Origin of the sequence: Nocardia jiangxiensis NBRC 101359 (genome assembly GCF_000308615.1) — a bacterium.
Taxonomy (GTDB): domain Bacteria; phylum Actinomycetota; class Actinomycetes; order Mycobacteriales; family Mycobacteriaceae; genus Nocardia; species Nocardia jiangxiensis.
This window is the reverse complement of record NZ_BAGB01000013.1, coordinates 115,343-173,013: the sequence shown is the minus strand read 5'-3', so window position 1 is coordinate 173,013 and position 57,671 is coordinate 115,343. Positions and strand designations below refer to the sequence as shown.

29 protein-coding genes (2 of these 29 running past the window's edge) are annotated in these 57,671 nt (G+C 68.6%); 18 read left to right on the top strand and 11 right to left on the bottom strand.

Features of this window, described 5'->3' with window-relative positions:
• The 4 genes in view from ON40_RS05245 to ON40_RS05230 are tightly spaced (at most 28 nt apart) and all read right to left on the bottom strand, a layout consistent with a single transcriptional unit that may run on beyond the window.
• A protein-coding gene (locus tag ON40_RS05245; protein WP_051192747.1) for an MATE family efflux transporter crosses the window boundary here: on the bottom strand, nucleotides 1–213 show its start. The gene continues 1,176 nt to the left of window position 1, outside the view; the window shows 213 of its 1,389 coding nt (coding positions 1–213); it begins with the start codon at nucleotides 211–213; its stop codon lies off the left edge, out of view.
• Entirely contained in the window at nucleotides 213–1,283 is a 1,071-nt protein-coding gene (locus ON40_RS05240; protein WP_051192708.1) for a PLP-dependent cysteine synthase family protein, read from the bottom strand. The genes ON40_RS05245 and ON40_RS05240 overlap by 1 nt, the downstream gene beginning before the upstream one ends.
• Before the next feature lie 28 nt (nucleotides 1,284–1,311).
• The gene (locus tag ON40_RS05235; RefSeq protein WP_085997652.1) at nucleotides 1,312–2,649 is read right to left on the bottom strand and encodes a type III PLP-dependent enzyme domain-containing protein; all 1,338 of its coding nucleotides are present in this window, start codon (nucleotides 2,647–2,649) and stop codon (nucleotides 1,312–1,314) included.
• The gene (locus ON40_RS05230) at nucleotides 2,646–3,608 is read right to left on the bottom strand and encodes an ornithine cyclodeaminase (protein ID WP_218008740.1); all 963 of its coding nucleotides are present in this window, start codon (nucleotides 3,606–3,608) and stop codon (nucleotides 2,646–2,648) included. The genes ON40_RS05235 and ON40_RS05230 overlap by 4 nt, the downstream gene beginning before the upstream one ends.
• 274 nt (nucleotides 3,609–3,882) lie before the next feature.
• Here ON40_RS05230 and ON40_RS05225 point away from each other — a divergent pair, with 274 nt between their 5' ends.
• Both ON40_RS05225 and ON40_RS05220 read left to right on the top strand, forming a co-directional pair.
• Entirely contained in the window at nucleotides 3,883–5,028 is a 1,146-nt protein-coding gene (locus ON40_RS05225; protein ID WP_040819031.1) for an ABC transporter substrate-binding protein, read from the top strand.
• The gene (locus ON40_RS05220) at nucleotides 5,025–6,104 is read left to right on the top strand and encodes a FecCD family ABC transporter permease (RefSeq protein ID WP_245567674.1); all 1,080 of its coding nucleotides are present in this window, start codon (nucleotides 5,025–5,027) and stop codon (nucleotides 6,102–6,104) included. Before ON40_RS05225 ends, ON40_RS05220 begins: the two co-directional genes overlap by 4 nt.
• A 34-nt stretch (nucleotides 6,105–6,138) precedes the next feature.
• On the opposite strand, the gene ON40_RS05215 is transcribed toward ON40_RS05220, so the two are convergent.
• Nucleotides 6,139–6,861: an RNA-guided endonuclease TnpB family protein gene (locus ON40_RS05215; protein ID WP_245567673.1), complete on the bottom strand. Its 723-nt coding sequence runs from the start codon at nucleotides 6,859–6,861 to the stop codon at nucleotides 6,139–6,141.
• Nucleotides 6,862–6,962: 101 nt separating this feature from the next.
• On the opposite strand from ON40_RS05215, the gene ON40_RS05210 reads away from it, so the two are divergent.
• The 4 genes from ON40_RS05210 (at nucleotide 6,963) to ON40_RS05195 (ending at nucleotide 9,990) form a co-directional block, all read left to right on the top strand.
• Nucleotides 6,963–7,730, top strand: coding sequence for an ABC transporter ATP-binding protein (locus ON40_RS05210; RefSeq protein WP_040819029.1), 768 nt, complete (start codon nucleotides 6,963–6,965; stop codon nucleotides 7,728–7,730).
• A 100-nt stretch (nucleotides 7,731–7,830) separates the two neighbouring features.
• Nucleotides 7,831–8,217, top strand: a complete 387-nt coding sequence (locus ON40_RS05205) for an ArsR/SmtB family transcription factor (protein ID WP_051192707.1) — start codon at nucleotides 7,831–7,833, stop codon at nucleotides 8,215–8,217.
• 10 nt (nucleotides 8,218–8,227) lie between these two features.
• Nucleotides 8,228–8,473: a DUF2630 family protein gene (locus tag ON40_RS05200; protein ID WP_040819026.1), complete on the top strand. Its 246-nt coding sequence runs from the start codon at nucleotides 8,228–8,230 to the stop codon at nucleotides 8,471–8,473.
• Between the two features lie 17 nt (nucleotides 8,474–8,490).
• Complete coding sequence (locus ON40_RS05195) at nucleotides 8,491–9,990, top strand: carboxylesterase/lipase family protein (protein ID WP_040819023.1); 1,500 nt, start codon at nucleotides 8,491–8,493, stop codon at nucleotides 9,988–9,990.
• Nucleotides 9,991–9,994: 4 nt separating this feature from the next.
• Here the strand turns inward: ON40_RS05195 and ON40_RS05190 are convergent, their stop codons facing one another.
• On the bottom strand, nucleotides 9,995–10,582 hold the full coding sequence (locus ON40_RS05190) for a TetR/AcrR family transcriptional regulator (RefSeq protein ID WP_040819466.1): 588 nt from the start codon (nucleotides 10,580–10,582) through the stop codon (nucleotides 9,995–9,997).
• An 82-nt stretch (nucleotides 10,583–10,664) separates the two neighbouring features.
• Here ON40_RS05190 and ON40_RS05185 point away from each other — a divergent pair, with 82 nt between their 5' ends.
• A complete protein-coding gene (locus tag ON40_RS05185) occupies nucleotides 10,665–11,519 on the top strand; it encodes a class I SAM-dependent methyltransferase (protein ID WP_040819464.1) in 855 nt (284 codons plus the stop codon).
• A gap of 262 nt (nucleotides 11,520–11,781) precedes the next feature.
• Complete coding sequence (locus ON40_RS05180) at nucleotides 11,782–12,630, top strand: glycoside hydrolase domain-containing protein (protein WP_051192706.1); 849 nt, start codon at nucleotides 11,782–11,784, stop codon at nucleotides 12,628–12,630.
• Between the two features lie 6 nt (nucleotides 12,631–12,636).
• Here the strand turns inward: ON40_RS05180 and ON40_RS05175 are convergent, their stop codons facing one another.
• Complete coding sequence (locus ON40_RS05175) at nucleotides 12,637–13,503, bottom strand: Fpg/Nei family DNA glycosylase (RefSeq protein WP_040819020.1); 867 nt, start codon at nucleotides 13,501–13,503, stop codon at nucleotides 12,637–12,639.
• A 71-nt stretch (nucleotides 13,504–13,574) separates the two neighbouring features.
• The gene (gene cobF / locus ON40_RS05170) at nucleotides 13,575–14,324 is read right to left on the bottom strand and encodes a precorrin-6A synthase (deacetylating) (RefSeq protein ID WP_040819018.1); all 750 of its coding nucleotides are present in this window, start codon (nucleotides 14,322–14,324) and stop codon (nucleotides 13,575–13,577) included.
• A gap of 184 nt (nucleotides 14,325–14,508) precedes the next feature.
• Here cobF and ON40_RS05165 point away from each other — a divergent pair, with 184 nt between their 5' ends.
• From ON40_RS05165 to ON40_RS05125, 9 genes are all read left to right on the top strand, one after another.
• Nucleotides 14,509–14,946: an erythromycin esterase family protein gene (locus ON40_RS05165; protein WP_051192705.1), complete on the top strand. Its 438-nt coding sequence runs from the start codon at nucleotides 14,509–14,511 to the stop codon at nucleotides 14,944–14,946.
• 210 nt (nucleotides 14,947–15,156) lie between these two features.
• Complete coding sequence (locus tag ON40_RS05160) at nucleotides 15,157–16,002, top strand: thymidylate synthase (RefSeq protein WP_051192704.1); 846 nt, start codon at nucleotides 15,157–15,159, stop codon at nucleotides 16,000–16,002.
• Nucleotides 15,999–16,490 (top strand): dihydrofolate reductase, encoded by a 492-nt coding sequence (locus tag ON40_RS05155; RefSeq protein WP_040819014.1) that lies wholly within the window; start codon nucleotides 15,999–16,001, stop codon nucleotides 16,488–16,490. Before ON40_RS05160 ends, ON40_RS05155 begins: the two co-directional genes overlap by 4 nt.
• A gap of 121 nt (nucleotides 16,491–16,611) precedes the next feature.
• Nucleotides 16,612–16,938: a cupin domain-containing protein gene (locus ON40_RS05150; RefSeq protein ID WP_040819011.1), complete on the top strand. Its 327-nt coding sequence runs from the start codon at nucleotides 16,612–16,614 to the stop codon at nucleotides 16,936–16,938.
• 55 nt (nucleotides 16,939–16,993) lie between these two features.
• Nucleotides 16,994–18,013, top strand: coding sequence for a Dyp-type peroxidase (locus ON40_RS05145; protein WP_040819010.1), 1,020 nt, complete (start codon nucleotides 16,994–16,996; stop codon nucleotides 18,011–18,013).
• Between the two features lie 61 nt (nucleotides 18,014–18,074).
• On the top strand, nucleotides 18,075–18,875 hold the full coding sequence (locus ON40_RS05140; protein WP_040819008.1) for a family 1 encapsulin nanocompartment shell protein: 801 nt from the start codon (nucleotides 18,075–18,077) through the stop codon (nucleotides 18,873–18,875).
• 100 nt (nucleotides 18,876–18,975) lie between these two features.
• Nucleotides 18,976–19,503 (top strand): hypothetical protein, encoded by a 528-nt coding sequence (locus ON40_RS05135; RefSeq protein ID WP_040819005.1) that lies wholly within the window; start codon nucleotides 18,976–18,978, stop codon nucleotides 19,501–19,503.
• 25 nt (nucleotides 19,504–19,528) lie between these two features.
• Nucleotides 19,529–19,927, top strand: a complete 399-nt coding sequence (locus tag ON40_RS05130; protein WP_040819002.1) for an NUDIX hydrolase — start codon at nucleotides 19,529–19,531, stop codon at nucleotides 19,925–19,927.
• 102 nt (nucleotides 19,928–20,029) lie between these two features.
• Entirely contained in the window at nucleotides 20,030–20,392 is a 363-nt protein-coding gene (locus ON40_RS05125; RefSeq protein ID WP_040819000.1) for a MerR family transcriptional regulator, read from the top strand.
• 25 nt (nucleotides 20,393–20,417) lie between these two features.
• Here the strand turns inward: ON40_RS05125 and ON40_RS05120 are convergent, their stop codons facing one another.
• A complete protein-coding gene (locus ON40_RS05120; RefSeq protein ID WP_051192703.1) occupies nucleotides 20,418–22,193 on the bottom strand; it encodes an MFS transporter in 1,776 nt (591 codons plus the stop codon).
• Nucleotides 22,194–22,500: 307 nt separating this feature from the next.
• Here ON40_RS05120 and ON40_RS05115 point away from each other — a divergent pair, with 307 nt between their 5' ends.
• Nucleotides 22,501–22,818, top strand: coding sequence for a YbjQ family protein (locus tag ON40_RS05115; protein WP_218008745.1), 318 nt, complete (start codon nucleotides 22,501–22,503; stop codon nucleotides 22,816–22,818).
• Between the two features lies 1 nt (nucleotide 22,819).
• Here ON40_RS05115 and ON40_RS05110 read toward each other — a convergent pair whose 3' ends face one another.
• Together ON40_RS05110 and ON40_RS05105 are read right to left on the bottom strand one after the other, a co-directional pair.
• Nucleotides 22,820–23,218, bottom strand: a complete 399-nt coding sequence (locus ON40_RS05110) for a hypothetical protein (RefSeq protein ID WP_040818996.1) — start codon at nucleotides 23,216–23,218, stop codon at nucleotides 22,820–22,822.
• 328 nt (nucleotides 23,219–23,546) lie between these two features.
• Nucleotides 23,547–57,671, bottom strand: partial view of a non-ribosomal peptide synthase/polyketide synthase gene (locus ON40_RS05105; RefSeq protein WP_040818993.1) — the 3' portion only. Its footprint extends 16,095 nt past the window's final position; the window shows 34,125 of its 50,220 coding nt (coding positions 16,096–50,220); its start codon lies off the right edge, out of view — the gene reads right to left on this strand; it ends in the stop codon at nucleotides 23,547–23,549.

The following is a 57,671-nucleotide window of genomic DNA, read 5'->3' as shown; positions in this document are numbered from 1 at the left end:
CATGCCGACGCTAGTCGTGCGCAACTGGTTGTAGAGCAGGATGGCCATCCCGCCCGCGGCGATGGCGGTGACGCCGAGCAGACCCATCATCGCCAGATCGACCGTGGTCAAGGCGACTTGGGCCAGCTGGATCCCGGCGATCGGGGAGGCCAGCGCGATGACGGGCCGGTATTCGCGCAATCGGCCCGTGGGATTGCCGAGCAGTGCGGACATCACGCGCCCGCCTTCCGGCACAGATCGGCGGCCGCGATATCCACCGAATCGGCGTAGGCATCGAGCAGCCGGTGCAGCCGCCGATGGGCGGCCTCGTCGAGAAGTCCGCGCGCGCGGAGCCAGTCGTCGTCGTACATGGTGTCCAGATATTTCTCCCCGGCATCGCAGACGAGCACCACGATCGTGCTTCCGGCCGGCACCAGGGCCAGGCGGCGCAGCGCGAGACTGATTGCGGCGCCGGCGGTTCCGCCGATCAGCAGACCGGTGCGGCGAGCCACGACCCGCGCGGTGGTGAAGGCCGCGACATCGCCGACCGGCACGCCTTCGTCGATGCAGCTGTAGTCGACATTGCTGCCCACGGTGAAGCCGGGCGGACTCCCCGCGCCGGTCTGCCAGTAGCTGCCGCCGGGACCGCCGAAGATGATCGAACCGACCGGCTCGACCCCGATCGTGGTGACCGGCACGCCGCGGCTGCGCAGTTCCCGGGTGGTACCGCACAGCGATCCCCCGGTGCCGACCGCGCCGATCAGATAGTCGATCCGATCGAGCGTGTCGGTCAATTCCCCGGCGAGTTCGGCGTATCCGTCGTTGTTGGCGGGATTGTTGTGCTGATCGGGGCGGAAAGCCCCGGTGCGAGCGGCGATCTCGTCCGCGACCCGGCGTCGCTCCACGGTGCTCGGCCCGCCGGTGGCATCGCTGTCGACCAGGACCAGTTCGGCGCCCATCGCGGCCATGGCCCGCAGTTTGTCGCGTGCGGCATGCGCATCCACCACCGCGGTGAAGCGGTATCCCCGCTCCAGCGCGATCATGGCCAGTCCGAGACCGGTGTTGCCGGAGGTCGGTTCGACGATATGGCCGCCCGGCCGCAACCGGCCGGTGCGTTCGGCCGCGAGAACCATCTGCCGGGCCATCCGGATCTTGCCGGAGCCGGTCGGGTTGAACTGTTCGAGTTTGAGCAGCAACCGAGTGCCCGAACCGGTGCGGGTGAGCTCCAGCAGGGGCGTATCGCCGACGAGCGCGGAAGCGTGATCCGCGATCGCAGCGGTCGATCGGCTGAGCGTGGTCAGCATGGTGGCGTTCCTCCGAATCGCGGCGGTATCAGTGGGAGTCGATCGACCAGGTGTACCGACCGTCCCGGGTGTGGATGCGGACCTTGGGCGGCAGCGGCAGCTGATGGAAGCCACTCTCGTTCTTGTCCATCTGATATCCGGCGGTGTTGGGGTAGACGATCAGGTCGCCGTATCGCGGCGCTCGCTCGAAAGCTATTTTGCGCCAGGTCAATACGTCGTACTCCAGGCAACTGGAACCGCCGATGAAGGCGGCGATCGGGCCGTCGTCCGCGGCGGAGTCACCGGCGGGCCACAGCAGCGGATCGGGCAGGAATTCACTGCCCTTCCACTGTTCGGAGATGCTCATGCTGAGTCCGCCGACGGTGACCGCGAAATGCTCACCGCGCGCCTTGCACCCCTGCACCGGGAACACCGTGAACCCCGCCTGATCGAGCAGCGCCCGCCCGGGTTCGCACAGCAGCCGGGTGCCGGTCTCGACGAAACGCGACCCGACACGTTCCAGGACGGCGGTGAGCATATCCGCCCCGACCGGCGCCTGATGGTAGGGGTAGAAGCGGTTGAATTGCTTTGCGGCGTGGAACCATTCGTCGGAGTAGTCGTGCTGGAAACGTCGCCAGTCCTCGGGATCGACGTACTCGCAGGCGAATCCGCCGCCGATGTCGATCGCCGTGGCGGCCAGCCCGCGCGCCCGCGCGTCCAGGCAGCGGTCGATCAACTCGTTCGCCAGGTCCGCCCGCGGTTGCGGCAGGTAGCCGTCGAGATGGAAGGAGAACCCGTCCATCGTGATGTGCTCGCGCACCTGCACACAGCGTTCCAAGGCGCGGTCGAGTTGCTCGGGATCCAACCCGAATCGGCTGTTCGGGCCGGTCGGCGGCAGTACCCGCAGCAGAATCCGGGCGGCGACGCCGACGTCGACGAGCCGCTCCAGCTCATCGAGATCGTCGATCGCGATCAGGCATTCGTGCCGGGCGGCGAGCCAGAGCAGTTCGGTGGATTTGGCGGGTCCGGTCACGACAATCTCGCGACCACGCACACCGTGACCGAGTGCGTGCACCAGTTCCGGGGCGCTGGCGACGTCGACCCCGCCGTCGTGCCGGGCGCATTCGTCCAACCAGGCTCCGGCCTTGTTGGCCTTCTTGCCGAAGTAGATTCGGCCCTGGACGCCCGCGGCGCGCAGTGCGGCACGGAACGCGTCCAGATTGGCGGCGAACCGGCCGGGGTCGATGACGTGGAACGGGCCGCCGACCGCGTGCGCGATATCGCCGAGCAGCGTGGGATCGGCCTGTACCGCCGACGCCCACTCCGACTGCCGGGCCGCGAGGGCGGGGCCGATATTCGGCGCGGTGATCTGATTCGACGCTGTCATGTCCATAACTCGACGTTCTGTCCTCGTCCGGCGGCGATGGCACGGGTGGCGAAGGCGTGCGCGACCGGAATATCGGTGATGATCATGCCACTGGAGAATGCGAACACCCGGTCGGTCGGCGTGCGGCGGCCCGGCGACTTCCCGGCGAGGATGTCGGGCAGTACCGCGTCGACGCGCACCTCTCCCCCGGACGCCAATCGTGTTCCGGTGACGCCCAATTGGCCGATGCTCGTGGTGATGTTGTAGTCCGAATCGCGCATCGCGCCGGCCGCGACGCCCTTGCTGGCGACCGAGATCATCAACCCGCCGGGCGGCAGCCACTGCACATCGATCGGTGGATGCGCGGCGCGGCCCGAGGCGACGACCACGATGTCGGAGGCGGCGACCGCCTCGCGCACATCCTCGACCATCTCCAGCTCACGGTCCGGGAAGTGTTCGCGCAGTGTGCGTTTCGAGGAGGCTATGCCCTCGGGGTGGGTGCCGAACAGCCGGATGGTCGCCAGGTCCGGCAGCACCGTGAGCAGATACGGCAGTGTGTTCACCCCCTGCACCCCGGTGCCGATCATCAACGCCGAGCGGGCGCCGGGCGCGGCACACGAGCGTGCGATCAACGCGGTGGTGGCCGGTGTGCGCGAGGCGCCGATGCGCTGGCAATCCATCAGCGCGAACGGGAGTCCGGTCACGTCGTCGTACAGAGTGATCGTGGTGTAGTACTTCTCGTTCGTCTGGCTGCCCTGGCGATACGAGGTCTTGAAACCGAGGTGTTCGAGGTTGGCGTCGTAGCCGAGCATCGAATACGACACCGAATCGCGCCGCTCGTCGGGCAGCGGCATCATCAGTTTGGTCGGGCATCGGGACTCGCCCCGCGCGAAGGCGAGGTAGCCGTCTTCGACGGCACTGATCACATCCGACGGGGACACCTGCAGGTCCGCCAGATCGCTCCGGGTGAGGATATGCATGGGGATGCGGTCCAATCGTGGTGCTGGGAATCCGCTGAGAAGACGCGGCATTTGAGAGGCTAGCCTTACCTAATCAGCTACTGCAAGGATTTAAGGAAAGTCTTGGTCAGGGCAACTTTCGGGCTCGCCCGTCGCCGTTGACATCATCCGAACCGGATGCCTAGCCTTTCCGAAGATGAGGGAAGGCTAACCGAATATGTCCTGCTATATGTCATCCGGCTCGGGTCGGCAACCGGGCAGCTCGCACACCCCGCTCCGACCGCGCGGACGAGCGTTGTCGATCGCGGTTCTGCTCACGACGGTCCTGGTGCTGTTGATCAGCGGTTGCAGTCCGAGCACGACCACCGCGTCGGACGGACGCACGACGACGATCACCGATGCGCTCGGGCGCAAGGTCCAGGTGCGGCTGCCGGCGCACCGGGTGCTCCTGGGCGGGCAACGGCTGATCTACACCACGGCGTTCCTGAACAAGGACGACCCCACTCGCGACGTGGCGGGCTGGCCGGACGATCTGCTGCAGAACGACCCCGACACGTACGACAAGTACCGGGCGCGCTTCGCGCAGATCGACAAGGTCACCACCACCGGTGAGATCTCGGCCGGATCACTGTCCGCCGAACAGGCGCTGCAGCTGCGTCCGGACGTATTCGTCGTCAGCGCAGCGAGTTTCAAGGCGGCGCAGGACGCCGGAATCGTCAGCAAGCTGGACAAGGCCGGTATCCCGACGGTCGTGATCGACTACTTCGTCGACCCCGTGGCGCACACCGTGCCCAGCATTCGCGCGCTCGGCCAGATCTTCGGCCGGGAGCAGCAGGCCCAGGTATTCATCGACTACTACCAGGCCAAGGTCACGATGGTGCGCGACCGGCTGGCCGCCGCGCACGCGACCCCGACACCGGCCTTCCTGTGGCGAGCGCCCGGTTATTACGACTGCTGTTCGACTTTCGCGCGCAGCAATCTCGCCGCGATCGTCGCCGCGGCGGGCGGGGCAAACCTCGGTGACGAACTGCTGTCCACCCCGCAGGGCACGCTCTCGCCGGAGAAGATCCTCGAGCGCAACCCCGCGGTCATCATCGCCACCGGCGCGAACTGGGCGCCGGGCAAGACGCCGGTCAAGGCGGGCGGTTTCGTGGCGCTCGGCTACGACGAGACCCCCGAGGCGGCGCGCAGCCAGCTGGCGTCGGTCGTGTCGAAACAGCCGGGCTTCGACACCCTCGCCGCGGTCCGCGACCATCGCACCTTCGCGCTGTGGCACCACTTCTACGATTCGCCGTACAACTACCTGGCCATCGAGTGGATGGCGAAATGGCTGCATCCCGAGCTGTTCGGCGATGTGGACCCCAGTGCCGAACTGACCGAACTGCATACGAAGTTCCTGCCGATCTCCGCCAGCGGCACCTTCTGGACGGGACTGTCGTGATCACGGCGAACCGGACGCCGGTCGAACGAGCGGTCTCCGCGCAGGAGGGCTACCGGGCGCTGAACCGTCGCCGGATGCTGATCGTCACCGCACTGGCACTGCTCACGGTGGTGGTGTTCTGCGGTGACGTCATGATCGGCGGCGCGCCGATGCCGGTGGGCGATCTACTCCGCGCGGCCTTGACGCCGGGGCACGCGCCCGCCGTCGACGACCAGATCGTCTGGGGCATAAGACTTCCCATGTCGGTCACCGGAATTCTGGTCGGCGGCGCGCTGGCCGCGGCCGGTGCGGGGATGCAGACGATCCTGAACAATCCGCTCGCCGAGCCCTATACACTCGGCGTCTCCGCCGCCGCGGGCTTCGGCGCGGCACTGGCCGCCGTCACCGGGATCACCAGCCTGCTGCCCCTGGGCAACGAACTCGGAATGGCAGGCAGCGCATGGATATTCGCGATCGGGGCCTGCCTGATCATCCTGGGCTTCAGCCGGCTGCGCGGCACCGGGGCGGAAACCATGATCCTGCTGGGAATCGCGATCGTCTTCCTGTTCAACGCACTGCTCGCGCTGATGCAGTACGTCGCCTCCGAGGTGCAACTGCAGCAGGTGGTGTTCTGGACGCTGGGCAGTCTCAGCCGCGCGACGTGGCCGCAGATCGGCACCCTCGCGGTCGTCACCGCGGTGCTGCTGCCCTTCTTCTATTGGCAGGCATGGACATTGACCGCGTTCCGGATGGGTGACGACCGCGCCAACGCCCTGGGCGTACCGGTCGACCGGATGCGCACCATCGCACTGGTGGGCGTCTCGCTGCTGGCCGCCACCGCCGTATCGATCGCGGGCACCATCGGCTTCATCGGACTCGTCGGCCCGCACATCGCGCGGATCCTGGTCGGCGAGGACCAGCGCTACTTCCTCACCGCCTCGATCCTGAGCGGCGCGACGCTGCTCACCGGGGCCTCGATGGTCAGCAAGATCGTCGTGCCGGGCGTGATCATCCCGGTCGGCGTCATCACCTCGCTGGTCGGCGTTCCGGTCTTCCTGCTCATCATCATGACCCGGCGACAGCGGACGTGGACTTAACGGTTCTCTCGCCCGAAGGCGGAAGATTTCCAGCTCAGACCGCAACCGAACCACCCACCCGGAGGAGGTGATCCGATTGTCTGACATCCTCAACACTGACGTGGCCCCGTTCTGCCACGGCCAGAACCACTCTGGCAGCGTTCCGATCACGACTGTCCGCGAATCCGCAACTATCGCACCGGAAGCTTCTCTCGTCCAGCTCCAGTCTTTGCTTGACTCTCGCAAAGCAGGCACTGCACGTCATGGTCGTGTACGCGGGCCGGACCATCACCACCGTCCGCCCAGCCGGCCTGGCACCCTCGATGAGTTCACGCTTGGCCGCACCGATCGCGGCATCAGCCGCTTTGCGCGCCATCGTGGATTTGGCCAGAAACGTCGGCTCGAAGTCCTCGACGGCGATCAGATCATGGCGGTCGACAACATGTTTGGCCCACATCCGCGAGTCGTGCAGCGTTCGCCGGGCGGCTTTCTTCACCAGCCGGGCAGCCTGCCGCTTCGCGTCGGTGTAGCCCCGCGACTGCGGACGGCCCTTCCGGTGGCGTCGGGCCATCTTTCGTTGCGCCTTCGCCAATTCAGCGGCGCACCGCCTGCGATGACCGAGATGAGGCAGATCGAAGACGGGATCGGTGGTTGGCGCAGTAGTGGTTACGCCCCAATCGATCCCGATACCGCCATAGCCGCCCCATTCGGCCAGCAGCGCTTTCTCGGCGGTGCGTCCGGGCCGAATCCGGTACGTGTACCGCACCACCTCATCCATTCGAACATACTATCGAAAGAAATGGCCATGCGACAGCACACGGGACACCTCCGCCCTGTTCTGTCCCCTGTAAAAGACGGGGTATCCGAGGCGCATCCCCGATGACCATCACTGTCGAGAATCTGGACTTCACCTACGGCCACACCCCGATTCTGCGGTCGATCTCGCTCCCGGCGTTCCAGCCCGGTGAGGTGTACGCGGTCGTGGGCCCCAACGGGGCCGGGAAGTCCACGCTGCTGCGCTGCATCGCGGGACTGCATCGGCATTCCGGCACGATCACGCTCGGCAACGGTAACGGCGCAGGTCAGCAAGGTTCGGTGCTGTACCTGCCGCAGGATCCGCCGCCTGCCACCACGCTGACCGTCTTCGAGAACGTGCTGCTGGCCTATCAGCAGCGGGCCGGATTCCGGGTCGAACGCGCCACCGTGGATCTGGTGTCCGACGTCCTGGAACAGGTCGGCCTCACCGAGTTCGCCGATCGCAGGATGGCACATCTGTCCGGCGGGCAACGACAATTGGTGAGCCTGGCCCAGGCCATCGTGCGACGCCCGTCGGTGCTGTTACTCGACGAACCGACGAGCAGTCTGGACCTGCACAATCAACTGAAAATGCTCGAACTCGTCCGGCAATATGCCGAGGAACAACCCGCGGTCGTGATTACCACAATTCACGACCTGACGCATGCGGCGCGTTTCGCCGACCATGTCGTGGTGCTGCACGATGGCACCGTGCACACCGTCGGCACACCACGCGAAGTGATCACCGAGGATATGCTGCGCGAGGTCTACCGGGTCAACGCGAGAATCCATTTCAGCGATGACGACACACTCGCACTGGCGGCCACCTCGGCATACGTCACGGAGGTCTGATCCGCCGCGTACGCGGCGGTTCCCCGTGCCGGGCCGCGCAAACCAGGACGTCGATCACCTTCTCATCGTCCTCTAATACAGATTTCTCTATTATTTCCATATGGACGCCTTTGGAGTTCTCGGCAACCCGGCTCGCCGACAAATTCTCGAATTGCTCGCATCGGGTGAAAAAAGTTCCGGAGCGATCACCCGAGCCATCAGTGAACAACGCGGAATTTCCGAAGCAGCGGTATCACAGCATCTCAAGGCACTACTCGACAATGGTCTGGCAACGGTGCGCCCCGCCGGTATGAACCGGTTCTACACCGTCGATATCGACGGACTCCACCGTCTGACCTCATGGCTGTCGCAATTCCCTCAGCCACCCCGTCCGGATCTGCACTCCCCCCAGGCTCCGCAGCGTCGGCACCAGTACCGGCGCCCGTCCCCCGACCGAACCGCCCACGGGATCCCCGCCGTGCACGCTCGACAGGCCGGAGGCCACTAAACTCGGCCTCATGTCCGAACATGATGTCCTCGCGCGAATCACCGAACTGGTGGATCGGGAGCATCAGCTCCGGTCCAAGGCGGCACAGGGGGCGCTCGGCCAGGAGGCCGAGCGGGCGCAGTTGGCCGAGCTGGAAGTACAGCTCGACCAGTGCTGGGACCTGCTGCGGCAGCGGCGGGCCCGGATCGATCAGGGTGGCGATCCCGATGATGCCCAGGTCAACCCGGCCAAGCAGGTCGAGGGATACCTGCAGTAACAGCTACCATCGTCCCCATGGCAGAGATTTCCACCGCGGACGGCGTGGTTCGCGGCCATCGCGGCCGTCACGTGGTGCGCTGGCGTTCCATTCCCTACGCGGCCGCTCCGGTCGGCGAGCTGCGGTTCCGGGCTCCGCAACCGGTGCAGCCGTGGCAGGGGGTGCGTGATGTCACCGAATTCGGATTCGCCGCGATGCAGCATCGCTCGGGCGCCCGGATCGGCCCACGCACCACACAGCCGACCGGCGAGGATTGCCTGACGCTGAACGTGGTCGCCCCGGCGGAGCCGTCCGCCACCCCGCGACCGGTCATGGTGTTCATCCACGGCGGCGCGTACCTGATCGGCACCTCGGCGCTGAGCCTGTATTCGGGCACGCGCCTGGCGGTTCGCGGCGACGTCGTCGTCGTATCGATCAACTATCGGCTCGGCGCGTTCGGCTATGTCGATTTCAGCGAATTCTCCACGCCCGAACGTCCTTTCGACTCGAACCTCGGTCTGCGCGATCAGGTGGCGGCGCTCGAGTGGGTGCAGCGCAACATCGCCGCATTCGGCGGAGATCCGAACAACGTCACGATATTCGGCGAATCCGCGGGCGCGCACGCGGTGCTCTCGCTGCTGGCCACGCCCGCCGCGGGCGGCCTGTTCCATCGCGGTATCGCCCAGAGCGCACCCGCCGACTGGGCGATCACCGCCGAACAGGCCCGGCTGTTCGCCCGCACCTGCGTCGAAAAGCTCGGCGCCACACCGGAAAACGCGGCGCAGGCACTCGGCGAGGCCAGCGCCAACGATATCCGCAAGGCGGTGGAATCCCGGCTGGGCAAGTGGACCCGGCAGTATCCGGGTACCTTCGCCACCTCCCCGGTCGTGGACGGCGAATATCTGCCCGAGGCTCCGATCGACGCGATCGTGAACGGCACGGCCCACCGGCTGCCGCTGATCATCGGCACCAACCGCGACGAGGCGACGCTGTTCACGCGCTTCGACGACACCCTGCCGACCACTCCGGAGCGCATGCGCAAGGTCCTGACCGGTTCCGAGGGCGCCGAAGCCCGTATCACCGCAGCCTATCCCGGTTACCCGGCCCCGAAGACCGCGGTGCGCGCGGGCGGTGATTTCGTGTTCTGGCGGCCCTCGCTCGAGGTGATGGCCGGGCACAGCCGCTACGCGCCGACCTACGCCTACCGCTTCGACTTCGCACCGCGCGCGGTCCGGCTGGCCGGTTTCGGCGCGACGCACGCGCTGGATCTGATCCCGGTCTTCGGCGGGGTGGACTCCGCGATCGGCCGGGCGCTCACCGCCGCGGGCGGGCGCAGGGGTTTCCGCGCGGTACAGCGCGAATTCCAGGACAACTGGCTGGCTTTCGCGCGGACCGGCACACCGCTGTCGTCCTGGCCCGAATACAGCGAGCAGCGCCGCACCACCCGCGTCATCGACTCCCCGCCGCGACTCGAGGTGGATCCAGACAAGTCCAAACGCCTTGCCTGGGAAGGGGTTCGGGTCCAGGTGGCGAGCTGAGCCGCTACCCCGGCAACGCCGCGGCCAGGACCGTGGTCACCATCTTCGCGACCTGTTCGGGTTCCGGTGGCGCGGACCGGTCGGCGAAGCGCATATGCGCCGCGCCGATCAATGTCGGTGCGAGAGTGTCGATATCGGCGTCTGCGGCGATGCGCCCCAGTTCGCGCTCACGCCGCAGGTAGGCCGCGATCATCTCACCCGCCTCGCGCAGCAACGGGATTCCCGTCCGATGGGTGCGACGCAGCCGGGCCCGCAGTTCGTCGCGGAAGATGACGAGGCTGACGATCGAGACGGCGACGGTGCCGAACAGATCCGTCAGCGCGCCGGTGAGATTCGCGACAACCGTTCCGGTCCCGGCGGACTCCGTCAACGCGTGTGCCTGCGCGCCGATCCGGGTGATCCGGTCCTGGACGAGTTCGGCCAGGAATTCGTCGAAATCCGTGAAGTGCCGGTGCAGTACACCCTTCGCGCAACCCGCCTCCGTCGTGACCGCCCGGCTGGTCAGCGCGTCGGGACCGTCTCGGAGCAGGATGCGTTCGGCCGCACCGAACAGCTGCTCGCGCACATCGCGCAGGGCCACTCCCGTGGGCACCGGCACTCCTTTCCGCTCAGGGCGAACGCGATCGATCGCCCGGATCATTGCCGAGTGGGCATGCGCCCACTACCGTGGGCACATGCCCACTCTACCGTCCGAACAGCCGCGATCCCGACCCGAGCCGGACCGGACACCCTCCGCGGCCACCCCGCACAAGGCCCGCGCCATGGCCGAATCCTTCGGCGTGGACGCCGCCCGCTACGACCGCGCCCGCCCGCCCTACCCCAGGGAGCTGATCGAGCGAATCCGCGATGCCGCGCCCGGCGGTGAGATCCTCGACGTCGGTTCCGGAACCGGCATCGCCGCACGGCAGTTCCGGGACCTGCGATGCACGGTGCTCGGCGTGGAACCCGATGCCCGGATGGCCGAGTTCGCACGGGGAACCGGAATCGACACCGAGGTGGCCACTTTCGAGCAGTGGGAATCGCGCGGTCGCCGATTCGACGCGGTGGTCTCGGGAACGGCGTGGCACTGGGTGGATCCGATCGCCGGAGCCGCGCAGGCCGGGCGAGTGCTACGCCCCGGCGGGCTGCTCGCACCGTTCAACCACGTGTTCCAGTTGCCGCCCGAGATAGCCGAGCGCGTCCACGCGGTCTACCGGCAGGTGATCCCCGACTCGCCGTTCGCCGATCAGCCGGCCCGCCCGGCCCTGGACGCCTATCAGGGATTCTTCGACATGGCCGCCGACGGCATTCGCGCCAGCGGCGTATTCGAGGAGCCGCAACGGTGGCAGTTCGAGTGGCAGTGCACCTACACCCGCGACGAATGGCTCGACCAGTTGCCGACGACGGGTCTGTTCACCCGGCTCGAACCGGATCGGCTGGCCGAGATCCTGGCGGGCGTCGGCGCGGTGATCGATGACATGGGCGGCAGCTTCACGATGCCGTACACCACCGCCGCGACCACCGCCGTGCGGAAGGCCGAAGATATGTAGATTCCGTTGTACTGCAACAGTTTTACCGATCCGCATCGAACTGGACGTCCGTTTTCTCGCCGCCGCCGTACCGCAGCGGATTTCGGCGGCGGATTTGCTTGCCCGTTGCGCCGCACTCTGCCAAGATTGAAGGGACGGTTCGCGTACTGTCTCTCGATTCCCTTGGAAGAGTGAGGAATTCGTATGCATGCCAGTTCTTTCATGATGAAATCTCACTTGCCCGAGGCCGAATCAGGCTCATCGTCGATCGGGGAGGAGTGACATGACCAACGGCTTGGATTACGCCGGAGGAATTCCCGGGGGCGCGGCCATCGCGGCTGCCGGATATCGATTCGTGTGCCGCTATCTCGCATCGGGCGGTCCGGGACTCCCCGGGAAACTGCTCACTCCCGCCGAAGCGGATGATCTGCGCGCCAACGGTATCGACATAGTCTCGAATTGGGAGACCACGGCCGATCGGATGCTGGACGGATACGATGCCGGACGTTCCGATGCGCAGGCGGCATTGAATCAGGCACTCGCCTGCGGCGGTTCCGCGAGCCGCCCGATCTATTTCTCGGCCGATTTCGACGCCACACCCGAACAGCAGACCCCGATCAACGCCTACCTCCAAGGCGCGGCAACCGTTCTCGGCACGAACAACGTGGGCATCTACGGCGGTTACTGGCCCGTCTCGCGGGCACTGGACGCGGGCGTGGCCACCTGGGGATGGCAGACGCAGGCGTGGAGTGGCGGAAATCAGGATCCGCGCATCAATATTCTGCAGAACGTCTCGCTCGGATACGCCTACGTCAATGGCGTCGAATGCGATATCGACCAATCCCTGACAGCTGATTTCGGCCAATGGAGCCCAGGAGGAGATATGCAGTTGAGCGACACCATCACCGACGCATACGGAAATCAGGTCTCTGTCGGCGACGCCCTGAAATGGCTGCTCTACCATACGGATCTGACGATCGATCAACTCGGCGGCGAAGGCACGCGGGACGCGATGCCCGCGATATTCACCGGATGGCCCCAGTTGAACGGCCGGACGATCGTGGACGCACTCGCGGAAATCGGTGCGCACCTCGGTATCGCGGGCTATCAACCACCTTCCACGGGGGCCTGAGCCGCCTTATTTCAGCAGCCGCGACATGCGCCGGTCGGCGAGAATTTTGCCGCCGGTCTGACAGGTCGGGCAGTACTGGAACGACTTGTCCGCGTACGCGACCTCGCGCACGGTATCGCCGCAGACCGGACAGGGCAGCCCGGTGCGGGCGTGCACGCGCAGCCCGGATCGCTTCTCGCCCTTGAGTTTCGCCGCCTCCTGGCCGACCGAGCGATCGATGGCATCGGTGAGGATCTCGCGCATCGCCGCGTACAGCCGCTCGACCTCCTCGGGGGTCAGGCGGTTGGCCGTGGCGAACGGGGAAAGCTTTGCCGCGTGGAGGATCTCGTCGGAATAGGCATTGCCGATTCCGGCGATCACCACCTGATCGGCAAGCACGGTTTTGAGTCGCTGGGGCGTGCCGTGCAGCAGGGCGGCGAATTCCTCGCCGGTGACCTCCAGTGCGTCCGGGCCCAGGCGGGCGATCCCGGGCACGCTCCGGGGGTCCTCGACGATCCACACGGCGAGGCGTTTCTTCGTCCCCGCCTCGGTCAGATCGAAGGCAGGGGTCGCTCCCTCGGGGGTGAACAGATGCACTCGCAGCGCCAGCGGCCCCTTGCCCGGCTTGGGCGGGGTCTGCCCCGGCTCATCGATCCAGCGCAGCCAACCGCCCCGCGACAGATGGGTGATCAACCACAGACCACCGCAGTTCAATCCCAGATGCTTCCCCCAATGCCCGGCCCCGGTGACATCACGACCGGACAGTGCGGTGATCGGCGGATCGAATGTCTTGAGCACACTCAGCGCCGCGACATCCACTCGCCCCACCACCGCACCCACCGCATGCTCGACCAGGAACCGCTCGAGCGCCACGATCTCGGGTAATTCGGGCACCCCTGCACACTACCGGCGAGCACCGACAATCCACGTCCGAAGCGCCGAACCACCGCCCGGGGCGGGCGTACTCAGCCGACCCCGCGACGGAGCAGGTAGATGTCCATGATCCACCCCTTCGCCTCGCGGAGTTCGTTGCGGCGCTGGAGGATTCGTGACTCCACCGCACGCAGCGGGCCCTCGATGAGCTCCTCGTCGGGCATGCCCAGATACGCGCCCCACCAGATGTGCACGTCGTCGCCGGGAACGCCGGTGAACGAGGTTTCGCCGTCCAGCATCACCACCGTGGGCACACCGGGCCGCAGCCCCTCCTCGCGCAGACGGCGACCGGTGGTGATGTGCACCGGCTCGCCGATCTCGTGCAGCACGATCCGATGCCGAGCGGCCAGGGCCTGTGCGCTGGTCACCCCCGGAATCACCTCGTAATCCAGCGGCGTGCGGGCATCGACCCGCTCGATCATCCGCAACGTGCTGTCGTACAGCGAGGGATCCCCCCACACCAGGATCGCCCCGACACCGTCGTGCTCGGCGAACGCCTCGCCCAGCAACGCCGCCCGCCGTTCGTGCCAATCCCGCACGACCTCGCGGTACTGCCCGTCGGCGACGGTGCGCTCCCGCGGCGGATCGGCGATCTCCACGACCCGATACTCCCGATCCATATGCTCGGCCAGAATCGCGGTCCGCACCTCGACCAGCTCCCGCTTGGCCTCACCCTTGCCGATGACATAGAACACCTCGGCCCGGCGCATCGCCTTGACGGCCTGCACCGTCACCTGGTCCGGATCACCGGCCCCGATCCCGATCACATAGAGCTTCCGCACATCGGCAAGCTTGCCAAACCGCCCCGACCAGCAGCTCCCCCGGTGGGCCCTGCGGGTGCACGCACGGTCGGCCGTCGCGCAGGCCCAACTCGCCACCACACCCGTCACACGACCGAATATTGTGCAGCACGGCTGCGGCTTCACCTGGTTTCAGCATTGCCTCACGACTACTTCGATCAGCACTGTGACGCAATGGATCGAGCAGAATGCTCAGCCGCTGGCTCTCAGCGATTCCGAGGGGGCGCTCACCGATCTGGAACCGTTGCGCGAGATGGTCGGTGAGGCGAGCGTTGTCGCGCTGGGCGCGTCGACTCGCGACACGCATGAGCTTTCCGTCCTTGCGCACCAGGTATTTGCGGTTTCTCGTGGAACGCATGGGGTTTCGCAGTCTCCTCCTCGAGGGGGCGATGCGACCAGCGCCGCGATGGACCGGTACGTGCGCAGCGGAGAGGGCGATCCGCGCGCGCTGCTGGCCGAGGCGCGATCGTTCTGGCGGACCGGGGAGACGCTCGATGTCGTGGAGTGGGTGCGCCGCTACAACCAGCGGCATCCCGAAGATCTGATGCGCATCGCCCATCCGGAACTCGATCGTCGCGTGACAGTACAGTCTCGGTCGGCCTGACCTTCGATCACGGCTCAACCTCGCACACATTCCCCTCGCCCCCAGTGGATTTCGCCGATACCGCACTCGGTAGCACTGACATCGACACTCATGTGCTGGATCTGCGCACCGTCGCCCCGGAGGAGGTCCGAACCTGGTTGGACAGTCCGGCGAAGATGCGACCGATCACCCCGAGGCTCCGGCCTGCGTAAGGTGCGTAAGCTTCCAGTTATGGAGGACTCGCGGCTCGTCACGGTGCCGGATACGACATCCGCCGTCGCACCCGATACCCAGTACGAGGATCTGCTGCGGTTGGTGCTCACCTCGGGGACGCGGAAGGCCGATCGCACCGGCACCGGCACCCGCAGTGTGTTCGGCCATCAGTTGCGGTACGACCTGTCGACGACCTTCCCGCTGGTCACCACCAAGAAAGTGCATCTGAAGTCGATCGTGTACGAGCTGCTGTGGTTCCTGCGCGGCGATTCGAACGTGGGCTGGCTGCACGAGCACGGGGTGAGCATCTGGGACGAATGGGCCGATACGAAGGGCGAACTGGGCCCGGTCTACGGGGTGCAATGGCGATCCTGGCCCACCCCCGACGGCTCGCAGATCGATCAGATCTCGCAGGTCCTGCACACCCTGCGGACCAATCCGGACTCGCGGCGGATGATCGTCTCGGCCTGGAACGTCGCCGATCTGGACCAAATGGCGCTGGCTCCCTGCCATGCGCTGTTCCAGTTCTACGTCGCCGACGGCAAACTCTCCTGCCAGCTGTATCAGCGCAGCGCGGATCTGTTCCTGGGCGTGCCGTTCAACATCGCCAGCTATGCGCTGCTCACCCTGATGGTCGCCCAGCAGACCGAACTGACCCCCGGCGAGTTCATCTGGACCGGCGGAGACTGCCACATCTACGACAACCACGTCGAGCAGGTGCGCGAACAGCTCGGCCGGGAGCCCTATCCGTTCCCGCAACTGCATCTGCGCCCGGCGCCGTCGCTGTTCGACTACGAGTACTCCGATGTGGAACTGGTCGGATACCGACATCATCCGGCGATCAAGGCCCCGGTCGCGGTATGACGCACATCGGCTTGATCTGGGCGCAGGCGAACAACGGCGTGATCGGCCGGGACAATGCGATCCCCTGGCACATTCCCGAGGATATGGCCCATTTCCGGAAGGTCACCGGCGGTCATCCGGTGGTGATGGGACGTCGCACCTGGGATTCGCTGCCGGAGCGTTTCCGCCCGCTGCCCGGACGCCGCAATATCGTCCTCACCCGGCAGCCGGACTGGTCCGCCGCCGGCGCCGAGCACACCGACTCGCTGGAGCAGGCGCTGCGCACCTCCGGACCGGATCCGCTGTGGGTGATGGGTGGCGGCGAAATCTACCATGCCGCAATGCAATACGCGACCGAGCTGATGGTCACCGAGGTGGACGCCGAGATCGACGGCGATGCCTACGCCCCCGCCATCGGCCCGGAATGGATCGCGGCGGACGGGCCGTGGGAACAGTCCAGGACCGGTCTGCGCTACCGCATCCGGCACTACACCAGGCGCGCGGCGTAGCCGATCACGGCCGAACATCGAATTGCAATGTGAAACAGCACGTTATCGCCCGGCACCTGCGGCATACTCACGACTATTCAGCCCGTGACAACTCGCACGGCACAGGCGTGAAAGGCTGTTCATGGACAAGAAATCGCTGACCGCAGTGGCCCGCCAGCAGCTCAAGCTGGCCGCGGCCAATACCAGTGGGCGCAGTTCCCAGACGCTCTGCGGCGGCCACACGCACTCGCTGCGGCAGACCGTCATCGCGCTGACGGCGGGACAGAGCCTGGCCGAGCACGAGAATCCCGGCGAGGCCACCCTGCAGGTGCTCTCCGGCACACTCACGCTGTTCAGCGGAGCCAACGAGTGGAAGGGCTCGCCGGGTGATCTGCTGATCGTGCCGTCGGCCCGGCACAGCGTGTCCGCCGTCGAAGACGTCGCCTTCCTGCTCACAGTCGCGAAATAGCGAGCGCGCGGACCCATTCGGCGCATATGTGGTGCGCCCCCGTACGCTGTCGATCATGAGTGAGTCGCAGCCGATCCTCGATCCGCTCAGCCCGGCCGCCCTGTTCCTGGTCGCCACCATCGGCGAAGGCGGTGAGAGCACGGTCCGCGATCTGCTCGCGGACCTGCCGGGGCTCCGTCGTTCGGTGGGCTTCCGGCTACCCGGCGGGAATCTGGCCTGCATCGTCAGCATCGGTTCCGCCGCCTGGGACAGGTTGTTCGCCGGTCCGCGCCCGGCCGAACTGCACGAGTTCCCCGCCTACCAGGGCCCGAGACATACGGCTCCGGCCACTCCCGGAGATCTGCTGTTCCACATCAAGGCCGAATCCGCGGACGCCTGTTTCGAATTGGCGATGGTGATCGGCGACCGGCTGCGCGGCGCGGTCACGATCGTGGACGAGACGGTGGGCTTCCGCTATTTCGAACAGCGCGATCTGCTCGGCTTCGTGGACGGCACCGAGAATCCGGAGGGGGCTCTCGCGGCCTCGACGGCGTTGATCGGCGCGGAGGATCCGGCGTTCGCGGGCGGCAGTTACGTCATCGTGCAGAAGTATCTGCACGATCTGGAAACCTGGAACGCGCTGCCGGTGTCCGAGCAGGAGCTGGTGATCGGCCGGACCAAGCTGGGCGATTACGAGATGTCCGATGCGGACAAGCCCGCGAATTCGCACGTCGCGGTCAACACGCTGTACGACCCGGACGGTACGCAACGTCAGATTCTGCGGGCGAACATGCCCTTCGGCAGTGTGCGCGAGGGCGAATTCGGCACGTACTACATTGCCTACGCCGCGACGCCGAGCGTCACCGAGCGCATGCTCGAGCGGATGTTCCTGGGCAGCGACGAGGCCGCCTACGACCGCATCCTGGATTTCTCCACCGCGGTCACCGGCACGCTGTTCTTCACCCCGCCCGCGGGATTCCTGGACGATCTGCCCGATCCCCCGTCCGCGACAGCCGAATCCGTGGACACGCCCGTGGTCGCGAGCTCCGGGGACAGCTCTCTCGGCATCGGCACATTGAGGAAGGGCCCGGCATGATCGGGTCGAGTACGCGAGCGGTCCGGCCCACCGATTCGGCCACGTCGAAAGGACTCCAGCGATGAACAACCTGCACCGCGAGCTCGCACCGATCACGTCCGAGGCGTGGTCGGCGATCGAGGAAGAGGCCAAGCGCACGTTCAAGCGGCATGTCGCCGGACGTCGCGTGGTCGACGTGTCCGGCCCGCACGGCACCGAGTTCTCCGCCGTCGGACTGGGCCGCACCACCGTCATCGATGCGCCCGACGAGGGCATCGTCGCGCGGCAGCGGCAGGTCGCGCCGGTGGTGGAGCTGCGCGTTCCGTTCGCACTCTCGCGCGAGGAGCTCGACAACGTCGAGCGCGGCGGGCGCGACACCGATCTGGACGCGGTCAAGGACGCCGCGCGCAAGATCGCCTTCGCCGAGGATCGTGCCATCTTCGAGGGGTATCCGGCCGCGGGCATCACCGGGATCCGGGCGGCCTCGTCCAACGAGCCGATCGCCCCGCCCGCCGACGCGCGTCAGGCGCCCGAAGCGATCGCGCAGGCCCTCACCGAGCTGCGGCTGGCCGGTGTGGACGGGCCGTATTCGGTGCTGCTGAACGCCGATCTGTACACCGCGGTCAGCGAGACCTCCGATCACGGCTATCCGATCCGCACCCATATCGAACGTCTGATCCCGGACGGCGACATCATCTGGGCGCCGGCCATCGACGGCGCGTTCGTGCTGACCACTCGCGGCGGGGACTTCGATCTGCAACTGGGACAGGATCTTTCGATCGGCTATCTGTCGCACGACGCGGATTCGGTGCAGCTGTACTTCCAGGAGAGCCTGACCTTCCTGGTGTACACCGCCGAGGCCGCGGTCGCGCTGCGGCCCTGACCGAACGGTCGCGCCGCGCCCCTGCGCCCTCCCCCACCTCGGTTCCTCGACCGCACGACGCCCGGTACGGTGCTGTCGGAGGCAGGAAGGACCGAGGGCGATGGTACGTGCGGGCGTGGTACCCGGACAGCGGGCGCTGATCTACGGCACGCTGGGTGTGCTGGCGACAGCGCTGATCTGCGGGGCGACCGTGGCCGCGTTCGGGCTGAACCGGGTGTTCACCGGACTGTTCGCGGGCATCGCCGTCGGCATCGCGGTGCTGGTCGCGCTGTTCGGGCGCGATGTGGTGGTGCTGACCGATCGGGCGATCTCCCGGCGCACCCCGCTGCACGAGAGCGATATCGCCTGGGATCGGGTGGTGGCCGGACGGTTCACCCTGGACGAACGGGCGCGCTGGGCGTTGGCGCTGGACCTGTCCGGCGGCGACGAGCAGCATGGCGAGCTGGTGCTGCTGTCCATCCCGCCGGTAGTGCGCCCGGTGTCCAACGCCTACGAGCACCGCAAGCGCGAACAGGTCGCGCAGATCCGGAAGATGTTGCGGCACAAGCGGGTCCCGGTGACGGTGCTGCCGGAGATCGCGAACGCCCTGCACGAACACTGGAAGCTGGCGCCGCCAACCGCCCGCTGACGAACCGAATACGAAGGTGGCCACCATGATTCGCACCGCAGCGCTGGCATACGTCCGCGATCGCCGTCTGCTGCAGGCACGTTCGGCGGGCAAGGACGTGTTCTACATGGCGGGCGGCAAGATCGATCCCGGCGAGACCCCGGTCCAGGCCCTGCACCGCGAGGTCCGCGAGGAACTCGGCGTCGAGGTCACCGAGTATGCCGAACTCGGCGTCTTCGAATGCGAGGCGTACGGCCACACCCCCGGCACCGCGCTGCACATGACCTGCTTCACCGCCGATCTCGGCGGCGATCCCCGCCCCACCAGCGAGATCGCCGAACTGCGCTATTTCACCGTCGGCGAATACGCCGCCATGTCACACGTGGCCCCCGGCTCGATGCTGGTCTTCCGCCACCTACACGAGCTCGATCTCATCGACTGGTGAGGCCGGATATCGTTGCGGCACAGCGCATCACTCGTCATGCGGGTACGGTGAAGTTCGACGCCACTGTCAAGGTCGAGACCGCGACCGGCACGAGGAGTGAACATGCTGATCGGGGAGCTGGCCGCGCGCACCGGCGTGAGCCGCCGATCCCTGCGGTACTACGAGGAGCAGGGCCTGCTGACGGTGCTGCGCGGCGGCAACGGCTACCGCGAATACGAGGAGTCGGCCGTCGACACCGTACGCCGGATCCGCGCCCTGCTGACGGCCGGACTGCCCACCGAGACCATCCGCCAGGCGCTGCCCTGCGTCCGCAACGCCACACCGCGCCTGGAGCGGTGTCCCGAACTCGTCGAGGTCCTGCGCACGGAAATGGGCCGGATGGACGCACTGGCCGCGGAACTGACCCACTCCCGCGATCTGATCGCCCGGATGCTCACCGATGCGGGAGTTCCGTTGCGTCCTTAGGGCGCGAACCGGTCGTATCCCGCGCTCACCCCGTACCGCTGGACGTATCGTCCCGGCTCTCGTCGGCCTCGGCACCGGCAGATTTCGCACCGCCGTCAGCGGCACCGTTCGCACTCGATTCCGCTTCGGCCTCCGACGCGCTGTCCGTGGTCCGATCGGCGTCGTCCGGGACTCGCGCGGCGGGCGAGGTGCGTCTCGTCGTTCCAGCACCGACCGGGATGCGGGCGGTGGCGAAGAAGCCGAGGAGCAGGATCACGCTGGCGACCACGAGGGCGGCCCGGGTGGCGTCGGTGAAGCCGCGGGCGAGGGCCTCGACGACAGCGGCGTCGGCGTGGTGGGCGCGCAGGGCGGAGATCGCGCCACCGGCCGAATCGTGGGTGACGATGGTGACCTCGCGGATCGTGCGCTGCGGCAGGCCGTCGACCTCGGACAGCCGGTCGGTCAGCGCGTGTCCGAGCGAGAGGGACAGCGCGCCGCCGAGGATCGCCACGCCCAGCGCCGCACCGAAACCGCCCAGTGTGGCCTGGGCGGCGCGGGCGCGTCGGTAACTCCGCTCGGGCGGGGTCCCGTCGAGGGTGATGGCGGTGAGATGTGCGCAGGTCATGCCGAGGCCGACGCCGTAACAGACCAGCAGAACCGCGACCCACCAGGGCGAGATGTCCGCGGTGATGAACAGCGCGGCCAGCGCGATGGCGACGGTCTGGATGGCCAGGCCCAACCGCGCGATCCGCACCCGCCCCAGTTCGGCCACCGGGCCGCGGGCGACGAGCGCGCCGAGCAACGTCCCCAGCGCGGCCACCGCGACGACCAGACCGCTGCGCAGCGTGGACAGGCCCAGCGCGTCGACCAGATACAGCGGCAGCACGAACAGCAGTCCGAACACGCCCAGCGCGCTCGCGAACGACGCCGCCACCCCCCACCGGAACGCGGGCCCGGAGAACAGCGAAAGATCCAGCAGCGCAGGTCGATTCACCTGCGCCCGATGATGTTCCCAGAGCACGAACAGCGCCAGCAGCATGAGTCCGAGCACCAGCAGCACCGGGCCGGGCGAGGCCGCCGCGCGCACCGACCAGTGCAGTCCGAGCACCCCGAAGGTCCGCAACGGCCGCCCCCAGCCGTAGGCGGCCCCCTCGATCAGCGCGAAGACGACCACCGCGAAACCGGCTGCGCCGAGCAGGAATCCGTCCACGTCCAGGCCGCGATCCTGGGTGTGGATCTCGGGAACCACGGCGAGGATGCCCGCCAGCAGCACCGCGCCGATCGGCACGTTCACCAGGAAGATCCACGGCCAGGTGAACTCGGTGGTCAGCCATCCGCCCAGCAGCGCCCCGAGTACCGCGACGACGCCGAGCGCCACACCACCGGCGGTATGCGCGAGGGTCCGGTCCCGCCCGCGGAACACCGCGTCGATGGCGCTGAACACTCCCGCCGGGACGCAGGCCGCTCCGGCGCCCTGCACGATCCGCCCCCAGATCAGCAGGTCCGGATGATGTGCGGCCGCGGCGAGCAGACTGCCCGCGACAACCAGCACCACACCGATAGCCATGAGTGTGCGCATCCCCACCCGATCGCCCATCCGTCCGGCGGTGATCAACAGTGCCGTGAACACCACCGAATAGGCGCTCAGCACCCACTGCGCGGCGGGGAACCCGAGTCCGGTGCCGGCGATGATCGCGGGCAACGACACGCTGACGATGGTGGCATCGAACACCAGCGTGCCCGCCGCCAACGCGAGCGCCCCCAGCGCGATCCAGCGCGCCTTGCCCCGCAGCGGTTCAGATTCGACCTCGGTGTCCGTCATGCGCCGCTCCCGCCGTCACCCGACAACCGTGGAGACTCAGTCTACGGCCCGTTTGCCAAAAATTGGCTGCCCCTGATCCGATGGGCGGAAGTGCACCGACGACCGGCGCGGACCATCGATCGGGACGGTATGCCCGACGACTGATCGGACATCAGACCAGGAGATGATCGGCAGTGCTACCCATCGCCGACGGGGCGTCATCCTTTCGGGTGAAATCGCAGCTTTGTCCGATGTTTCGGGCGAATCGGCGTGAGAGCCTGTGGCCATGAGCAACGAATACAGCGGTGGTCAACAGCCCAATGCCGGCGTGCTGGTCAGCACCATGAACGATCTGCCCGGCTTTCGCGTGGAACGGGTACTCGGCGAGGTCTTCGGTCTCACCGTGCGCGCCCGCAACGTGGGCAGTTCGCTCGGCTCGGCGGTCAAATCGCTCAAGGGCGGCGAACTCAAGGGCCAGACCAAGATGCTGGTGGACAGCCGGCTCGAGGCCATGGGCCGGTTGACCGAGGAGACCGCATCCCGGGGCGGGAACGCGGTTCTCGCGATGCGCTTCGAGACCTCGGCCGGTGAACTCGGCACGGAGATCTGCGCATACGGCACAGCCTGCGTCGTGAGCCCTGCCTGATCTAGGCGCCGTGTTGCGCGTAGAGCACCGGCCCGGTCCCGTCGTCCACGGCCAGCACCGCGTGGGCGACGGCCAGGCCGTGCGCGGTCCCGCCGGTGCGGCCCGGACCGCTCAGTCCGGTCCGTTGCAGGGCGGTGTCCAGCCGCGCGGTCCACTGCGGATACAACGCGGTCAGCACCGTGTGCGCGGCGACTGCCATGGCCGTTTCGGCCGCTGATCCCGGTTCCGGAATCGGCGGATCGGCCAGATAGCTGCGATACGGGGCCGAGGCGATACTGCGATACGCCTCGTACATGGCCAGATGGGTCATCGCGAGCGCACGCGCCAGATATCCGGCATCGGTGCGCCCCGGTTTGTCCGACCCGAGCACCTGAAGGTTCCAATACAGGATCTGATCCACCGTCTGTTTCCTACCTCGCTGATCGCAGCACAGGCGCGTATGCACCGCCGCGGTCCGACGGACGATCCGTCCGGTTATACGATCCCGCGATCCCGTGCGGATGTCGGCAGTACTCCACTACCCGTATCACTGTGTGACGCCGGACACCCACCCGAGTACCCGTCGATCATGAATCACGCCGAAACCGGATGCCGCACAACAGATACTGTGGCAATCGCTGGTTAATGCCCATCTCGCGGCGATTTGCGGCGACACCCCGGCCAACGTCCGCAACAGCCCGTTCCGGTGGAGAGTGCCGGAGATGCGGCACTCTCCACCGGCGGTCGGGCTAGTCGGTGATCACCACCCGGACCTCGTCGTCCGCTGCTTCGGTGGACTCCTGCGAGGTCACGAACCAGTGGGTGACCTCGCCGTCGGCGAGGTCGTCGGCGAGGTCGCCACCGTTCGGCAGGACCGACAGGGCGCCCGCGGTGGCCGAGGTCAGGAATTCGGCCAGGGCCGCGGGGCCCGCGGTGGCGGCGGTGAACGTCGTCGACTCGTAATCGATGCCGTTGTCCTCGCGCAGGGTTTCGGCGTGGTCGAGGGCCTGTTCCTGGGTCAGGGTGAACCAGGAACCGTCGGCGCGACGGGCGATGAGGGCCGGATGGTCCTCGTGCAGCGGGCGCAGGCGATCGGCATAGGAGACCGGATGTGCCGGGGCCGCGGCGAGTTCCGCCTGAACCTTCGGATCGGTCGGCACCAGCCAGCGCATCGACTTCGCCGCCGGTTCCAGCGTGATGCCGAATCCCGCACCGACCGAGACGATCTCGCCGAAGGACAACCCGTCCGCGAACAACGCCGCCGCACCGGCCTTCTGCACCGCCCACAGCGAGACCACGGCCTCGACCGAACGCGGCAGCGCCACCGCGACGATGTCGCCGGGGCCCACCCCGCGTTCGATCAGCACCCGCGCCAGCTGCGAGGACCGCGAATCGACCACCTGATAACCGATTTCGGACTCGCCGGCCAGCAGTGCCGGGGCCTGCGGATCCTCTTCGACGACCGCGCCCAGCGTCGTGGCCAGGGTGCGAGCGCCGACCCGCGCGGACGCGGATTCGGTTGCGGCGCCACCGGATTCGACCAGGATTCGGGCGCGTTCGGCGGCGTCGAGGATATCGATGTCGGCCACCAGCGCGTCCGGATCACCGATCAGCGCCTCGAGCACCCGCTCCAGCCGCGCGGCCAGGGTTCGCACCTCGGCCTCGCTGTACCGGCTGGTCAGATACTCCAGGTTCACCGCGATGGTGGTATCGGCGGTCACGGTGATGGTCAGCGGATAGTGCGTACCACCCTTGAAATCGATACCGGTCACCGCGACGCCGTCGATGGAGCTGGCGGCGGCGATCGCCTCCCGATCCACCGGATAGGACTCGAACACGACCAGCGAGTCGAACTGCGCACCGAGTCCGGCCACCCGCAGGATGTCGGGCAGACCGACGTAGTGGTGGTCCATCAGCGCTGCCTGCTCACCCTGCAATCCGGTCAGCAGATCGGCGACCGTGCGATGGTCGTCGACCCGCACCCGCACCGGCAGGGTGTTGATGAACAGGCCGACCATCGACTCGATACCGGTCAGCTCGGCCGGACGGCCGGATACGGTCGCGCCGAACACCACGTCACCGCGGCCGGTCAGGCGACCGACCAGCAGACCCCAGGACGCCTGCACCAGCGTGTTCGCGGTGATCCCGAGATCGGCGCAGAACTTGCTCAGACGCTGCGTCCGCTCGGCGTCGAGTTCGATGCCCACGTGCTCGATCTCGAAACCGTCGACCGCCTTCGGTTGCGGCGCAATCAGAGTCGGCTCGTCGATACCGGCCAGCGCCCGCGCCCACGCCTGCAGCGACTCCTCGCGGTCGCGTACCGACAGCCAGGCCAGGAAGTCCCGGTAGGACGCCACGTGCGGCAGCACGCTCACATCACCGTGCACCGCGTACAGCACCAGCAGATCTCGCATCAGCAGCGGCATCGACCAGCCGTCGAACAGGATGTGGTGCGCGGTGATCGCCAGCCGCCACTGCTGCTTCGGATCGCCGTCCGCGTCGAGCTTGTACAGCCCGAACCGGATCAGCGGCGGCGCCGCCATGTCGAACTGCACACCGCGGTCCTGCGCCAGCTGCCGGTGCAGTTCGGCCTCCCGCTGCTCGGCGGGCAGATCGGTGAGATCCACTTCCCGCCAGGGCACCTCGACGCGCTCCTGGACGATCTGCACCGCCTTGCCATCGGTATCGGTGGTGAAGGCGACGCGCAGATTCTCGTAGCGGTCCGCCAGCGCCTGGACCGCCGCGTGCAACCGATCCGCGTCCAGTGTTCCGGTGAAGTCCAGGCGCGCCTGCTGGCTGTAGACGTCCATACTCGACTCGGACATCATCGCGAGGAAGTACAGACCGGACTGCAGCGGCGAGAGCGGCCACACCTCGGTCATCGCCGGATAGGTCTGCTCCCACGCCCGCTGGTCGGCCGGATCGACCTCGACCAGCGGACCGGTCGGCAGTTCCGGTTCGGAGCCGCCGAGCACCGCACCGGCGGCGATCCCGGCGACGGTGCGCCGCTCGAACACCTCGCGCGCACTGAACACCACACCGCGCGCCTTGGACCGCGACACGACCTGAATCGACAGGATGCTGTTACCGCCGATGCCGAAGAAGTCGTCGTCGACGCCGATGTCCTCCCGGCCCAGCACGTCGGCGAACACCTCGGCGACCACCTGTTCGGTCGGCGTCGACGGCGCGCGGTACGGGGTGGACTCGAATTCGGGTTCCGGCAACGCCTTTCGATCCAGTTTGCCGTTCACGTTCAACGGCAGCGCATCGAGCGTCACGAATGCCGCGGGCACCATGTACGAGGGCAGGTTCGCGGACAGCTCCGAACGCACCTGCGCCACATCGAGATCCGTATCCGAGGTCACCAGATAGGCGACCAGCCGATCACCGAGGCGCGGATCCGACTTGGCCAGCACCGCGGTCTGGGTGATCTGCGGCAGGGCCAGCAACGCCGCCTCGATCTCACCCAGCTCGATCCGGAAACCGCGGATCTTCACCTGGAAGTCGGTGCGGCCCCGGTAATCCAGCTCACCGGCGGCATTCCACACCGCAAGGTCACCGGTGCGGTACATCCGCTCGCCGACGGCGAACGGGTTGGCCACGAACCGATCCGAGGTCAGCTCCGCCCGGCCGAAGTAGCCGCGCGCCAGCTGCGCACCGGCCAGATACAGCTCACCGGGCACCCCGGCGGGCACCGGCCGCAACCGCGAATCCAGTACGTACACCTGGGAATTCCACTCCGGAACACCGATCGGCACCGAAGTCACGTCGGCCTCGCCGACCTGATGACTGGTGATCGACACGGCGGCCTCGGTGGGCCCGTACAGGTTGAACAGCCCGGCCGCATTGCCGGTGCGCAAGCGCTGCGCCACCGAACCCGGCAGCGCCTCACCGATCGCCAGCACGCGCTGCAGCGAATCCGGCAGTGCCCCGTCGGATTCGGTCAGCAGCGCATCGAGCATCGAGGGCACCACGTGCAGCGTGGTCACCGACTCGCGCGCCATCAGCCCGTTCAGATACTCCGGATCCTGATGACCGTCGGCCGTGGCGATGACCAACCGGCCACCGCAGACCGCGGCGGTCCAGAACTCCCAGACCGACAGGTCGAAGGTGGCGGCGGTCTTCAGCAGTACCGAATCCTCCGCGCCCAGACCGAATTCCGCGGTCTCCCACAGCAACTGGTTCACGATCGCCGCATGCGGCACGGCCACGCCCTTCGGGCGTCCCGTGGAACCGGAGGTGAAGATGACGTACGCGGTGTTCTCCGGGCGCAGTACACCGAGCCGCTCGGCGTCCGCGATCGGCCCATCGTCGCCGTCCTGCTCCGCATCGATCCGCACGACCGGCGCGATCGTGGTCTCGAACGCGGTCTCGGCGTTGGTGAGCACACAGACCGGGCCCGCGGTGTCGAGGATGTAATCGGTGCGCTCGGCGGCCTGATCCGGATCCACCGGCACATACGCACCACCGGCGGTCGCCACCGCGTACATCGCCACGACCAGATCCACCGACCTGCGCAGCGCCAGCGCGACCCGCGCCTCCGGCCCCACGCCCAGCGAGATCAACCGGCGCGCAAGACGATTCACCCGCGCGCCGAGTTCGGCGTAGGTGATCGTGCTGCCGTCGGGGGCGATCAGCGCGGCCGCATCGGGCGTGCCCGAGACGGTGCGCTCGAGCAGCGACACCAGGGTCGCCGAACGATCGGTCGCATGCGCGGTCGCGTTGCGGTCCGACACCAGCTCGGTGACTTCGCCCGCGTCCAGGTAGTCCAGATCGCCGACGGGCTTGTCCGGCGCGGCGACGATCTCGCCGAGCAGCCGCACGAACCGGTCCGCGAACACCTGTGCCGTCTCGCGGTCGAACAGATCGGTCGCGTAGGTGAGGTCACCGGCGATGCCGAGCGGCGTGCCCGACTCGTCGTACCCGTCACCCACGATCAGATGCAGGTCGAACTGCGAGATCTCGACGTCCACATCGAGTCCGGACACGGTCAGGCCGGGCAGTTCCAGACTGATCCGCGCCAGGTTCTGGAACGACATGCCGACCTGGAACAGCGGATGCCGCGCGGTGGACCGCTCCGGGTTGAGCACCTCCACCAGACGCTCGAACGGCACGTCGGCGTGCGCGAAGGCCTGGATGTCCGACTCGCGCTGGCTCGCCAGCAGATCGGCGAACGCCGCACCGGGCTCGACCTGCGTGCGGAACACCAGGGTGTTCACGAACATGCCGATCATGTCGTCCAACGCGGCCTCACCACGGCCCGCGATCGGGGTGCCGATCGCGATGTCCTCGGTACCCGACAGACGAGCCAGCAGGACCGCGAGCGCGGTGTGCACGACCATGAACAGCGTCGCGCCCTGTTCGCGAGCGACGTTCACCAGCGCGGCGTGGGTGTCCGCGTCGATCCGCAGGCTCACCGTGCCACCGGCGAAGGTCTGCACCGCCGGGCGCGGCCGATCCGCGGGCAGGTCCAGCTGATCGGGCAGATCCGCCAGCGCCCTGCGCCAATACGCGATCTGCTTGGCCGCCAACGATTCCGGATCGTCCTCGGAGCCGAGCACCGCGCGCTGCCAGATGCTGTAGTCCGCGTACTGCGCGGCCAGCGGCTCCCAGTCCGGGGCAGTGCCCGCGGAGCGAGCGGCGTAGGCGGTCATCAGATCCCGCGTCAGCGGTCCCATCGAGGAACCGTCACCGGAGATGTGGTGCACCACCATGGCCAGCACGTATTCGCCCGTGCCGTCGGCTCCCGCCGCGGACACCTCGAACACGGCCACCCGCAACGGCACCTCGGCGGTCACGTCGAACGAGGCCGAGAAGAACTCGAGCACCGCCGATTCGACCTGATCCGCACCGGTCACCCGGACATCCAGCGCCGGAATCGCCTGCACCGCGGGCAGAATCACCTGCACCGGCCCCTGATCGGTCTCCGGGTACACCGTGCGCAGCACCTCGTGCCGGGCCACCAGATCGCCGATCGCGGCCCGCAGCGCGGGCACGTCCAGCGCACCGGTCAACCGCACCGCGATCGGCACGTTGTACGCGGTGGAGTCCGGATCGAACCGGTTCAGGAACCACATCCGCTGCTGCGCGAGCGACAGCGGAATCTGTTCCGGCCGTTCCAGACTGCCGATCTCGACCCGGTCGCCGCGGCTCTGGGCCGCCACGGCCTCCGCGAGCCCGGCCACCGTCGGCGACTCGAACAGCGAACGCACCGTGACCGTGGTGTCCAGCGCCGCGCCGATCCGCGCGGTGACCTGGGTCGCGATCAGTGAGTTACCGCCGAGGGCGAAGAAATCGTCGTCCACGCCGACCCGATCCACGCCCAGCACCGCGGCGAACACGCCCGCCACGACCTCCTCGATCGGGGTGCGCGGCGCGCGGAACTGCGTCTCGGCCTCGAACACCGGCTCGGGCAGGGCGCGCCGGTCCAGCTTGCCCACGGGGGTCAGCGGGACGCGGTCGATCGCCATGATCGACGCGGGCACCATGTAGGCCGGCAGGCGTTCCTGCAGGTGCGCGGTCAGCGCGCCGACGTCGATCGAATGTTCCGGCGCGGCAACGGCGTACGACACCAGCGCGGTCGATCCCGCCGCACCGCGGTGGCCGAGGGTGACCGCGAAGCCGACCGTCTCGTGCGCGGTGAGGGCGGCGTCGATCTCGCCCAGCTCGATGCGGAAACCACGCACCTTCACCTGGAAGTCGGACCGGCCCACGTACTCCACCGAACCCGACGCGGTCCACCGGACCACGTCACCGGTGCGGTACACGCGCCCGCCGGGCACGTACGGATCCGCCACGAACCGCTGCGCGGTCAGACCGTTGCGCGCGTGGTAGCCCCGCGCGAGCTGGATACCGGACAGGTACAGCTCACCCGCGACGCCCACCGGCACCGGCCGCAACCGCTCGTCCAGGACCAGCAGACGCATACCGCGAATCGGACCGCCGAGGGTGACCGGCTCCTCGGGCACGAGCGCGCCGAGGGTGGTCGCGATGGTGGTCTCGGTGGGCCCGTAGACGTTGTGCATCCGGCGCATCGTCCCGTCGGCCAGCGGCACGACCCACTTGGCGACCAGATCCGCGGGCACCGCCTCACCACCGGCGGTCAGCACTCGCAGGCTGTCGAGACCGGTCGGGTCGACCGTGGACAGCGCGGCCGGGGTGATGAACGCGTGGGTGACGCCCTCCGCGCGGATCAGATCGGCCAGCTCCGCACCGCCGTAGACGCCCGGCGGGACGATGACCAGCCGACCGCCCGCACCGACGGCGAGCAGCAGTTCCAGGATCGACGCGTCGAAGCTCGGCGAGGCGAAATGCAGTGCCCGCGTAGTCGAGTCGAGCCCGTAGAGCTCGAGCTGCTCGTCCCGGAAGTTGGCCAGGCCCGCGTGGGTGACCATGACGCCCTTGGGGACGCCGGTGGAACCCGAGGTGTAGATGACGTAGGCCGGATGTGCCGGAACCAGCGGGCGCACCCGATCCGCGTCGGTCACCGCGGCGGCGTCGAATCCGGCGGTGTCCAGCTCGTCCAGTACGAGCCACTGCACCGAATCGGGCAGCTGCTCGCGCACCGCGGCCACGGTCAGGCCGACCCGGGCGCCGGAATCGGTGAGCATGTGCGCGATGCGGTCGGCCGGATAGGTCGGATCGATCGGCACGAACGCCGCACCCGACTTGGTCACCGACCACTCCGCCAGGTTGGAATCCAGTGATCGCGATATCGCGACGGCCACCAGATCCTCGGCCCCGAGTCCACGCTCGATCAGCAAGCGCGCCAACCGGTTCGACTGATCGTCCAGGTCGGCGTAGGACAGACTCCGGCCCCACGACGGACCCGCCACGGGGGCGTGGCCCTCCACCACGGCGATCGCCTGCGGATCGCGCGTCACGGCCTCGGCCAGCAACTCCGGCAGCGTGCGCGGCGCGGTGGCCGGCAGGCCGGTGCGCGAGATCAGGTCCGCGCGCTCGCTGTGCTCGATCAGCTCGAGATCGCCGACCGAGATGTCCGGCCGCGCCACGATCTGCCGCAGCAACCGCACGAAGCGCGCCGCGATCACCTCGACCGAATCCTGATCGAAAAGGTCACGGGCGAAGGAGAACTGAGCCGAGATACCCGAGTCGTCGTGCGACTCGCGCAGGGTCAGCGACAGGTCGAACTTCTCGATGCCGGAATCGAATTCGACCCCGCCGACTCGCAGATCGGGCAGTTCGAACGTCGTCTCGGGCATGTTCTCGAACGACAGCGCCACCTGGAACAGCGGATTGCGCGCGGTGGACCGCTCCGGGGCGAGCAGTTCGACCAGCCGCTCGAACGGAATGTCCGCGTGCGCGAACGCCTGCAGGTCGACCTCGCGAGCGTCGGCCAGCAACTCCAGGAAGCTGCGCTGCCCGCTCACCTCGGTCCGCAACACCAGGGTGTTGACGAACATACCGATCAGATCGTCGAGTTCGGCCTCGCCGCGACCCGCGACGGGCGTGCCGACGGCGATGTCCTCCGAGCCGCTGAGCTTGGCCAGCAGCACGGCCAGCGCGGCGTGCACGACCATGAACAACGTGGTGTTCTGCTCGCGGGCGATCTCCCGCAGCGCCTCGTGCACGTCGGCGTCGATCGGGAACAGCACGTGCCCACCGCGATACGACGGCACCGCCGGGCGCAGCCGGTCCACCGGCAGGTTCAGCTCGTCGGGCAGATCGGCCAGCGTGGTCCGCCAGAATTCGGCCTGCGCCGACAGGACGCTGTCCGGGTCGTCCTCGGAACCCAGTACCGCGCGCTGCCAGACGCTGAAGTCCGCGTACTGCACCGGCAGCGCAGGCCAGCCCGGGGCCTCACCGGCGGTGCGGGCCGCGTAGGCCAGCATCAGATCCCGGGTCAGCGGGCCCATCGACCAGCCGTCCGCGGTGATGTGGTGCGCCACGAACACCAAGACGTACTCGGCGTCGCCGGGTGCGTCGATCCGCAGCAACCGGGCCCGCAACGGAACCTCGGTCGTGACGTCGAATGCGGCGGTGACCAGTTCGATCACGGTGTCCTGCACCGCGTCCGGCTGCACCGGCACCGGCGTGAGATCCGGAACCGCCTGCGCGACAGGCAGAATCACCTGCTGTGCGAGGCCCTCGCGCTCCGGGTAGATGGTGCGCAGCACCTCGTGCCGCTCCACCAGATCACGCACCGCGGCCTGCAATGCGTCCAGATCGACGTTCCCGGACAACCGCACCGCCGCGGGCACGTGGTAGGCGGTGGAGGTCGGATCGAACCGGTTCAGGAACCACATCCGCTGCTGTGCCAGCGACAGCGGCACCTGCTCGGGTCGCACGGTCGCGGCCAGCGCGGGCCGGGCGACATCCGAACCGGCGTACTGCGCCACCCGCGCGGCCAGTTCGGCCACGCTGGAGCGTTCGAACAGCTCCCGTACCGACACCCGCGTCTGCAGGGCCGTACCCAGTCGCGCGGTGACCTGCGTCGCGACCAGCGAGTTACCGCCGAGGGAGAAGAAGTCGTCGTCCGCGCCGACCCGGTCCACCCCGAGCACCTCGGCGAACACACCGGCCACGATCTCCTCGATCGGCGTGGACGGCGCGCGGAACTCGCGATGGGCGAACTCCGGCTCCGGCAACGCCTTTCGATCCAGCTTGCCGCTGGTGTTCAGCGGGAACTCCGCCAATTCGACGACCGCGGCGGGAATCATGTAGGCGGGCAACGATTCCGCTGCGGCGGCCAGCAGTTCGTGCTGGTCGATCGACTGTCCGGGCGCGGGAACCGTGTAGGCCACCAGCTGATCGCCCAGCTCCGAGGACAGCACCAGCACCACGGCCTGGCTGACCGTCGGATGCGCCAGCAGCGCCGATTCGATCTCGCCGAGTTCGATGCGCTGACCACGGAACTTCACCTGGAAATCGGTGCGGCCGATGTAATCCAGCACCGGCGTGCCGTCGGTGACGCGCCACGCCGCCAGGTCACCCGTGCGGTACATCCGCGCGCCGTCCGTACCGAACGGGTCGGCGACGAACCGGTCCGAGGTCAGATCCGGGCGCGCCACATAGCCGCGCGCGAGCTGGTCACCGGCGAGATACAGCTCACCGGCCACCCCGGCCGGAACCGGCCGCAGTCGCGAATCCAGCACGTACACCTGGGAATTCCACTGCGGCGCACCGATCGGCACACTGAGGCGCTCGGCCTCGGTCGCGGGCCAGTAGGTGATCGAGACCGCGGCCTCGGTCGGACCGTACAGGTTGTGCACCGTCGCATCGGAGATCGCGCGCATCGCCGCGACCGTCTGCGGCGGCAGCGCCTCACCGATGACGAACACGTCGCGCAGGGTCGACACCGCACCGGCCGAGGTGTGCGCGGCGAACACCGTCAGCATCGACGGCACGAAGTCGGTGACCGTAACACCCTGCGCGGCAATGGTTTCCGCGAGGTATTCCGGATCGCGATGACCGTCGTGGGTGGCGACGACGAGTTTCGCTCCCGCGCGCAGCGGCATGAAGTAGCCCCAGAGCGAGACGTCGAACGTCGTCGCGGTCTTCTGGAAGTAGACGTCGCCGGAACCCATCGGGTACTCGGCGAGCATCCAGGTGATCTGGTTGTGGATCGCGGCATGCGAGACCGCGACACCCTTCGGGCGACCGGTCGAACCGGACGTGAAGATCACGTACGCCGGGTTGTCCGGGAGGACGGGTCCTTCCAGTTCGTCGGCCTCCAGCGGCGTGACCTCGAAACCGTCCAGGTCGACAGTCTCCAGATCCAGCACCTCGATGCCCTCGGGCACCGGCACCGCGTCGGCGGTGCGGGTCAGCACGCAGACCGGCTGTGCGGTCTCGAGCACGTGCGCGATCCGCTCGGCCGGATGATCCGGATCCAGCGGCACGTACGCACCGCCCGCGGTGATCACCGCGTACATACTCACGACCAAGTCGATCGAACGACGGATCGACAGGGCGACAAGCGATTCCGGACCGACACCGGCCCAGATCAACCGGCGCGCGAGCAGATTGACCCGCTCGTCGAACTCCCGATAGGTCAGCTCCTCGCCCTCGTAGCTCACTGCCACCCGATCCGGATGCGCGGCCACCGTGCGACGGTATCCGTCCAGCAGCAGCTCCGGTGCGACCTCGTGTCGAGTGTCGTTCCAGCGCACCAGGATTCGATCACGTTCGGCGTCGTCGAGCAGCTCGATCTCGCCCACGCGCCGATCCGGCCGGTCCACCAGCACGTCCAGCACGTGCAGCAGTCGCGCCGACAGTTCCTCGACCTGATCGTCGGTGAAGTGGCTGACCAGGTACTTCATCGCCAGCACGACGGTCGTCTCGGCGCTGACCATCACCGTCATCGGGTAATGCGTGTCGTCGTACATGCCCGCGCCGGTCACCGACATGCCGTCGATGGAACTGGTCGCCTCGATCGCATCCTTGTCCACCGGATACGACTCGAAGATCACGAGCGAATCGAATCCGACGCCGGTGCCCGCCACCCGCTGGATGTCGGTCAGGCCCACGTAGTGGTGATCGAGCAGATCGGCCTGGTCCGCCTGCAGACCGGACAGCAGCTGCCCCACCGACGTCGCGTCGTCGACCCGCACCCGCACCGGCAGGGTGTTGATGAACAGGCCGACCATCGATTCGACACCCGGCAGTTCGGCCGGGCGACCCGAGACCGTCGCGCCGAACACCACGTCGTCCTGGCCGGTCATCCGGCTCAGCAGCACACCCCACGCCGCTTGGATCAGCGTGTTGACGGTGATGCCCAGCTCGGCGCAGTACCGCTTGATCTGCTCGGTCCGCTCGGCATCGATCTCGGTGACCTGCCGGCCGATCTCGTAGGTCTGCTCCTCGACCACGACCTGTGGCGCGAGCAGCGTCGGCTCCTGGACACCGGACAGCGCGGTCTGCCAGGCGCGCAGCGAGGCGTCCCGATCGCGACCGGCCAACCAGGCCAGGTAATTCCGGTAGGGCACGACCCGCGGCAGCACGCTCGCGTCACCGCGCACCGCGTACAGCATCAGCAGATCCCGCAGCAGCGGCGGCATCGACCAGCCGTCCAGCAGGATGTGGTGCGTGGTGATGACGATCTGCCATTCCCGCGCGTCGGTGCGGTAGAGGGTGAAGCGCAGCAGCGGCGGTGCGGACAGGTCGAAGTGCTCGGCCCGATCCGCGGCCATCAGCCGCTTCAGTTCGGTGTCGCGTTGTGCCGCAGGCAGATCGGTGAGATCCACCTCGCGCCACGGCGCCTCGACCCGATCCAGCACGACCTGCACCGAGCGGCCGTCGGCATCGGTGACGAACGCGGTGCGCAGGTTCGGGTACCGCACCAGGATGCCCTGGGCGGCCGCACGCAGCCGTGCGGTGTCCACCGTGCCGCTCAGTCCGACGGTGGACTGCACGGTGTAGACGTCGACGCCGCTCTGCGCCAGCAGCGCGTGGAACAGCAGACCCGACTGCAGCGTCGAGAGCGGCCACACGTCGATCAGCGCCGGATAGTTCCGCTCCCAGATCGCGATATCGGTCTGGGTGGCGGGCACCAGCGGCAGATCCGACGGCGTCAGGCCACCGGCGTCCGAGCGGCGGGCGTGCCGCGCCAGCGCAGTCAGCGCCTCGACCCACAGGTCGGCGAACTCCTGCACCTGCTCCCGGTCCAGCAGACCGGTCGGATAGGTGAACGAGGCACCCAGGCGCAGGCCCTGCTCGCCATCGGTGACGATCGCGTTGATGTCGACCGCGCCGTTGGCGGGCATATCCGCGTCCTGGCCCACGGACAGATCACCCAGATCGTCCACCGGCACCCAGCCCAGTTCGGCGAGTCCCTCGGGCACCTCACCGGCGGAGATCCGGCCCAGGTAGTTGAAGCTGATCTGACCGGGATCGCCCAGCTGCGCAGCGGTTTCGGAGTTCAACCGGCGCAGCAGACCGTAGCCCAGGCCCTTGTCGGGCACGGCCAGCAACTGCTCCTTGATCGCCTTGACCACCGCGCCCAGCGCGGGCCCACCGGCGAACGCGTCGTCCAGATCGGCGCCGGCCGGATCCAGCCGCACCGGGTAGGCGGTGGTGAACCAGCCCACGGTGCGGGACAGGTCCGCACCCGGCACGACGTCCTCTTCGCGGCCGTGTCCCTCGACCCGGATCAGCGAGGCGGCACCGGTGCGCGGACGCCACCGCGCCACGGCCAGTGCCAGCGCCGAGAGCAGTCCGTCGTTGACGCCGCCGCGGTACAGCCCCGGCAGGGTGGTCAGCACGGCCTCGGTGACGTCGGCGGGCACGCTGACGCGCACCTGCTCGACGGTCGCGTTGGTGTCCACGGCCGGATCGAACGGCCGCGCACCCAGCTGCGGATCCGGCGTCGCCGAAACCCGTTGCCAGAAGGGCAGTTCCGCCAGCCGCTCGGCATCGGACGCGGCCTCGGTGAGCGCGTGCGCCCAGCGCCGCATCGAGGTGCCGTTGGCGGGCAACGCCACCGGCTGCCCGGCCGCCAGCTGCGACCAGGCCATCGCGAAGTCCGGCAGCAGGATGCGCCAGGACACGCCGTCCACCACGAAGTGATGACCGACGATCAACAGCGCGTCGCGTCGCGTGCTGCCCGCCTCGGCGGCGAACCACACGAACTGCATCATGGCCGCGTTCGCCGGATCCAGACGTCCCAGCGCCGCATCGAGTTCCGCGGTCGCCAGGCGGTTCAACGCCTCGGTGTCGAGGTCGCCGGGCAGCTCGACGCGATGCAGCAGCGCGTCCACATCGACCGCGCCGGGCTCGAGTGCCTCGAAGGCCCAGCCGGTCTCGGCATCGCCGCGCAACCGCGAGCGCAGCACGTCGTGGTGGTCGAAGACCGCGCCGATCGTCGCGACCAGCGTCGCCCGGTCGATGCCCTCGGGCAGGCGCACCGTCATCGACTGCGAGAACCGCTCGTACGACGAGCCGCTGGACAACAGCTGCGTCATGATCGGGGTCAGCGGGATCTCGCCGACGCCGCCGCCGGGCAGCTCGGCCAGCTTCTTGCGTTCGGAAGCGTCACCGCGCGTGGCGATTTCGGCCAGCGATGCCACAGTGCGCCGTTCGAAGACGTCGCGCGGGGAGAACACCACGCCGCGCGCCTTGGTCCGCGACACCAGCTGAATCGACAGGATCGAGTCGCCGCCCAGGGAGAAGAACGAATCGTCCACGCCCACCTGGTCGACGCCCAGCACCTCGGCGAACACCTCGGCGATGATCGTCTCGATCTCGCCGACCGGCGCGCGGAACTCCCGCGGCGCGAGTTCGGGTTCGGGCAGCGCCTTGCGATCCAGCTTGCCCACCGGCGTCAGCGGGATCTCGTCGAGCACCACTATCGCCGAGGGGACCATATGCGGCGGCAGGGTCCGCGCGACGTGGGCGCTCACCTCGGCCGGATCGACCGCGCGACCCGCGACGCCCAGGATGTACGCCACCAGAATCGTTGCCCCGGCGGCGGTTTCGCGGCCCATGGTGAAGGCGAACTCGACGTCCGGGTGGGTGCCCAGGACGGCGTCGATCTCACCCAGTTCGATGCGGAAGCCGCGGATCTTCACCTGGAAGTCCGAGCGGCCCACGTAGTCCAGCTCCCAGCGAACCGACGCCAGCGCCTCGTTACCGGCGCGCTCGCCCGGTTCGGCGAACCAGCGCACCACGTCACCGGTGCGGTACATCCGCGAACCCGGCGCGCCGAACGGGTTGGGCACGAACCGATCCGCGGTCAGATCCGGCCGGTTCCGGTATCCGCGGGCCACACCTCCGCCCGCCAGATACAGCTCACCCGCGACACCCGGCGGCACCGGATGCAACCGCGCGTCCAGCACCAGGGCCGACATGCCGTGCACCGGCTCGCCGATGGTGATGTGGCGGCCCGGGAACAGCCGTGCGTAGGAGGAGATGATCGTGGTCTCGGTCGGACCGTAAGCGTTGAAGTACTTGCGGCCGGGCTGCCACTTGGCCAGCAGTTCCGGCGTGGTGACGTCGCCACCGACCGAGGCGACCAGCAGCTGTTCCTGTCCGGCCGGATCCACGGTGCCCAGCACGGCCGGGGTGATGATGCTGTGCGTCACCTGCTCGGTGTGCAGCAGCTCGGCCAGATCCGGACCGCCGATGACGTGCGCGGGCGCGATCACCAGCGTCGCGCCGGTGGAGAAGGCGCACAACCATTCCAGCACCGACGGGTCGAAACTCGGCGAGCAGATGTGCAGCATGCGGTGCTGCGACTCCAGCTGGTAGTGACCCACCGCGACGTCGACCAGGCCGCCCAGACCCGCGTGGGTCACGGTGACGCCCTTGGGCCGTCCGGTCGAACCGGAGGTGTAGATCACGTACGCCGGGTGCCGCATGCGCAGCGGCGTGAGCCGGTCCGCATCGGTGATCGGCTCGGCCGAGTGTGCGGCGCACAGCTGCTCGGTCGACGGGTCGTCCAGAACCAGCCAGTCCACCTCGGCGGACAGGTCCGCGACCTGCGCCGAACCCGTGATGCCCAGTACCGCACCGGAATCGGTGAGCATGTGCGCGACCCGGTCCTGCGGATAGTTCGGGTCGACCGGCACGTGCGCGCCACCGGCCTTGCTGACCGCCAGCACGGCCAGCACCATCTCGTAGGACCGCGGGAAGGCCAGGGCCACCAGCTTTTCCGGGCCCACGCCGCGATCGATCAGCACGCGCGCCAGGCGCGAAGACCGCTCGTCGAGTTCGCCGTAGGTGATCGAACGTCCGTCGTAGCGCACCGCGATCCGGTCGCGGCCCAGCTCCACGCCGCGGCTCAGCAGATCCGGCAGCAGACCGGTGGCCATGACGTCGTCGTCGTGCACCTGCGTGAGCAGCTCGAATTCCGGCGTGGTCAGCAGCGGCACGTCACCGATCGAGGCACCCGGGTCGGCGGCCAGCACGCCCAGCAGACGCACGAACCGACGGGCCAGCACCTCGACCGTGTCGTCGTCGAAAAGGTCACGCGCGAAGGAGAATTCGGCCTGCATACCGGAGTCGTCGAGCGACTCGCGCATGGTCAGCGACAGATCGAACTTCTCGATCCCGGACTCGAACTCGACCGCGCCGACCCGCAGGCCGGGCAGTTCGAAAGCGGTCTCGGGCATGTTCTCGAACGACAGCGCGACCTGGAACAGCGGATTGCGCACCGTGGACCGCTCCGGCGAGAGCATCTCCACCAGGCGCTCGAACGGGATGTCCGCATGCGCGAACGCCTGCAGATCGGCCTCCCGGGCCTGCGCGAGCAGAGCCTCGAAGCTCGACTCGGGCCGCACGTCGGTCCGCAGCACCAGGGTGTTGACGAACATGCCGACCACGTTGTCCAGTTCGGCCCGGCCACGCCCGGCGACCGGGGTGCCGACCGCGATGTCCTCGGTTCCGGACAGCTTCGCCAGGAACGTCGCGAGCGCGGCGTGCACGACCATGAACAGCGTCGTGTGCTGCTCGCGGGCCAGGCGCTGCAGTGCGGTGTGCAGATCGGCATCGATGGCGAACGGCACCCGCCCGCCGCGATAGGTCGGCACCCCCGGGCGCGGCCGGTCGACGGGCAGATTCAGCTCGTCGGGCAGGCCCGCGAGCGCGCCGCGCCAGTAGTCGGCCTGGGCGGCCAGCACGCTGCTCGGATCGTCCTCGGCGCCCAGCGCCTCGCGCTGCCAGATGCTGAAGTCCGCGTACTGCACCGGCAGCGGCGACCACGCGGGGGCCTCACCGGTGCAGCGGGACGCGTAGGCGAGCATCACGTCGCGGGTCAGCGGGCCCATCGACCAGCCGTCCGCGGTGATGTGGTGCGCCACGACGACCAGGACGTGTTCGGACGAGGCGTCCTCGGTCGCCACGCGCAGCAACCGGACCCGCAGCGGCACTTCGGCAGTCACGTCGAAGCCCGCGGTGACCAGTTCGGCGACGGTGTCCGGCAACGCATCCGGCCGCACCGCGATCGGCTCCAGATCCGGAACCGCCTGTGCCACCGGCAGAATCACCTGATGCGCGAGGCCGTCGCGCTCCGGATAGATCGTGCGCAGCACCTCGTGCCGCTCGATGACGTCCCGCACCGCGGCCTGCAGCGCCGCGGTGTCCAGCTCGCCGGTCAACCGCACCGCGACGGGCACATGGTAGGCGGCGGACTGCTGGTCGAACCGGTTCAGGAACCACATCCGCTGCTGGGCCAGTGACAACGGCACCAGCTCCGGCCGCATCCGGGCGACCAGCGCGGGACGGTCGGCGGCAGCGGAATCCTGCTCGACCTTGACCGCCAGGCCCGCCACCGTCGAGGACTCGAAGATCGCGCGCACCGGCACCTGCGCGTCCAGCGCCGCGCCGATGCGGGCGGTCACCTGGGTGGCCAGCAGCGAGTTGCCACCGAGGGCGAAGAAGTCGTCGTCTACGCCGATCCGCTCGACGCCGAGCACGTCGGCGAACACGCTCGCCACGATCTCCTCGATCGGCGTGGACGGCGCGCGGAAGGCCGCCGTCTCGAACTCCGGCTCCGGCAGCGCCCGGCGGTCCAGCTTGCCGTTTGCGTTGAGCGGCAACACATCCAGCACGACGAAGGCCGAGGGCACCATGTACGAGGGCAGTTGCCCGACCAGATGGGTACGCAGCGCCTCGACGTCGACACTTCCGGCGGCGGGCACCACATAGGCGACCAGCCGATCACCGGCGCGCTCGTCGGAGTGCACGATCGCGACCGCCTGCGCGACGGAATCGGTTGCGGTGAGCTCGGATTCGATCTCACCGAGTTCGATGCGCTGACCGCGCAGCTTCACCTGGAAGTCGGTGCGGCCCATGTAGACGATCGCGCCGTCACCCGTGTGCCGGACCAGGTCACCCGTGCGGTACATCCGGGAACCGTTGTCCCCGAACGGATTCGCCACGAACCGGTCGGCGGTCAGATCGGCGCGGCCCAGATAGCCGCGCGCGGTCTGCGCGCCCGCCAGATACAGCTCACCCGCGACGCCCACGGGCACCGGGTGCAGCCGCGAATCCAGTACGTACGCCTGCGCGTTCCACACCGGCGAGCCGATCGGCACCGCGGTGCTGATGTGCTCGGCGACCGGCGCGTAGGTCGCGTGCACCGTGAATTCCGTCGGTCCGTAGAGGTTGTGCAGCCGCGCGGACACGCCGAGGCGGCCGAACGCCGCCACGGTGTCCGGGGTCAGCGCCTCACCCGCGACGAACAGGATGCGCAGCGTCTCGAGCGCCAGTGCCGATGCGCTGTCGGAGAACACCCGCAGCATCGAGGGCACGAACGAGGTCATGGTGACCCGCTCGGCGGCGATCATGTCGGCGAGGTACTGCGGGTCGCGATGACCGTCCGGGCTCGCGATCACCATGCGCGCGCCGACGGCCAAGGGGGCGAACAACTCCCACACCGACACGTCGAACGTCGCGGGGGTCTTGAACAGCACCACGTCGTCCTGGCCGATGCCGTATTCGCCGGTGATCCAGGCGATCTGGTTCGTCACGGCGGAGCCGGGCACCGCCACCCCCTTCGGGCGGCCCGTAGAACCGGACGTGAAGATCACATACGCCGGGTTGTCCGGCAGCACCGGACCTTCCAGCTCGTCCGCCGCCAACGGCGTGACCTCGAAACCATCCAGATCGATGGTCTCCAAGTCCAGCACCTCGATGCCCTCGGGCACCGGCACCGCATCTGCGGCACGAGTCAACACACACACCGGCTGCGCGGTCTCGAGCACATGCGCGATCCGCTCCGCCGGATGATCCGGATCCAACGGCACATACGCACCGCCCGCGGTGATCACCGCGTACATGCTCACGACCAGATCGATCGAACGACGAATCGCCAGCGCGACAAGCACTTCGGGGCCCACACCGGCCCAGATCAACCGGCGCGCGAGCAGATTGACCCGCTCGTCGAACTCCCGATAGGTCAGCTCCTCGCCCTCGAAGGCCACCGCCACCCGATCCGGATGCGCGACCACCGTGCGGCGATACCCGTCCAGCAGCGAGGTCGCCTCGACCTGATGCCCGGTGTCGTTCCAGTCCCGCAGGATCAGCGCGCGCTCGGCCTCGTCGACGAGTTCGAACTCACCGGCGGGTGTGGCCGGGGCAGCGGCGATCTCGCCCAGCAGGCGCAGGAACCGGGTCGCGAAGCCCTCGACCGTCGCGGCGTCGAACAGATCCGTCGCGTAGGTGAAGTGGCCGTCGATACCGTTCGGCTGACCGGCGTCGTCGTAGCCGTCGGCCAGGAACAGGTGCAGATCGAACTGCGAGATCTCGGTGTCGACCTCGATCCCGGACAGCGTCAGACCCGGCAGATCCAGATTCGTCACGCCCATGTTCTGGAAGGACAGACCCACCTGGAACAGCGGATGCCGCGCGGTCGAGCGGACCGGGTTCAGCGTCTCGACCAGCCGCTCGAACGGCACGTCGGCGTTGGCGAACGCCTGGATGTCGGTCTCGCGCTGGGTTTCCAGCAGATCGGCGAACGCCGTCGCGGCATCGACCTGCGTCCGGAACACCAGCGTGTTCACGAACATGCCGATCATGTCGTCCAACGCGGCCTCACCGCGACCCGCCATCGGCGTACCGATCGCGATGTCCTCGGTACCCGACAAACGAGCCAGCAGCACCGCCAGCGCGGTGTGCACGACCATGAACAGCGTCGCACCCTGCTCGCGGGCCAGATCGACCAGCGCACGGTGCAATTCGGCGTCGATCCGCAGCGCGGCCTTACGACCGGCGAAGGACTGCACCGCCGGACGCGGCCGATCCGCGGGCAGATCCAGCTGATCGGGCAGATCCGCCAGCGCCCTGGTCCAGTAGGCGGTCTGCTTGGCCAGCAACGATTCCGGATCGTCCTCGTTGCCCAGCAGCGCGCGCTGCCAGATGCTGAAGTCCGCGTACTGCACCTCCAGCGGGGCCCAGCCGGGGGCGTGGCCGGTGGAGCGAGCCGCGTAGGCGGTCATCAGATCGCGCGTCATCGGGGCCATCGAGGAGCCGTCACCGGAGATGTGGTGCACCACCATCGCCAGCACGTATTCGCCCGAACCGGTCTCGAACAACGTCACCCGCAACGGCACCTCGGCCGTCACATCGAAGGTGGCCGAGAAGAATTCGAGCAGCAGCGCCTCGATATCGCCGGCCGCGCCCTCGCGCACCGTCAGTTCGGGCACCGACTGTCCCGGCGGCAGGACGACCTGCACCGGACCTGTCTCGGTCTCGGGGTAGACCGTGCGCAACACCTCGTGCCGGGCCACCACGTCGGCGACGGCCTCGCCCAGCGCGGCGACATCGAGGTCGCCGGTGAGCCGGACCGCGATCGGCACATTGTAGGCCGCGGACTGCTGGTCGAACCGGTTCAGGAACCACATCCGCTGCTGCGCCAGCGACAGCGGGATGCGCTCCGGACGCTGTGTCGCACGCAGCGCGGGACGGCCGCCGGTGTGCTGCTCGACCCGGGTCGCCAGTCCCTCGACCGTCGAATTCTCGAATACGGTGCGCACCGGCACCCGGGCGTCGAGTGCGGCGCCCAGCCGCGCGGCCACCTGGGTGGCCAGCAGCGAGTTGCCGCCGAGGGTGAAGAAGTCGTCGTCCAGGCCGATCCGCTCGACGCCGAGCACGTCGGCGAACACGCCCGCCACGATCTGCTCGATCGGCGTCGTCGGCGCGCGGAACTCGGTGGTCTCGAATTCCGGCTCCGGCAGGGCCTTTCGATCCAGCTTGCCGCTGACGTTCAACGGGAACTCGGCCAGCACCACGAATGCCGCGGGCACCATGTACGAGGGCAGGCTCGCGGTGAGCGCGGCCTTCACCTCCGCGATGTCCAGCGCGCCGTCGGCCGGGATCAGGTAGGCGACCAGGGTGTCGCCGAGGCGCTGATCCGCGCGCGCCACCACCGCGGCGCGGGCGACCTGCGGCAGCGTCAGCAGCGCCGCCTCGATCTCACCCAGCTCGATCCGGAATCCACGGATCTTCACCTGGAAGTCGGTGCGACCCCGGTAATCCAGCTCACCCGAGGCATTCCACACCACCAGGTCGCCGGTGCGGTACATCCGCTCGCCCACACCGAACGGGTTCGCCACGAACCGATCCGAGGTCAGATCGGCGCGGCCCAGATAGCCGCGCGCCAGCTGCACACCGGCCAGATACAGCTCACCGGCCACCCCGTCCGGCACCGGCCGCAACCGCGAATCCAGCACGTAGACACGAGAATTCCACTCCGGCACACCGATCGAGACCGAGCTCGCCTCGTCGTGGGTGACCTGGTGGTTGGTGATCGAGACCGCCGCCTCGGTCGGGCCGTACACGTTGAACAGGCCCGAAGCGTTCGCCCGCAGGAAGCGCTGTGCCACCGAACCCGGCAGCGCCTCACCGATCGCCAGCACCCGTCGCAGCGAACTCGACAGTGCGTCGGCCGATTCGGTCAGCAGACCGTCCAGCATCGAGGGCACGGTGCCCAGCGTGGTCACGCCCTCGCGGGCCATCAGGTCGTTCATGTAGGCCGCGTCGCGGTGCCCGTCGGGCGCCGCGATCACCAGGCGGCCGCCGGTCAGCGCACCCGCCCAGAATTCCCACGTCGAGACGTCGAAGGTGGCCGCGGTCTGCAGCAGCATCACGTCGTTGTCGTCGAGGCCGAATTCGGCGACCTCCCAGAGCATCTGGTTCACGATCGCGCCGTGCGAGACGGCCACGCCCTTGGGCCGGCCGGTCGAGCCGGAGGTGAAGATCACGTACGCGGTGTTGTCCGGACGCAGTCGTCCGGTCCGCTCACCGGCGTCGATCGCCGCATCCGAGAGGCCCGACAGATCCAGCTCATCGATGCGCACCACCGGCGCGACCTCGGTGCCGAACCCGGTCTCCGCATTGGTCAGCACACAGATCGGCGCCGCGGTCTCGAGGATGTTGCCGGTGCGTTCGGCGGGCTGATCCGGGCCCAGCGGCACGTACGCGCCACCGGCGGTCACCACCGCGTACATGGCCACGACCAGATCCACCGACCGGTCGAAGGCCAGCGCCACCCGCGACTCCGGCCCCACGCCGAGCGAGATCAGATGGCGCGCAAGGCGATTCACCCGACGATCGAGCTCGTCGAAGGTGATCCGACCGCCGTCCGGACCGATCAGGGCGACCGCGTCCGAGCGGGCGCCCAGGGTCGCGGCCAGCAGCGAGGCCAGCGTCGCGGAGAAGTCCACCGCATGATCGGTCGCGTTGCGCTGCACCAGGATCCGGCTGCGCTCGGCGCCGTCGAGCAGATCGATATCGCCCACCGCCGCGGCAGGATCGGCGGTGATCTCACCCAGCATCCGCACGAAGCGATCGACGAAGCCCTGCACCGTGGCGTGGTCGAACAGATCGGTGGAATAGGTCAGATAACCGCTGATGCCCTGGGACGCACCGGATTCGCCGTAGGCGTCCGCGACGATCAGGTTCAGATCGAACTGCGACTGCCGAGTGTCGAGCTCGAGCGCCGACACGGTCAAGCCGGGCAGTTCGAGTCCGGCCTGGGCCAGGTTCTGGAACGACAGGCCGACCTGGAACAGCGGATGCCGCGCGGTCGAGCGGACCGGGTTGAGCACCTCGACCAGCCGCTCGAACGGCACGTCGGCGTGCGCGAAGGCCGCGATATCGGTTTCCCGTTGCCGCGCCAGTAGATCCGTGAAGGATTCGCCGAGATCGATCCGCGTCCGGAACACCAGCGTGTTCACGAACATGCCGATCATGTCGTCCAGCGCCGCCTCGCCGCGACCGGCCATCGGCGTACCGATGGCGATGTCGTCGGTGCCGGACAGCCGCGCCAGCAGCACCGCGAACGCGGTGTGCACGACCATGAACAGCGTCGTCCCCTCGGTGCGCGCCAGTTCGGCCAGCGCCCGGTGGATCTCGGCATCGATCCGCACCTCGACCCGGCTGCCGGCGAAGGTCTGCGCCGCCGGCCGCGGCCGATCCGCGGGCAGGTCCAGCTGATCGGGCAGATCCGCCAGGGCCGTGCGCCAGTACGCGATCTGCTTGGCGGCCAACGATTCCGGATCGTCCTCCGAGCCCAACAGCTCACGCTGCCAGATGCTGTAGTCGGCGTACTGCACGGCCAGCGCGGCCCAGCCCGGCGCCTCGCCCATCGCGCGAGCGACGTACGCCGACATCAGATCCCGCGTCAGCGGGCCGATGGACGAGCCGTCGGCGGCGATGTGGTGTACCACCATCGCGAGCAGGTATTCCACCGAATCCGTGCCGGTGATCTCGAACAGCGCGACCCGCAGCGGAACCTGGCCGGTGACATCGAAACTCGTCGAGATCAGCCCGGCCATCGCCGCCTCGATCTCGTCCGCGGCTACCGCGGTGACCTCAAGCTCCGGCACGGCCTGCCCGACGGGCAGGATCACCTGCACCGGGCCGCCGGCCTGCGAGCCGCTCGCGGTGATCTCCGGATACACCGTGCGCAGGACCTCGTGGCGAGCCACCAGGTCGCCGATTGCCGACCGCAGCGCCGCGACGTTCACCGCACCGCGCAACCGCACCGCCATCGGCACGTTGTACGCGGCCGAGGACTGGTCGAACCGGTTCAGGAACCACATCCGCTGCTGCGCCAGCGACAGCGGAATCCGTTCCGGCCGCGGGCCCGCCACCAGCGCGCGGTGACCGGACCCGGCCTGACGTTCCACGCGTGCGGCCAGCACGCCCACCGTGGACGCCTCGAACAACAGCCGGACCGGAACCCGGGTGTCGAGCGCGGCGGACAGGCGGGCCGCGACCTGGGTCGCGATCAACGAGTTGCCGCCGAGTTCGAAGAAGTCGTCGTCGACGCCGACCATCGTGCCCAGACCGAGCACGTCGGCGTAGGTGTGCGCGACGATCTCCTCGATCGGCGTGGACGGGGCACGGAATTCGCGCACCTCGAACGACGGCGCGGGCAGCGCGCGACGGTCCAGTTTGCCGTTGGGGCTCAACGGAAGCGCGTCGAGCACGATGATCGCCGAGGGCACCATGTAGGACGGCAGCAGTCCGGTCAGATGTGTCCGAAGGGCCAGATCGTATCCGGCGGAATCGAATTCGGCACCCGACTGCTCGGCGGGGACGACGTACGCGACGAGCCGGGCGCCCGTGCGATCGTCGGAGCGCACCATGGCCACCGCCTGCGCGACGGTCTCGTGCGCCCGCAGCGCGACCTCGATCTCGCCGAGCTCGATACGCAGACCGCGCAGCTTGACCTGGAAATCGGTACGGCCGCGGTAGATCAGCTCACCGTCGGCGGCACGGGCGACCAGGTCACCGGTGCGGTACATCCGACCGCCCTCACCGAACGGATCGGCCACGAACCGATCCGAGGTCAGGTCGGTGCGGCCCACATAGCCGCGCGCGAGCTGCGCGCCCGCCAGATACAGCTCGCCCGCGACACCCACCGGGACCGGCCGCAGCCGCGAATCCAGCACGTACGCACGGGTGTTGAAGACCGGACGGCCGATCGGCACGAGGTCGACGTCCGCATCGGCCACCTCGTGATAGGTGACGTCGACCGCGGCCTCGGTCGGGCCGTACAGGTTGTGCACCGCCGAACCGGTCAGCTCACGCAACCGATGCGCGGCCTCCGGACCGAGCGCCTCACCGGAGGCGAACACCATCCGCAGCGAACGGCACTGCACCACAGCGGATTCGGCGACGAACACCGACAGCATCGACGGCACGAAGTGCGCCACCGACACACTCTCGGCCGCGATCAACTCCGCCAGATAGGCCGGATCACGATGACCGTCGGGCTTGGCGACGACCAGCCGGGCGCCGATCTGGAAGGGCCAGAAGAACTCCCACACCGACACGTCGAACGTCGACGGCGTCTTCTGCAATACGACGTCATCCGCGACCAGCCCGTATTCGGACTGCATCCACACCAGACGGTTGACGATCGCCCCGTGCGAAACCGCCACACCCTTCGGACGCCCAGTCGAACCGGAGGTGAAGATGACGTACGCGATGTGCTGCGGCAGCAGCGGGCTGATCCGCTCCGCGTCGGTGACCGGCGCGTCGGAGTAGCCGGAGGTATCCAGCTCGTCGAGCAGCAGTACCGGCACGCCCTCGGGCGCGAATTCGTCTGCGGCAGTGGTGAGTACGCATGCCGGGCGCGCGGTGTCGAGCACGTGGGCGATGCGTTCGGCAGGCTGCTCCAGATCCAGCGGCACGTACGCGCCACCGGCCTCGACCACCGCGTGGATGGCCACGACCAGTTCGAGCGAACGCCGCAGGCCCAGGGCCACCGGCACGTCAGGGCCGACGCCCGCCTCGATCAACCGGCGCGCGAGACGACGCACACGCGCGGCGAACTCGGCGTAAGAGAGAGTTGTCCCCTCGAACGTGAGCGCGGGCTCGTCCGGCGTGCTCGCAGCCTGTCCGGCGAACATCGACGGCAGCGTCGCGGCACGTCCCGCGAGCGCGGCGTCCAGATCGAAACGCGTGTCGTTCCACACGCGCAGTTCGAGTTCGGCCTCCCGCGCATCCAGCAGCGGCAGATCGCCGACCGGCCGATCCGGGGTCACCGCAACGGCCTTGAGCAGCCGTACGAACCGCCGCGCGAACTGGGCGATGGTGTCGGCGTCGAAAAGGTCGGTGGCGTAGATGAACTTGGCGCTCATCCCCGCGGGCGCGGGGATGCCGCCACCGGTCCCCTCGGGGGCCTGCATCCGTTCGGTCAGCTCGAGCTGCAGATCGAATTTGGCCGTCTCGATGGGCAATTCGACGCCGTGGATGGTCAGGCCGGGCAACTCCAGCGTGGTCCGGCCGGTGTTCTGCAGCGACAGCATCACCTGGAACAGCGGATGCCGAGCCTGCGAACGCGTCGGATTGAGGATCTCCACCAACCGCTCGAACGGCAGGTCCGCATGTCCGAAGGCGGCGATGTCGCCACTGCGGACCGCGTGCAGCACATCGGCGAAGCTCGACTGCGCCTCGACCTCCGTGCGCAGCACCAGCGTATTGACGAACATGCCGATCATGTCGTCGAGCGCGCGTTCACCGCGCCCCGCGACCGGCGTACCGATCGCGATATCGGTTTCACCGCTCAACCGGGACAGCAGCACCGCCAGCGCCGCGTGCACGACCATGAACATGGTCGCGCCGTGCGGACGACCCAGCTCCGCCAGACGGGCCTGGGTTTCGGCGTCGATCTCGAAGGTGTGGATCGTGCCGCGGCCCGAGGCCACCGCGGGACGCGGCCGGTCGGACGGCAGGTCCAGCTGCTCGGGCAGACCGCGCAGCGCCTCGGTCCAGTACGAGATCTGCTGGGCGATCAGCGATTCCGAGTCACCCTCGGAACCGAGCACCTCGCGCTGCCACAGCGCGTAGTCCGCGTACTGCACCGTCAACGGCTGCCAGGCGGGCTCGCCGCCGTCGACGCGGGCGCCGTAGGCGGTCATCACGTCGCGGGCGAACGGGCCCATGGAGAACCCGTCACCGGAGATGTGGTGCACCACCACGGCCAGCACGTGTTCGGTCGGGCTCACCTCGAACAGGCGGGCCCGCAGCGGCACCTCGGCGGTGACGTCGAAACCGGTGAGCACCAGCTCGGACAGCTGACCCGGCAGTTCGGCCTCGGTGATCTCGATCGGCGTCAGATCCGGGATCACCCGGCTGGTCGGCACGATCTCCTGGTACGCCGCCAGCGCCGGCTCGCGGGAGTCCAGCGCCGCCTCGGGATACCGGGTGCGCAGTGATTCGTGCCGCGCCAGCACGTCGGCGACCGCGATATGCAGCGCCTGCCGGTCCAGCAGACCGGACATCCGGACCACGACCGGGATGTTGTCGACCGCGGACTCCGGGTCGAAACGGTTCAGGAACCACATCCGCTGCTGAGCCAGCGACAGCGGAATCCGCTCCGGACGCGATTGCGGCACAAGCGGTTTGCGGGTGGAGCCGCCGGTCCCGGATTCGGCGCGGGCGGCCAGCGCGGACACCGTGGACGCCTCGAAGATCTCGCGGACACTCAGGTCGGTGTCGAGCGCGGCCGACAGCCGCGCCGCGACCTGGGTGGCGATCAGCGAGTTCCCGCCCAGGGCGAAGAAGTCGTCGTCCAGGCCGACGCGCGCGACACCCAGTGTCTCGGCGAATATCTCGGCGACGATCTCCTCCACCGGCGTGGTCGGCGCGCGGAACACCGCCGCCTCGAACACCGGCGCAGGCAGCGCCTTGCGGTCCAACTTGCCCGAGGCGTTGAGCGGCAGCTCGTCCAGCACCATCACCAGCGCGGGCACCATGTAGGCGGGCAGGCGGCGGCCGAGTTCCTCGCGCACCTCGTCGGTGTCCAGGATCGACCCGGCCGCAACGACATACGCCACCAGCTGATCGCCGGTGTGCACGTCGTGGCGGACCACGGCCACGGCCTGGCCGATCTCGGGCAGGGCGGTCAGCGCGGATTCGATCTCGCCGAGTTCGATGCGCAGACCGCGCAGTTTGACCTGGAAGTCGGTGCGGCCCAGGTATTCCAGTTCACCGTCGCCGGTCCAATAGACCAGGTCGCCGGTGCGGTACATCCGCTCGCCGTCACCGAACGGGTTGGCCACGAACCGATCCGCGGACAGATCGGACCGGCGGACGTAACCGTGCGCCAGCTGCGTGCCCGCCAGATACAGCTCACCCGCGACACCAACCGGAGTCGGCTGCAATCGCGAATCCAGCACGTATACCCGGGTGTTGAACACCGGACGGCCGATCGGCACCGATTCCTGGTCGGCCGCGGTGACCTGGTGATAGGTCACGTCGACCGCGGCCTCGGTCGGGCCGTACAGGTTGTGCACCGCGGAACCGGTCAGCTCACGCAACCGATGCGCGGACCGGGGCGCCAGCGCCTCACCCGAGGAGAACACCATCCGCAGCGAACGACACTGCGCCACAGCGGATTCGGCGACGAAGACGGACAGCATGGACGGCACGAAGTGCGCCACCGTCACGCCCTCGGCCGCGATCAGCTCCGCCAGATACGCCGGATCACGATGACCATCAGGCTTGGCCACCACCAGCCGGGCGCCGATCTGCAACGGCCAGAAGAACTCCCACACCGACACGTCGAACGTCGACGGCGTCTTCTGCAACACCACATCATCAGCGGTGAGGCCGTATTCGGACTGCATCCACACCAGGCGGTTCACGATCGCCGAATGCGGCACCGCGACACCCTTCGGGCGGCCGGTCGAGCCGGAGGTGAAGATGACGTACGCGGTGTCGGCCGCACGCAACGGGTAGCGGCGATCGTCGTCGGTGAGCGGCTCGATCGCGTAGCCGGACAGCTCCAGCAGGTCGATGCGCACCTGCGCGGTATCGATCTCCAGGTCGTCACCCGAGGTGAGCACGCAGACCGGATCCGCGGTGCGCAGGATGTATTCGGTGCGCTCGGCGGGGTGATCCGGATCCAGCGGCACATACGCACCACCGGCCGCGGCGACGGCGTACATGCCGACGACCAGATCGATCGAGCGGCGCATGCCCAGGGCGACGAAGGTTTCCGCACCCACACCGCGCTCCACCAGCCAGCGCGCCAGGCGGTGCACGCGCGCGGTGAATTCGGCGTAGGACAGAGTTGTCCCCTCGAACGTGAGCGCGGGCTCCTCCGGCGTGCGGGCGGCCTGTGCCTCGAACATCGACACCAGGGTCGCGGCCGGATCGGGCAGCGGGTACGCGGTGTCGTTCCACCGCGTGACCACCAGATCGCGTTCGGCGTCGTCCAGCAGGGCGATATCGCCCACCGGCGCCTCCGGATCGTCGGTGATCGCGCTCAGCACGCGAATCAACCGGCCCGCGATGCGGCGAACGGCGCTCTCGGAGAACAGGTCCTGCAGATATCCAGCGCGGATCCGCAGGCTCTGCCCGGCGTCGCCGGCCCGGGCGTCCAGCTGCGCGATCAGCGTCAGCGGGTAGTGCGTGGCATCGGCGGCCTCGAGCCCGGTGACGGCCATGCCGTCGATATCGGCCGCCTGCGCCCGGATCCCCTCGGAGTCCACCGGATAGGACTCGAACACGACCAGGGTGTCGAACAGCCCGCCCATTCCGGCGGCCTGCTGGATGTCGGCCAGGCCGACGTAGTGGTGATCGAGCAGGTCGGCCTGCTCGCCCTGGGTCCGGGTGAGCAGTGCGCGCACCGATTCGGTCGGGTCGATGTCCACCCGCACCGGAACGGTGTTGATGAACAGACCGACCATGGATTCCACGCCCGGTAGCTGCGCCGGACGTCCCGAGACCGTGGTGCCGAACAGCACGTCGTCGCGACCGGTGGTGCGGCCCAGCAGAATTCCCCACGCGACCTGCAGCACCGTGTTCGGGGTGACGCCCAGCCGGGTCGCCAGCTCGGTGAGCCGAGCGGTGGCGGCCTGGTCCAGCTCGAACAGGTATTCACCGGACAGCGAGGTGATCTCGCGACCGGAGTCGGGGCGGGTCAGCAGGGTCGGCTCGGACACTCCGGACAGCGCCGCGGCCCAGGCCGCGACCGACGCCGAATGATCCTGCTGCGCAACCCATTCCAGGAAGTGCCGGTAGGAGCGCACGGCGGGCATCGCGGCGGTGTCGGCGTGCGTCGCGTACAGCACCAGCAGATCCCGCATGAGCAGCGGCATCGACCAGCCGTCCAGCAGGATGTGGTGGTTGGACACCGCGAGCTGCCATTCGGCCTCGCCCACCCGGATCAGCGTGAACCGGATCAGCGGCGGCTCGGTGAGATCGAACCGCTGCGTGCGGTCGGCTTCGATGATCTCGCTCGCCGTCGCGCCCGGGCGCGCGTGCGCCGGACGGCCGTCGTGTTCGGCCCAGGCCACCCGCACACCGTCCAGAACCAGCTGCACCGGATTGCCCTGGGCATCGGTGACGAAGGCGGTGCGCAGATTCTCGTAGCGATCCACCAGCGCCTGCGCGGCCGCGCGCAGGCGATCCGCGTCCACCCGGCCGGTCAGCGTGAGCACCGCCTGCGCGGTGTACACGTCGACCGAGGTGGCGGCGAGCTGAGCGTGGAACAGCAGACCGGCCTGCAGGGCCGAGAGCGGCCACACCTCGGTCAGCGCCGGGAACCGGCGTTCCCAGTCGTCCACGTCCTGCTGGGTGCTGCGCACGAGGGCGAAGTCGGACGGGGTGTGCCCGCCCGCCTGCGCGGAATCCGCGTGGCGCGCAACCGCTTCCACGGCCTCGATCCACAACCGGCCGAAGCCCGCGACCGCCTCGTCGCCGAGCAGCGTGGTCGGATAGCCGATGTTGGCGGTGAGCTGATCGCCGACCACGATGGCATTGATGTCCAGGGGCGCCATCGCGGGCATATCGGCGTCGTAGTCGCCGCCGAGGGCACCCAGTTCGGGTGCGGGAACCCAGCCGAAGCCGCGCAGCGCCTCGGGCACGCCGCCCTCGGAGACCCGGCCCAGGTAGTTGAAGCTGACCTGGCCCGGCAGCTGCGCCGGAAGCTGTGCGGCGGTGTCCGCGTTCATGTAGCGCAGCAGGCCGTAGCCCACGCCCTTGTCCGGGACCTCGCGCAGCTGTTCCTTGATCGCCTTGATCGCGCGGCCCATGGCGGGACCGCCGGTCAGCGCGGCCGAGATATCGATCTCGGACAGATCCACCCGAACCGGATAGATCGCGGTGAACCAGCCGACGGTCCGGGACAGATCCGCGCCCGGAACCAGATCCTCTTCGCGCCCATGGCCTTCCAGCCGGATCAGCAGCGAATCGATACCCTCCGCGTCGGCCTCGCCGAGACGCTCGGCGCGCCATGCGGCCGTCGCCAGCACCAGCGCGGTCACCAGGGCATCGTTGACGCCACCGTGGAACAGCGCCGGAACCGTGGTCAGCAGTGCGCGGGTGACCTCCGCGGAGACCTCCACGTGATGCCGGGCGATGACGCCGGACACGTCGATGGCCGGATCCATCGGACGCGCGGTCAGCAGCGGGTCCGGCCCCTCGACCGCGGCCCGCCAGCGCTCCAGCTCACCGGTGCGCTCGGTCGCGACCTGTTCGAGAGCGTGGGCCCAGGTGCGCATGCTGGTGCCCGGTTCGGCCAGCTCCGGGGTCTGTCCGGCGGACAGCTGTCCCCAGGCGGTGACGAAGTCCGGCACCAGGATTCGCCAGGACACACCGTCGATGATCATGTGGTGCGCGGCGACGACGAGTCGTCCGGCACGCTCGGCGCCCGAAGCGGAGACCGGCTCGAGCCAGACGAACCGGATCACCACGCCCGCTTCGGGATCCAGCCGGTCCAGCGTGGCATCCAGTGCGGTGCGGGCGATCTCGAAGATCGCGTCCTGGTCGGCCCCGGCGTCGAATTCGACCCGGTCGATCAACGCGTCCGCATCGATCGTGCCGGGTTCGGCCGTCTCGATGATCCATTCCGCGCCCGCGTGCCGCCGCAGCCGTGCGCGCAGCATGTCGTGCCGGTCGATGACCGCGGCCACCGTCGCGGCGATGCCCGCGCGGTCGATGCCGATCGGAAGTTCCAGTGCCAGCGTCTGATTGAAGCGCCCGATACCGCCGGACCGCTCCACCATGAACCGGACCACCGGGGTCAGCGGCATCGTGCCGACACCGCCGCCGGGCAGTTCGGCCAGTCGCGCCACCACGTCGCCCTGGGCGTCGGTGGTGGTGGCGACCTCGGCGAGGGCGGCCACGGTGCGCTGTTCGAAGACGTCGCGCGGGGAGAACACCACCCCGCGCGCCTTGGCGCGCGCGACCAGCTGGATGGACACGATGCTGTCGCCGCCCAGCGCGAAGAACGAATCCTCGATGCCGACCCGCTCGATGCCCAGCACCTCGGCGAAGACCTCGGCGAGCGTATGTTCCAGCGCAGTGCGCGGTGCGGTGAAGGCGGCCTCGGAGGCGAAGACCGGTTCGGGCAGCGCCCGGCGGTCCAGCTTGCCGACCGGGGTCAGCGGGATGTGATCCAGCACCATCACCGACGCGGGCACCATGTAGGCGGGCAGCCGCTTGCCGATGTGCTCGGTCAGCGCCGCGACGTCGATCGCATGTCCCTGTGCCGCAACGACATACGACACCAGCGAGGTCGCGCCCGCGGCGCTGCGATGGCCGATCGTCGCGGCGAAGTCGACGGTCTCGTGCGAGGTCAGCGCGGCGTCGATCTCACCGAGCTCGATCCGGAACCCGCGGACCTTCACCTGGAAGTCCGAGCGGCCCACATATTCCAGACGGTGCTCCTGCGCGCCGTCCGGCAGTTGCCGCGAGGTCCAGCGCACCACGTCACCGGTGCGGTACATCCGCTGCCCCGGCGCGAACGGGTTCGCCACGAACTTGTCCGCGGTCAGACTCGCCCGCTCGTGATAACCGCGGGTGACCTGGATACCCGAGACGTACAGCTCACCGGCGACGCCGTCGGGCACCGGCTGCAGCCGGTTGTCCAGCACCAGCGAACCCACGCCGCGGTTCGGCCCGCCCATGGTCAGCGCGTCGCCGGGCAGCAGCGGCTCACCGATGTTGACCACGATCTGGGTCTCGGTCGGGCCGTAGATGTTGTGGAAGCGGCGGATCGGCCCCTCCGGGCCGCCCAGCGGAATCGCCCACTTGGCCAGCAGTTCCGGCGAATACGCCTCACCGCCGACCGCCAGCACCCGCAGGCTGTCCAGTCCGGCCGGATCCAGTGTCGCCAGCGCCGCCGGGGTGATGAACAGATGGCTGACCTGCTCGCGCCGGATCAGTTCGTACAGCTCCTCACCGCCGAACACGCCGGTGGGCACGATCACGAGCGTGCCGCCGGGACCGACCGCGAACAGCAGCTCCATCAGCGAGGCGTCGAAGCTCGGCGAGGAGAAATGCAGTGTGCGCGAATCGGAGTCGAGCCGGTAGCGCGCGACCTGCTCGGCGCTGAAGTTGGCCAGACCCGCGTGCGGCACCACCACGCCCTTGGGCACACCGGTGGAACCGGAGGTGTAGATGACGTACGCGAGGTTGTACGGCCGCAGCGGGCGCACCCGGTCCGCATCGGTGACCGCCGCAGCGTCGAACGCGTCGAGGTCCAGCTCGTCCAGGACGAGCCACTGCACCGAATCCGGCAGATCCGCGCGCACCGAGGCCACGGTCAGACCGATCGGGGTGCCCGAATCGGTGATCATGTGCTCGATGCGGTCGGCCGGATAGGACGGGTCGATGGGCACGAAGGCCGCACCCGACTTGGTCACGCCCCATTCGGCGAAGTACGAGTCCGCCGAACGCGGAATCGCGATCGCGATCAGGTCCTCGGTGCCCAGGCCGCGATCGATCAGCAAGCGCGCCAGGCGATTCGAGCGTTCGTCGAGTTCGCCGTAGGTCAGCCGGATGTCCCGGAACACCACTGCGGGCGCGGCCGGATCGCGCGAGACGGCCGCGGCCAGCAGTTCGGGCAGCGTGCTCGGCGCGAGCGCGGGACCGCCTGTGCGGGAGACGATCTCGGTGCGTTCGGCCGGCTCCATGATCTCGATGGTCCCGACGATCACCTCCGGATCGGCGGCGATCGCCTCGAGCACCCACTGCCAGCGGGTGACGAACTCCGCGGCCGTGGCCTCGTCGAACAGTTCGGTCGCGTAGGTCAGCGCCAGGGACATCCCGGACGCATCCCGCTCGGACAGGGTGAACTGCAGGTCGAAGCGGGCGATGTTCTCGTCCAGATCCAGCGCCGAAACCGTCAGGCCCGGCAGCTCGAGTCCGGCGCGTTCCATGTTCTGGAACGACAGCGCCACCTGGAACAGCGGATTGCGCGCCTGCGACCGCTCGGGCGCGAGCAGCTCCACCAGCCGTTCGAACGGGACGTCGGCGTTGCCGAACGCCTCCAGATCGGTGTGCCGCACCCGCTCGAGCAGTGTGCCGAACGATTCGGCGCGATCGACCTCGGTGCGCAGCACCAGGGTGTTGACGAACATGCCGACCAGATCGTCGAGCGCGGCCTCACCGCGTCCGGCGACCGGGGTGCCCACGGCGATGTCGTCGCCGCCGGACAGCCGGGCCAGCAGCACCGACAGCGCGCCGTGCATCACCATGAACAGTGACGAACCGCGCTGGCGGGCAACCTCTTCCAGCTTCGAGACCAGCTCCGGGGACAGCGTGCGCCACAGCGTCGCGCCGCGATGCGAGGCGACCGCGGGCCGCGGGCGATCCGCGGGCAGGGTCAGCTCGTCCGGAATACCGGCCAGTGCGCCCTGCCAGTAGCCGAGCTGACCCGACAGCAGCGAGTCCGGATCGTCCTCGGTGCCCAGCGCCTCGCGCTGCCAGATCGCGAAATCGGCGTACTGCACCGGCAGCGGAGCCCAGCCGGGAGCGCTGCCCTGGGTGCGCGCGGTGTAGGCGCTCATCAGGTCGCGGGCCAGCGGCGTCATCGAGATGGCGTCACCGGCGATGTGGTGCACCACCACGACCAGCACGTGCTCGTCCGGCTGCACCCGGAACAGCCGGGCGCGCAGCGGAACCTGTTCGGCCACATCGAATCCGATGGACGCGAACTCCGCGAGCGCCGCGGCCAGCTCGTCCGCGCCGATCGGGTAGGCGCGCAGGTCCAGTGCGATCTGTTCGGCGGCCACCACCAGCTGGGTCGGCGCACCGCCGTGCTCGGGATAGCGGGTGCGCAGCGACTCGTGCCGCCGCACCACGTCGAAGATCGCCAATTGCAGTGCGGCGGTGTCGAGTTCGCCGGACAAGCGGATGGCCAGCGGCAGGTTGTAGGCCGCCGAGGACTTGTCGTACTGGTTCAGGAACCACATCCGCTGCTGCGCGAACGACAGCGGCACCAGGTCGGTGCCGGTGCGCGGGCGCGGGGCCAGCCGCGGCCCGGCGTCGTCACCGGTGTGCGATTCCACCCGGGCGGCCAGGGCCTCCACCGTCGGCGCCTCGAACAGCGCGCGCACGGCCACCGTGGTGCCCAGCGCCGCGCCGATCCGCGCCACCACGCGGGTCGCGATCAGCGAGTTGCCGCCCAGTTCGAAGAAGTCGTCGTCCAGGCCGACGCCGCGTCCGGCGGA

Excerpts from the sequence above, each read along its gene's own strand:
- ON40_RS05240 (WP_051192708.1), bottom strand. The coding sequence starts at position 1,283 with ATGCTGACCACGCTCAGCCGATCGACCGCTGCGATCGCGGATCACGCT.
- ON40_RS05235 (WP_085997652.1), bottom strand. The coding sequence starts at position 2,649 with ATGACAGCGTCGAATCAGATCACCGCGCCGAATATCGGCCCCGCCCTC.
- ON40_RS05230 (WP_218008740.1), bottom strand. The coding sequence starts at position 3,608 with ATGCATATCCTCACCCGGAGCGATCTGGCGGACCTGCAGGTGTCCCCG.
- ON40_RS05215 (WP_245567673.1), bottom strand. The coding sequence starts at position 6,861 with ATGGATGAGGTGGTGCGGTACACGTACCGGATTCGGCCCGGACGCACC.
- ON40_RS05210 (WP_040819029.1), top strand. The coding sequence starts at position 6,963 with ATGACCATCACTGTCGAGAATCTGGACTTCACCTACGGCCACACCCCG.
- ON40_RS05205 (WP_051192707.1), top strand. The coding sequence starts at position 7,831 with ATGGACGCCTTTGGAGTTCTCGGCAACCCGGCTCGCCGACAAATTCTC.
- ON40_RS05200 (WP_040819026.1), top strand. The coding sequence starts at position 8,228 with ATGTCCGAACATGATGTCCTCGCGCGAATCACCGAACTGGTGGATCGG.
- ON40_RS05195 (WP_040819023.1), top strand. The coding sequence starts at position 8,491 with ATGGCAGAGATTTCCACCGCGGACGGCGTGGTTCGCGGCCATCGCGGC.
- ON40_RS05185 (WP_040819464.1), top strand. The coding sequence starts at position 10,665 with ATGCCCACTCTACCGTCCGAACAGCCGCGATCCCGACCCGAGCCGGAC.
- ON40_RS05180 (WP_051192706.1), top strand. The coding sequence starts at position 11,782 with ATGACCAACGGCTTGGATTACGCCGGAGGAATTCCCGGGGGCGCGGCC.
- ON40_RS05160 (WP_051192704.1), top strand. The coding sequence starts at position 15,157 with ATGGAGGACTCGCGGCTCGTCACGGTGCCGGATACGACATCCGCCGTC.
- ON40_RS05155 (WP_040819014.1), top strand. The coding sequence starts at position 15,999 with ATGACGCACATCGGCTTGATCTGGGCGCAGGCGAACAACGGCGTGATC.
- ON40_RS05150 (WP_040819011.1), top strand. The coding sequence starts at position 16,612 with ATGGACAAGAAATCGCTGACCGCAGTGGCCCGCCAGCAGCTCAAGCTG.
- ON40_RS05145 (WP_040819010.1), top strand. The coding sequence starts at position 16,994 with ATGAGTGAGTCGCAGCCGATCCTCGATCCGCTCAGCCCGGCCGCCCTG.
- ON40_RS05140 (WP_040819008.1), top strand. The coding sequence starts at position 18,075 with ATGAACAACCTGCACCGCGAGCTCGCACCGATCACGTCCGAGGCGTGG.
- ON40_RS05135 (WP_040819005.1), top strand. The coding sequence starts at position 18,976 with ATGGTACGTGCGGGCGTGGTACCCGGACAGCGGGCGCTGATCTACGGC.
- ON40_RS05130 (WP_040819002.1), top strand. The coding sequence starts at position 19,529 with ATGATTCGCACCGCAGCGCTGGCATACGTCCGCGATCGCCGTCTGCTG.
- ON40_RS05125 (WP_040819000.1), top strand. The coding sequence starts at position 20,030 with ATGCTGATCGGGGAGCTGGCCGCGCGCACCGGCGTGAGCCGCCGATCC.
- ON40_RS05120 (WP_051192703.1), bottom strand. The coding sequence starts at position 22,193 with ATGACGGACACCGAGGTCGAATCTGAACCGCTGCGGGGCAAGGCGCGC.